Source organism: Alteromonas sp. KS69 (genome assembly GCF_003989595.1).
Taxonomy (GTDB): domain Bacteria; phylum Pseudomonadota; class Gammaproteobacteria; order Enterobacterales; family Alteromonadaceae; genus Alteromonas; species Alteromonas naphthalenivorans.
The window spans coordinates 1-57,671 of sequence record NZ_PYHU01000035.1; the positions used below are offsets into that span (position 1 = coordinate 1).

Annotated in this window: 46 protein-coding genes (1 of these 46 running past the window's edge); 20 read left to right on the top strand and 26 right to left on the bottom strand. The window is 43.4% G+C overall.

Annotation, left to right across the window (positions count from 1 at the left end):
- Positions 1 to 355 precede the first annotated feature (355 nt).
- Positions 356 to 619 carry a Rho termination factor N-terminal domain-containing protein gene (locus C7Y69_RS16215; RefSeq protein ID WP_126873385.1) on the top strand — a complete coding sequence of 88 codons (264 nt, stop codon included), beginning with the start codon at positions 356 to 358 and terminating at the stop codon, positions 617 to 619.
- Positions 620 to 775: 156 nt separating this feature from the next.
- On the opposite strand, the gene C7Y69_RS16220 is transcribed toward C7Y69_RS16215, so the two are convergent.
- Complete coding sequence (locus C7Y69_RS16220; RefSeq protein WP_126873386.1) at positions 776 to 1,960, bottom strand: pyridoxal phosphate-dependent aminotransferase; 1,185 nt, start codon at positions 1,958 to 1,960, stop codon at positions 776 to 778.
- A 610-nt stretch (positions 1,961 to 2,570) separates the two neighbouring features.
- On the bottom strand, positions 2,571 to 6,989 hold the full coding sequence (locus C7Y69_RS16225) for a hypothetical protein (RefSeq protein ID WP_126873387.1): 4,419 nt from the start codon (positions 6,987 to 6,989) through the stop codon (positions 2,571 to 2,573).
- Positions 6,990 to 7,169: 180 nt separating this feature from the next.
- On the opposite strand from C7Y69_RS16225, the gene C7Y69_RS16230 reads away from it, so the two are divergent.
- Positions 7,170 to 7,595, top strand: coding sequence for a hypothetical protein (locus C7Y69_RS16230; RefSeq protein WP_232363195.1), 426 nt, complete (start codon positions 7,170 to 7,172; stop codon positions 7,593 to 7,595).
- A gap of 148 nt (positions 7,596 to 7,743) precedes the next feature.
- Here C7Y69_RS16230 and recD read toward each other — a convergent pair whose 3' ends face one another.
- From recD to recC, 3 genes are read right to left on the bottom strand one after another with little or no spacing between them, the layout of a single operon-like run.
- On the bottom strand, positions 7,744 to 9,915 hold the full coding sequence (gene recD / locus C7Y69_RS16235; RefSeq protein ID WP_126873388.1) for an exodeoxyribonuclease V subunit alpha: 2,172 nt from the start codon (positions 9,913 to 9,915) through the stop codon (positions 7,744 to 7,746).
- On the bottom strand, positions 9,912 to 13,994 hold the full coding sequence (recB, locus tag C7Y69_RS16240) for an exodeoxyribonuclease V subunit beta (RefSeq protein WP_126873389.1): 4,083 nt from the start codon (positions 13,992 to 13,994) through the stop codon (positions 9,912 to 9,914). The genes recD and recB overlap by 4 nt, the downstream gene beginning before the upstream one ends.
- The gene (recC, locus tag C7Y69_RS16245; protein ID WP_126873390.1) at positions 13,991 to 17,596 is read right to left on the bottom strand and encodes an exodeoxyribonuclease V subunit gamma; all 3,606 of its coding nucleotides are present in this window, start codon (positions 17,594 to 17,596) and stop codon (positions 13,991 to 13,993) included. The genes recB and recC overlap by 4 nt, the downstream gene beginning before the upstream one ends.
- 593 nt (positions 17,597 to 18,189) lie before the next feature.
- Here recC and C7Y69_RS16250 point away from each other — a divergent pair.
- Positions 18,190 to 18,843, top strand: coding sequence for a dUTP diphosphatase (locus tag C7Y69_RS16250; RefSeq protein ID WP_126873391.1), 654 nt, complete (start codon positions 18,190 to 18,192; stop codon positions 18,841 to 18,843).
- 107 nt (positions 18,844 to 18,950) lie between these two features.
- Here C7Y69_RS16250 and C7Y69_RS16255 read toward each other — a convergent pair whose 3' ends face one another.
- The 3 genes from C7Y69_RS16255 to C7Y69_RS16265 all read right to left on the bottom strand — a co-directional run bounded on the left by C7Y69_RS16255 (position 18,951) and on the right by C7Y69_RS16265 (position 26,498).
- On the bottom strand, positions 18,951 to 20,630 hold the full coding sequence (locus C7Y69_RS16255) for an AMP-binding protein (RefSeq protein ID WP_126873392.1): 1,680 nt from the start codon (positions 20,628 to 20,630) through the stop codon (positions 18,951 to 18,953).
- Positions 20,631 to 20,896: 266 nt separating this feature from the next.
- A complete protein-coding gene (locus tag C7Y69_RS16260) occupies positions 20,897 to 25,078 on the bottom strand; it encodes an EAL domain-containing protein (RefSeq protein WP_126873393.1) in 4,182 nt (1,393 codons plus the stop codon).
- Positions 25,079 to 25,190: 112 nt separating this feature from the next.
- On the bottom strand, positions 25,191 to 26,498 hold the full coding sequence (locus tag C7Y69_RS16265; RefSeq protein WP_409513436.1) for a ribonuclease J: 1,308 nt from the start codon (positions 26,496 to 26,498) through the stop codon (positions 25,191 to 25,193).
- 166 nt (positions 26,499 to 26,664) lie between these two features.
- Between C7Y69_RS16265 and C7Y69_RS16270 the strand changes: the two genes are divergently transcribed.
- Positions 26,665 to 27,312 carry a YceH family protein gene (locus tag C7Y69_RS16270; RefSeq protein WP_126873395.1) on the top strand — a complete coding sequence of 216 codons (648 nt, stop codon included), beginning with the start codon at positions 26,665 to 26,667 and terminating at the stop codon, positions 27,310 to 27,312.
- Here C7Y69_RS16270 and C7Y69_RS16275 read toward each other — a convergent pair.
- From C7Y69_RS16275 to C7Y69_RS21620, 4 genes are all read right to left on the bottom strand, one after another.
- Positions 27,309 to 27,539, bottom strand: a complete 231-nt coding sequence (locus tag C7Y69_RS16275; RefSeq protein ID WP_013783682.1) for a DUF2789 domain-containing protein — start codon at positions 27,537 to 27,539, stop codon at positions 27,309 to 27,311. The genes C7Y69_RS16270 and C7Y69_RS16275 overlap by 4 nt on opposite strands.
- Positions 27,540 to 27,604: 65 nt before the next feature.
- On the bottom strand, positions 27,605 to 27,955 hold the full coding sequence (locus C7Y69_RS16280) for a DUF2750 domain-containing protein (protein WP_013783681.1): 351 nt from the start codon (positions 27,953 to 27,955) through the stop codon (positions 27,605 to 27,607).
- Between the two features lie 13 nt (positions 27,956 to 27,968).
- Entirely contained in the window at positions 27,969 to 28,808 is an 840-nt protein-coding gene (locus tag C7Y69_RS16285) for a LysR family transcriptional regulator (RefSeq protein WP_126873396.1), read from the bottom strand.
- A gap of 128 nt (positions 28,809 to 28,936) precedes the next feature.
- A complete protein-coding gene (locus C7Y69_RS21620; protein WP_172602882.1) occupies positions 28,937 to 29,104 on the bottom strand; it encodes a hypothetical protein in 168 nt (55 codons plus the stop codon).
- A 387-nt stretch (positions 29,105 to 29,491) separates the two neighbouring features.
- Between C7Y69_RS21620 and maoP the strand changes: the two genes are divergently transcribed.
- Complete coding sequence (gene maoP, locus C7Y69_RS16290) at positions 29,492 to 29,851, top strand: DUF413 domain-containing protein (protein ID WP_126873397.1); 360 nt, start codon at positions 29,492 to 29,494, stop codon at positions 29,849 to 29,851.
- 269 nt (positions 29,852 to 30,120) lie between these two features.
- Positions 30,121 to 30,864 (top strand): PRC-barrel domain-containing protein, encoded by a 744-nt coding sequence (locus tag C7Y69_RS16295; protein ID WP_126873398.1) that lies wholly within the window; start codon positions 30,121 to 30,123, stop codon positions 30,862 to 30,864.
- 70 nt (positions 30,865 to 30,934) lie between these two features.
- On the opposite strand, the gene C7Y69_RS16300 is transcribed toward C7Y69_RS16295, so the two are convergent.
- Positions 30,935 to 31,270, bottom strand: a complete 336-nt coding sequence (locus C7Y69_RS16300) for an ArsR/SmtB family transcription factor (protein WP_013783676.1) — start codon at positions 31,268 to 31,270, stop codon at positions 30,935 to 30,937.
- Between the two features lie 186 nt (positions 31,271 to 31,456).
- Here C7Y69_RS16300 and C7Y69_RS16305 point away from each other — a divergent pair, with 186 nt between their 5' ends.
- Positions 31,457 to 31,807 carry a rhodanese-like domain-containing protein gene (locus C7Y69_RS16305; protein WP_041452502.1) on the top strand — a complete coding sequence of 117 codons (351 nt, stop codon included), beginning with the start codon at positions 31,457 to 31,459 and terminating at the stop codon, positions 31,805 to 31,807.
- A 73-nt stretch (positions 31,808 to 31,880) separates the two neighbouring features.
- Positions 31,881 to 32,816 (top strand): LysR family transcriptional regulator, encoded by a 936-nt coding sequence (locus C7Y69_RS16310; RefSeq protein ID WP_126873399.1) that lies wholly within the window; start codon positions 31,881 to 31,883, stop codon positions 32,814 to 32,816.
- 73 nt (positions 32,817 to 32,889) lie between these two features.
- Here the strand turns inward: C7Y69_RS16310 and C7Y69_RS16315 are convergent, their stop codons facing one another.
- Entirely contained in the window at positions 32,890 to 33,495 is a 606-nt protein-coding gene (locus C7Y69_RS16315; RefSeq protein ID WP_126873400.1) for an exopolysaccharide biosynthesis protein, read from the bottom strand.
- Between the two features lie 576 nt (positions 33,496 to 34,071).
- Between C7Y69_RS16315 and C7Y69_RS16320 the strand changes: the two genes are divergently transcribed.
- The 9 genes from C7Y69_RS16320 (at position 34,072) to C7Y69_RS16360 (ending at position 41,732) form a co-directional block, all read left to right on the top strand.
- Positions 34,072 to 35,403 carry a sigma-54-dependent transcriptional regulator gene (locus C7Y69_RS16320; RefSeq protein WP_126873401.1) on the top strand — a complete coding sequence of 444 codons (1,332 nt, stop codon included), beginning with the start codon at positions 34,072 to 34,074 and terminating at the stop codon, positions 35,401 to 35,403.
- Positions 35,404 to 35,421: 18 nt separating this feature from the next.
- Positions 35,422 to 35,646 carry a hypothetical protein gene (locus tag C7Y69_RS16325; RefSeq protein ID WP_126873402.1) on the top strand — a complete coding sequence of 75 codons (225 nt, stop codon included), beginning with the start codon at positions 35,422 to 35,424 and terminating at the stop codon, positions 35,644 to 35,646.
- A 4-nt stretch (positions 35,647 to 35,650) separates the two neighbouring features.
- The gene (locus C7Y69_RS16330; protein ID WP_126873403.1) at positions 35,651 to 37,165 is read left to right on the top strand and encodes a sensor histidine kinase; all 1,515 of its coding nucleotides are present in this window, start codon (positions 35,651 to 35,653) and stop codon (positions 37,163 to 37,165) included.
- Positions 37,155 to 37,607, top strand: coding sequence for a response regulator (locus C7Y69_RS16335; protein ID WP_013783668.1), 453 nt, complete (start codon positions 37,155 to 37,157; stop codon positions 37,605 to 37,607). The genes C7Y69_RS16330 and C7Y69_RS16335 overlap by 11 nt, the downstream gene beginning before the upstream one ends.
- A gap of 157 nt (positions 37,608 to 37,764) precedes the next feature.
- A complete protein-coding gene (locus C7Y69_RS16340) occupies positions 37,765 to 39,750 on the top strand; it encodes a response regulator (RefSeq protein WP_126873404.1) in 1,986 nt (661 codons plus the stop codon).
- Between the two features lie 252 nt (positions 39,751 to 40,002).
- Positions 40,003 to 40,320 carry a hypothetical protein gene (locus C7Y69_RS16345; RefSeq protein ID WP_013783666.1) on the top strand — a complete coding sequence of 106 codons (318 nt, stop codon included), beginning with the start codon at positions 40,003 to 40,005 and terminating at the stop codon, positions 40,318 to 40,320.
- 3 nt (positions 40,321 to 40,323) lie between these two features.
- Complete coding sequence (locus tag C7Y69_RS16350) at positions 40,324 to 40,836, top strand: hypothetical protein (protein WP_126873405.1); 513 nt, start codon at positions 40,324 to 40,326, stop codon at positions 40,834 to 40,836.
- A gap of 56 nt (positions 40,837 to 40,892) precedes the next feature.
- Positions 40,893 to 41,150 (top strand): hypothetical protein, encoded by a 258-nt coding sequence (locus C7Y69_RS16355; RefSeq protein ID WP_013783664.1) that lies wholly within the window; start codon positions 40,893 to 40,895, stop codon positions 41,148 to 41,150.
- Between the two features lie 30 nt (positions 41,151 to 41,180).
- Entirely contained in the window at positions 41,181 to 41,732 is a 552-nt protein-coding gene (locus C7Y69_RS16360; RefSeq protein WP_013783663.1) for a CC0125/CC1285 family lipoprotein, read from the top strand.
- A 77-nt stretch (positions 41,733 to 41,809) separates the two neighbouring features.
- Here C7Y69_RS16360 and yfbR read toward each other — a convergent pair whose 3' ends face one another.
- Positions 41,810 to 42,463, bottom strand: coding sequence for a 5'-deoxynucleotidase (yfbR, locus tag C7Y69_RS16365; RefSeq protein ID WP_041452797.1), 654 nt, complete (start codon positions 42,461 to 42,463; stop codon positions 41,810 to 41,812).
- 255 nt (positions 42,464 to 42,718) lie between these two features.
- Between yfbR and C7Y69_RS16370 the strand changes: the two genes are divergently transcribed.
- Both C7Y69_RS16370 and C7Y69_RS16375 read left to right on the top strand, forming a co-directional pair.
- Positions 42,719 to 42,895 (top strand): DUF1328 domain-containing protein, encoded by a 177-nt coding sequence (locus C7Y69_RS16370; protein ID WP_041452796.1) that lies wholly within the window; start codon positions 42,719 to 42,721, stop codon positions 42,893 to 42,895.
- Positions 42,896 to 42,949: 54 nt separating this feature from the next.
- Positions 42,950 to 43,144 (top strand): hypothetical protein, encoded by a 195-nt coding sequence (locus C7Y69_RS16375; RefSeq protein WP_083820183.1) that lies wholly within the window; start codon positions 42,950 to 42,952, stop codon positions 43,142 to 43,144.
- Positions 43,145 to 43,207: 63 nt separating this feature from the next.
- On the opposite strand, the gene C7Y69_RS16380 is transcribed toward C7Y69_RS16375, so the two are convergent.
- From C7Y69_RS16380 to C7Y69_RS16410, 7 genes are all read right to left on the bottom strand, one after another.
- Positions 43,208 to 43,423 (bottom strand): hypothetical protein, encoded by a 216-nt coding sequence (locus C7Y69_RS16380; RefSeq protein WP_013783659.1) that lies wholly within the window; start codon positions 43,421 to 43,423, stop codon positions 43,208 to 43,210.
- A gap of 1 nt (position 43,424) precedes the next feature.
- On the bottom strand, positions 43,425 to 46,409 hold the full coding sequence (locus tag C7Y69_RS16385) for a DUF349 domain-containing protein (RefSeq protein ID WP_126873406.1): 2,985 nt from the start codon (positions 46,407 to 46,409) through the stop codon (positions 43,425 to 43,427).
- A complete protein-coding gene (locus tag C7Y69_RS16390) occupies positions 46,399 to 46,692 on the bottom strand; it encodes a YeaC family protein (RefSeq protein WP_013783657.1) in 294 nt (97 codons plus the stop codon). The genes C7Y69_RS16385 and C7Y69_RS16390 overlap by 11 nt, the downstream gene beginning before the upstream one ends.
- Positions 46,689 to 47,018 (bottom strand): zinc ribbon domain-containing protein, encoded by a 330-nt coding sequence (locus tag C7Y69_RS16395; RefSeq protein ID WP_013783656.1) that lies wholly within the window; start codon positions 47,016 to 47,018, stop codon positions 46,689 to 46,691. The genes C7Y69_RS16390 and C7Y69_RS16395 overlap by 4 nt, the downstream gene beginning before the upstream one ends.
- A gap of 198 nt (positions 47,019 to 47,216) precedes the next feature.
- A complete protein-coding gene (locus C7Y69_RS16400; RefSeq protein ID WP_013783655.1) occupies positions 47,217 to 48,875 on the bottom strand; it encodes an alanine/glycine:cation symporter family protein in 1,659 nt (552 codons plus the stop codon).
- Positions 48,876 to 48,976: 101 nt separating this feature from the next.
- Positions 48,977 to 50,107, bottom strand: coding sequence for a M14-type cytosolic carboxypeptidase (locus tag C7Y69_RS16405; RefSeq protein WP_126873407.1), 1,131 nt, complete (start codon positions 50,105 to 50,107; stop codon positions 48,977 to 48,979).
- 158 nt (positions 50,108 to 50,265) lie between these two features.
- A complete protein-coding gene (locus C7Y69_RS16410) occupies positions 50,266 to 51,711 on the bottom strand; it encodes a glyceraldehyde-3-phosphate dehydrogenase (protein WP_013783653.1) in 1,446 nt (481 codons plus the stop codon).
- A gap of 147 nt (positions 51,712 to 51,858) precedes the next feature.
- Between C7Y69_RS16410 and C7Y69_RS16415 the strand changes: the two genes are divergently transcribed.
- Positions 51,859 to 52,728, top strand: coding sequence for a DUF2989 domain-containing protein (locus tag C7Y69_RS16415; protein ID WP_126873408.1), 870 nt, complete (start codon positions 51,859 to 51,861; stop codon positions 52,726 to 52,728).
- A 180-nt stretch (positions 52,729 to 52,908) separates the two neighbouring features.
- Here C7Y69_RS16415 and msrB read toward each other — a convergent pair whose 3' ends face one another.
- From msrB to glgB, 4 genes are all read right to left on the bottom strand, one after another.
- On the bottom strand, positions 52,909 to 53,307 hold the full coding sequence (gene msrB / locus C7Y69_RS16420) for a peptide-methionine (R)-S-oxide reductase MsrB (protein ID WP_013783651.1): 399 nt from the start codon (positions 53,305 to 53,307) through the stop codon (positions 52,909 to 52,911).
- Positions 53,308 to 53,393: 86 nt separating this feature from the next.
- Entirely contained in the window at positions 53,394 to 54,947 is a 1,554-nt protein-coding gene (gene gndA / locus C7Y69_RS16425) for an NADP-dependent phosphogluconate dehydrogenase (RefSeq protein WP_013783650.1), read from the bottom strand.
- Between the two features lie 112 nt (positions 54,948 to 55,059).
- Entirely contained in the window at positions 55,060 to 57,147 is a 2,088-nt protein-coding gene (gene glgX, locus C7Y69_RS16430; RefSeq protein ID WP_013783649.1) for a glycogen debranching protein GlgX, read from the bottom strand.
- A gap of 8 nt (positions 57,148 to 57,155) precedes the next feature.
- Positions 57,156 to 57,671, bottom strand: partial view of a 1,4-alpha-glucan branching protein GlgB gene (gene glgB, locus C7Y69_RS16435; protein ID WP_013783648.1) — the end only. The gene runs 1,686 nt beyond the window's last position; the window shows 516 of its 2,202 coding nt (coding positions 1,687–2,202); its start codon lies beyond the right edge, outside the window; its stop codon occupies positions 57,156 to 57,158.

Consider the following 57,671-nt stretch of genomic DNA (forward strand, 5'->3'; position numbering starts at 1 on the left):
GTGGAATTATCGGACGCTTACTTTTTAGCCGTTACGTTAAGCAGCTTATATGGCTGCGGTTCAGACAACAACGACGATGAGCAAACCACTAATGCCACATTAACATCCCCTGATGTTGATACCATTTCTGATGCAAATAATGATGGAAACAGCGATGGATAAGTAGGGTCTATTCCGCTTATTTGCTTATGTATTAGCTTCTGTATTAGCTTCTGTATTAGCTTCTGTATTAGCTCATTACCTTTTATCTATCAGTGCACCAAAATTGCCGAGTTGAAGTATACAAAGTAAGACTTAATTAACCTTATCGGCTTTTCTGCTACCTACCGATGAGAAAAAAGTAAAGGAGAATACTATGGCTAAGCAACACGCAGCCCAGATTAAGAACGACGACACGTATGAAGCGCTTCGGAATAAAGGCTACAGCAAAGAAAAATCGGCCAGAATTGCCAACGCGCAAGCCAACGATGAGCAATCGCCCTCGAAAAAAGGTGGTGAAAGTAAAAAATATGAAGAACGTACCAAGAAAGAGCTTTACGACAAAGCTAAAGAAGTAGGTATTTCAGGTCGCTCAACCATGAGTAAAAGTGAGCTTATTGATGCGCTACGACATCATTGATACTGCATTGAGGGTGCTTTACTAGAGAAAGCGTATTTTGAATGCTAATGCGTATTAGTAAAGGTAAGGTAAAAAGCCGATGGTTTTGCTGTTGTCGTACCCCATAGAGGTATCAACAAAACCACCAGCATTTAGTCTTTATATTGCGTTACAAACTTATGCTAAAACCGTTTTTAATGCTTTTACGCACGCATCCGTTTCTTCAGGAATACCTACACTGATTCGTGACCATGTGTCGTAGCCAGGCCATGTACGGCCAACTACTTTAATTCCTTGCGCTTTCATTAACTTTGCAAACTCGTCGTGCGGCATACCGGTATCCATATAGATGAAATTGCCTTGCGGGTTTTTCGCATAAGCCTGGCCTAGCGATTCAGCAGCGGCCGTTAGCTTCTCACGTTCTACTTTTACCCTTGTACGCATGGTATTTAGGTTTGCATGATCTTCCATGCTAGCCATACCCGCAACTAATGCTAAGTAGTTCACACCACCCATACGCAACATGCCACCTAATTGTTTTGCTTGTTCAGCGGGTAGAATGGCATAACCTAAGCGTTGGCCTGCCATGGCATGAATTTTAGAGAAAGTGCGGCAAATAACCACATCATGCCCTTCGGCCACTAACTTTGATTGTACATTAGCTGGATAAGCGTCTGACATTTCGATATACGCTTCATCGATAAATACCTGCGCCTTTTTAGATACCCGTTTTGCAAACGCGGTAAGCTTAGCCGCATCTACCACTGTACCCGTCGGGTTATTAGGGTTACAAATATATACGGCAGTGGTGTCTTCAGTAACCGCAGCTTCAATCGCGTCTAAATCGGAATTCATATCAGCATCTAGCGGAACGTAAGTTACGTCAGCGCCCATGAATTCTGCGCCACGAGGTACACCCTCGTAAGTAGCCATAGACGTTACCAGTTTATTACCATTTTTTGTAATCCAATCGGCGTAGCCAAATAAAATGGGAGAAGAGCCATTGGTAACAATAATTTGATCTTCAGATACCCCTTCTTGTGCAGCAATTTTGCTTTTAAGCACATCCACCGTTGCATCTGAATAGCGTGCTAAGTTGAATAATTCACCTTGCATGGCATCTACCGCTTTAGCTGAAGGGCCAAAGGCGTTTTCATTAGACGATAAACGAACAAGGCCGTCGCTTACATTAGGGGTAGCAGTAGGAAAGTGATCCGTTTTCATACCTGCTGCGCTAAGTTCTTTAATGCTAGAGTCTACGCATGCTGTTAGTGCAACTGCACCTGCACCTATACCTACTGACTTTAACCAATTACGACGTGATGAGTTAACTGATGGATTATTTTTTAATTCTTGTTTCATTTGCCACTATGCCTAATAAGTACACCGAACTTTAGATTAATGGGTAACAAGCGGGCATGCAAGAGAGAATTTTTAGTAACCCACTGAATTCATTGCACTTATTTAGTGCGCGCAATGCTCAAAAATGTACATCACTTTCTAACTGCTACATTAATATTTTAATTATTCTTTAAATCAGATGTCGGACAATCCGCATACAATGCGGTGAAAACCTGATATTTTGCTATAGCGGAGCATAAGGTTTTGTTACGCTAGAATTTCGTCCGTTTTTTACCAAGAAAGGGGATTAGTGACGCATTTTCATCATTCACGTTTGACACTATTATCATAGAAATCAAAAGAAAATAGCCTATTTTAGCAGCAATGTTTTTATCGTCCTGACTACAAGCCTCCCTCTATTTTTTAAAATCTTTCGGCTTAAAAGACGCGCCTAAACATGAGTTACAGTTCACTTTTTTGTATACTTTCCACTATTAATCTGCTTGATCCCCAAGCTCATTTAAGCGCACCGAATACGATGAACATCTTGCTACGTGTTGGTGCATTGTGGTGCATATGAAGATTTAGAAAAAAACGGCTTTTTCTGATCATCCTTCAGCATTTTTATTGGTCAGTCTTTAGGTAATATCTCTAATGTTCTAAGGCTAGACAAATTCGTAATTAACATGGGTAATACTCCTAGCACTGCCGCTAATGTAGTAATAATAGAATCGAAGGCAATGTTGGCACTGAAAATCACTAACAGAAATAATAGCCCCACCAGCATAAATAATGGCGGTCGCAAATTATGCCAAATACTCGACCGCGTTTCTTTAAGCCATACCTCAATGTGCTTCGCAGGCTCTGCGCTCATGACAAATTGCCTGAAGCTCTCATTCACCAAGTGCCATCCGCAATCTCGATAAATTAGTCCCCTTCGTTGTAAATGACCAATAATTTCAGCACTGGCTGGGTTTAACTTGGCACCTTGGGCAAGCTGTAACAAAATGAGCCGTTCATTCGTGGTGCATTGCTCCCACCGCATGCGATAAGCAGGCCGGGCGTGGTGAACAAAAAACTCAACGATTTGCTGAGGAGACCAGTAATTGTCCAGTTTCAATGCGTGTTGCACCTCTTTTAGGTGAGCCACATTAACGCCATTCAGCGCAGACAATACTGCATCAATATTTTCTGCTGAGCGCTTTAGCTTTATTTCTAGATGGTAAATGAGAAACGCCCGTTGCACATCGAGTAAATCGGGCCAGTACGTAGATTCATGCGCCAGTACCGAAAAGGCGGTAGGCGATGTGGTGAGGGTATTTTTCTTACTGGCTACCCAATAATAATGTATATAAAAACTGCGAAGTAATTTGCTCCACTGCCATAACTCGTTTTTACTCGGTAAATGTTGAGTTTCAAACGCAGGGAAGCTCTCGGCGTGGCTAAGTAACTGCATCGGTGACATTTCAGATACTAATATCAAGTGACACTTGTGTTTTTGAAGGGTTTGAATAAGCTCAAATGCGGCATCCCGTTCGGCGTGATCAAGCAGTGCTTTGTTTAGCCCTTTTAAAATAATGGTTGGCGTATTTTCAAGTTCATCTATTTTTAATATTTTATCAAAATCGGGTTCTTTCACCCGAGTGAGCCAATCTTGAATGTCACCCACTTTATTCTCGAAAATGGTATATTCGTGGGCTAAAAATGCGTTTTCTAAGTCAGATTGGCTAAGTTGGCTAATAAACTGAACCTGCATACGTTCAGAGTGTTGTGGTGTAAGTTGTTTCCAAATGTACTCACTGTCTTCTGCTTCAGATGGAGGGCGCAAGCGATAGCTGTCAAAAATATGCTCACCTAACAGCTTGCGACTAATAAGCAATAGGGCTGCACAAAACACACTGAATACGAAAACAGCAGTAATCATTAGCACAGGTAAAATATAGAAGGCACTGGATGATCGCATGAAGCGTTGTGATGAGTAATGGAGTATATGGTTACTGGTTGTTTTTATGTCAGTCCCCGCTTTGAATCGATACTCGGCTGCAGAATCCGTTTGCAACGCTAAACTACTGACAATAGCGTTAATAAAAGTATCAGTGTTGTTGTTCAATACCGATGAATAGTCTTTAGCTTTATCTAATGTTACCCAATTCTCTCGTTCTAATGCCGGGAATATGGTCTTGAAGGGGATCTCGGGGTTAGCAGCTGGTAGCCCGTCTCTTGCGCTCAATGGCTCTTGATACATTAATGCTCGATACTGCTGGCTTTCCAATGAGACATGTTGCTGCATCTCTAATAGATGTTGGTTCTGGAAGGTTGCCTGCCCTTCTAGCATGTAGCTATTTACGCTATTCACTAATAGAACCGTAGGTACAACCGTAACAAGATAAATGCATCCCGCTAAATACCAAATGTAACTGTTCGGCACGCGACTACTCAACTCAGACAAACTACTGGGTTTTTTATCTGATTGAACAGCAATTCCCTCGCGGACTGATTTTATCCACATTAAGCAGGTAGAGAACAAAAATAATCCGATCCCTAATAGCGGAAAAAACAGCGAATCGTAGCTTGAGTGAGATACATGGCTGTTTTCAGTATTAGTGAAAACTCCCGATAAAAGCAGTAATGACAGCGAGGCGAAGCAAACCAACGGAATAAAGAACGGCATTCGAACTAATAAACCAGGCGTGCTTACGTATCGCCATGCTAAAGCCTTTAATGATAATTTCTTACCCTCTATTTCAACGGGCACAAAGATAAATTGCAAAATGATGAGCATGAACGTTAACGTAAAAGACAAAAAGGCCAACCGTGGAATAACGGTATCGATAATGCCAATGGTGAAAATTTGCATAGCGCAAGCAGACCAAATCCATAAGGCCAACCAGCGATAAGTTTTACGCTCTCCCCCTATGACATTTGCGTTAGGTGTAGTGCTATTTGGGTTAGGTATAGCGGTATTTTCATCATCGTACTGATAATGAAACAAACGCGCCCACACACCTTGTGAGCTAATGTATCGGCTAATTAGTACTAAGGGAATTAACAGGGTTAAGTAAAGGATAACTGCTAGAAACACCAGAAGCATATTAACCTGCGACGCTTCTTCTTGGTTGTAGAACACCACAAGCGCCCATTCAGGTATGGTAGAGTGCAATGGCCCAATAACCATGCTGTGTTCTTCTCCGCCATAATCTAACTGGAGCTGCGCGGGCTGGTCAATGTCTATATTCTGTAAGTTGGATAGCGTCGTTAAAAGCTGTAAATCGTGTCCGTTTTCAGCCACGAAATTCTCCACTAAGCTTCGCTCTTCGTTACTGTGGTAGAGCACTTTCCCCACTTGGTCGATAACGGCATACCCTATATTTTTCGGCATTACGCGCTGATTTAAGCTGGTCAGTAGCGTACCTATAGAGCTTACACGCTTGGTTATTTCGCCGGTGCCATTTTCCCCATCTTTATCGATATGTTCGAAAACCAATTGGCTATTAAACCTTGCATCATCGATATTGCGTATTCGTTCAATGAAAAATTGCTGGGGTATAGCGTTAGTTGATTCAAGCAATTTTTCACAGCAAACTTTTCGCCTTGTAGTGTTATAGTGAAATTTACCAACAAGCTGTATGTCTAGGCGCCACAGACCTCCATTCCACGCTCGTTTATAGTACTCACGTTCATTTAGAGGTGTTTTTTTAAAGTTATGAAGGTTTTTATGCGGGCGAAAAATCATGTCAGGCCTGTTCTCTTTATAGCGACTCACCACACCGCTTTTGCCAAGCAAGAACCAGTTTTCAATAAAATAAGCGCTGGTATCAGCTACTGATTGCTCATTAATAAGCGAGCAATTCAATAAATCAGTCACGTTGACACTATTCTCGCTACCGCCTGAATCTACACAGCCTGAAATGACATCACTTTGGCTTCTCTTAAAATAACGAGAATCTAATAACAACAGTTCCGATAACTCTTTATCGAAATCTGAACTTATCATTTTGTGTATATGTGTGGAATCTAGGGTCTTTTGTTGAAGCCAATATCTAAAAAAAAGCTGATCGCTTATCGCAATCGTGGCAACTCCAACTAAAATAAATAACCCTAAAATACATTGGGTAACATCAGAACGCGTATAGCTATAGGTGGGAGCACAGTACTGAATTTTAAGAATAGGAAGTGTAGCAACGAGCAGTGTTAAAAAGAGTACTATCCATAACGCTGTATTGTTACCAATTTTAAGGTTATTGAGGACCACTTCTTTTTTTTCTACGAAAGCTAGCAGGTAGAGCGTCGTTGCGTCGTCTTCACCTCCAGTGTTTAAGCCAGTTATTGTAATGGGTTGCCGATAAACCCGAAGGTATAGCCCAGCAATTTGCCTATCTACAGAATCACTCGCCTTTAGATTACCTTTACTACCCGTTTCATTATTTTCTTGTTTGCCCAGTAATTCTTCTACGTTTGAAAAGCGAAGATCAGACAGCGCTTTTGCGAAATTACTATGTCTTTTTTCCGCAATGACCTCTCCATTCTCATCACTGATCACCAGTAATGGAAACGGGCTTAAATGATTCGAGATAAGGTCAGCGATGGGCACTGTTACCGTGTTATGCGCTACATGAACTTTAAAAATACGAGATTTTGCGTCAAATTCGCTGTTAACTTTATTTGCTTCGACCCTAGTGGGTTCTTCGGTACTAACATCATTTTCTACTTCATTTTTAGTGGTACTATTCACTATCACAAGGTGTTTAAAGTTTTCATTCGAACTAATACGCTTTTTAAACTCACTGACTTTTTCATTGCTATTGTGGCTCTCATTTCCACTTTCGTTTTTAGTTTCTTGAGGCTTAAACTCCTCTTTCACGCTTGTTAAAAGCATATCAATAGACTGCTGTAGGCTCTTGCCCGCCTCATTTAATTGCCGCAGGTAACCATGGTTTTGCTGAATTTCATTCTGTTGAATTCGAAGAAAGTAGTATGCAGAGCCCACCAAAATAGCAATGAGCAAAAGTAGGCTGTAACGTTTGAGGGCTTCATGTCTGCCTGTGTGCATAATCCATACATCCATGTCGAATTAAGATAAATAAGTATGGCTCACACAACCAAATTTGTACATTTTTTAAACAGTTTATTTATGACGACTTAAGCGATAAACAGAGATTTAACCCGTTTTGATCCATATCAACGCTATTTTGCCTGACATAAACCACACTACAGCTATCCCGAAACCAACATGACTACGTGTATGCTCTCGCTAGTAAATAACAGCAATACAAACCACGACATTCATCCTGAACATCATGGCTTGTATAAACTTAGCTTAAGCCCTAATGCGGATATTGCGGTGGCGAGCAAGCCAGTCTTTGGTGCGAGTATTACTTTTCACGCAGACCTACTCACTCACAACAGCTTCATTGTTAAACCTGACAATTTATTAGGATGGGTAGATATGGGGGGACTAGCTTATTTTACGATTTGTTCAGGCCAGCTTCCCCTAGGCGTCAATAACGTGAATGGCAATGCAACCACGCTACCTTCACAATTTATAAGCGCGGAAAATGGCATGCTGCGCTTCACGTCAGCACTTCGCATATACCTACTGGCAAAAAAGCCCAGAGACATTCAGGAACACGGGTTATGTTACTTCACCCCAGTATAATTAAAGACATAAAGCGACGCGCAGACAGATCAGCAAAAATGGTATTTCTTACTAAGGCTGCGCTATTAGCTACTGGCGCTACTTTTTTCGAGTTGTCAGCAGCTTATTCTCGGTTTCTTTAGGAACGCTAACGGTAGACGGCAACACGTTATTCACCTTCTAAAACGCACATCTTAATCGCTTCTGATAAACCTGAAAAACGCTTATCTCGCCGTTCTACCATAGCGCTAAATGTGGTGGTGTTCGCGATAATCAAACATCCTTCTTTCGCCCGCGTTAGGCCGGTGTACACTAGGCCCCGATGAAACAACCCTGCGGCTTTTTCACTTTCCGGTTTAGGCAGTAATAACACCACGTATTTAAATTCTGAGCCTTGCGATTTATGTATTGTCATTGCAAATACCGTTTCAAACGCAGGAACCCGAGATAACGAAATTGAACGTAGGTTGCCGTCTTGAGTTTCAAACCAAGCCAATAGCTTTCCATTAAAATCAGGCCAGATAATACCCACCTCACCATTTGATAAGCGCTGTGGATGATTGTTTTTCACAATCATAATGGGCTGGCCTTGGTAGAAAAAACCTTCGCGGCGTTTGATATTGTGTTTAATCGCATCGAACACCAATGCATTTAATCCTTCTACACCCATGTCGCCTTTTCGTATCGGGGTCAACCATCGCACGCGATTGAGCAAACTAAGGGCTTCTTTCGCGCTTTGCGCTTGAAACACAGGTTCGTAACTTTCTTGTGCTAACTTTTTTAACGCGCTGATTGTGAACTTACTTTCAGGTTGTATAAATACACCATCTTGTAGCCAGCGATTTTTGTCGCTTAGGTTTTTAGGCTTTTGGCTGGAAGCGTTTTCTGTGAGTAGCTTTTCTGTGGCAGCATCTGAATGCATAGCATCAAGCGCCTGCTTGCTTTTTCCTGCCTGAATAGCGGTGGCAACTTCAGCTACCTGCCCTTTAAATCGCTGAGGGGCTTGAAGGGTATGTACCCAGGTTTTGGCATTTTCGTTGAGCGGAAGTAAAGGCAGATGTGGACAGAGGGTAGCGATGTGCTGACGTAGTTCGCTAGTCACTGCGCCTAGGTTATTTTCAGATATACCCATTTCGGCAAACTCTGCTTCGTCGCTATCGTGCACAAGTTGCTCAAGTACATTCCCCAACTCTACAGCAGGCAGTTGATCGGCATCACCAATAAAATACAAACGCGCACGAGGCGGTAGAGCGCGAATAATTCTAGCCATGAGTGCCAAATCTACCATGGACGCTTCATCCACTATAAGCACATCAAGCATAAGCGGGTTGTGCTGATTATAGCGTGTGGCGATGGTGTGTTCACGTAGACCTAACAACCTATGTAATGTGACAGCATCAGTAGGTACACTATTTAATAATTTGTCATCCACCTTACCCCGTAAGGTTTCCAAATTACTCACAATAGACTCGGTCATGCGCTGCTGCGCTTTACCTGTTGGGGCGGCTAGTACTATGCGTTCATTCTGGTTACACGCTTGAAGCGCTAATAACAGCCTGAGTACGGTGTAGGTTTTCCCTGTGCCAGGGCCACCGTTAATAACACTAAATTGTTGCACTAAACTTTTGGCCACCGCAACTTGTTGCCAATCTTGCTCATCAATGGTGTTGGTTGGAAACATTGCTGGCCACAAGGCTTTAACCCGTGATAGCCCGTCTTCACTTAGCGCTGTGATATGAGTTCGATTAGCGATACTGGCGGCTATCTCTTGTTCAAAGTTATAGTAGCGCCGGCTATACAATTTGCCTGATTGATACACAAATAGCGGGGATATCTTGTTATTCTTGTCATCCTTTTCACTGCCCAGTGCCTTTTTAATTACACTGATCATTTCGGTAAGGCCTGGAAATTTGTAGCCTAACTTACGAGATGACGTAACTGAATTTGATGTTGTAGGTACAGCTTGTAAATGTGATATCTGAGCAGAATGGGGCTCAGATTCGATCCAAGGTCGTGAATCAGGGTCGATTTCTAATTCACGTTCTTGTTCCTGTTCGGAATCAGTTTCTAATTTGGCTTCTAATTCGGCTTCTGATTCGGCTTCTAATTCGGCTTCTGATTCGAGAAGGGGCTCAACAAACAACCGAGCTCCCGCGACTTCAGTGAGTAACAAGCAACTATGACCGCTGCGCTGCATAAATGACAACGTTACCAACAGGTGTAACCAAATAACCTGTTCAGCGTCGGTTAGGCTTTCGCAATGCGCAAACTCCAGTGCCACAAAACGATCGATAGCTTCAATGCCGAAAAGTTGTTCTAAGTACTCGTGACTATTTATCATAAGTCCAACTCCCCTTGCACTGCATCGGCTGACGGGTCATTTAAGCCTTGCTTGTTTGAAAGCGCTTCGCTAGAAACCGTTTTTCCTGAAGGTTCTTTTTCTTCTTCTTTGTCGTCGATGACGTCTATGCCTTCGTCTGCAATCTCTGGTGCAATCTCTGAGCCTGAAAATAAGCGATCCAATGCCTGTAGCGTTGCGCTATCTATGGGCGTGAAAAAGACGCCCTCCCCGTTCGTATTGCTTGGGTGCATGCCTCGCAAATACAAATAATACACGCCTCCAAAATGCGCTTCGGGCGTATAGTCAACAATGGCATTCTTTAAGTATCTATGTAGTGCTAAGCAATAGATTAAATACTGCAAGTCATATAGATGGTGCTGATTATTAGCGTTTAATGCTTGAGGCATATAGTGAGACACACTGTCGCCTAGCCACGTAGATTTATAATCGGCAACATAGTACTTACCTTCATAGGTAAATATTAAGTCGATAAAACCGTGCATCATGCCTTCAAGGGCCGACATCATTAAAGACGGAACAGGCTCTGCTGTAATAGGTTCTGATATAGATAAAATTGTGGCAGATTCGCCACTGTTATCTAGTGCAAGCTGCTTTGCCACAGACTTTCTATGTTCGAATAATATGTGCTTTAGTTCGCTCCATTTACTTTCGTTCATGGGAAAATAAAACTCCGCTTCCCGAAGGGTTTGCGGTAGTGAAAGGTCTGATAAGGTTAAATGACTCGGCGCCTGCTTTGTACCCAATGGCGTAGCTAGCACTTCGTCTAACCAGTTATACAAATCGTCTGTACGCGATGCTTCTAAACCAAATCGAACGGCAAGTTCAGCGCCGTTTTCATTCCAATCAGGCGCAGAAAAGTCGTTTAGCTCGAGTAAGTCATGCAATAAATTACCGGCGCTCGCCCCTTTTTGTAAGGTAAAGCGTATTTGGTTCTGAGAAACAACCTCAGCAGAGTTAACCTCAAAACCATCATCTGATGTTATCTCTTCGTCTCGCACGGTTTGCATAACGGGTATGCTGGGTACTGTTTGGCTAACATCTTTTACTGCTTGGCTTGCTGACATCACCGTCATGCGGCTAATGGCCGAGAAAGAATATAACCGCCAATCTTCGCTGCTTGTACCAGCAAACGTTAGCGTATTTAAGGGGACAACCGTTTCTGTACTGTCAAAGCTTGAGTACTCATGCGCCATCGAATCAGCACTAATGTGAGTAGCGTGAGCATCGGGTTCACGAGCAATCGCGTCTAGCATGGTGCCCCAATCACGACCTTCATCGTCATTAATGTTAAGAGCTTGGGCCAAGGCGGTTTTTTCATGTCCGTCTAGTGGTAATACGCCCATATAACAGCGATGAGCTGCACGGGTAACGGCTACATAGGCTAATCGCATTTCTTCAGCGTCGCCCTCTTTGCGTACCCGTTCAATTGCCGTATTAGTGCGTCCTAATTGCAGCTGCAATTCTTGGCTCTGTTCATCGTAATAGGTGAATATTTGCGAGTACGACTTTCCACTTTTCGCTGGGTCTCGGTAACCCGTAGCAAAGGGAACAAACACAATGGGGTACTCTAAGCCCTTAGACCCGTGCTGGGTAACCAAGCGTATTAACTGGCTGTCACTTTCAAGTCTTAGCGTCATTTCTTCATCACTTTCAGGCTGATGAATTTGCTTGTGTAACCAATCAAGTAATTGCTCGGGGCGCTGATGGGTTGCCCCCGCTTTTTCTAAGGTTTCCGCTAAATGTTGGTAATTAGTAAGCGCGCGCTCTACTTCTGAACCATATGGTGTGTAATTCTCTTGCATTAAGTGCAGCAGTACGCTCATGCAGCCTTTTTGAAGCCACATATCACGTAGTGAGGTAACCTTGTCATAGGCTTCATCCCATAGCGCATCGTCTTCGTGATACAACAAATTGACTAGGGTTTGCGGTGTGTACCCCCATAAAGGTGAAGCTAAACTTGAGGCCACCTTGCTGGTATCTGTGTTGTGCCACACACCATTAAGTAAGCGCAGCACATCTTTAGCCTCGGGGGTGGCAAATAAATTACTTCTATCGCTTAAATAAACGCAGGCTAAACCCTGTTGCTGTAATACATATTTAATGACGGAAGCTTCATTACGGTTTTTTACCAGTATGGCAATATCGGCAGGTTTAACCGGTCTAGCGGGTTTAGTGGGATCCTTTTCATCTACAAAAGTCACCTCGTTAAACAAACGGTAAATCTCTTGCGCTATCCATTGCGCTAAACCACGGCGTAGCGTATTCGCATCACTTTTTTCATCTAAGCTGAAGCTCACGTAATTCATTGCATCACGTTCGTCATTAGGATCGTTAAGTGGATGCGTTGCTGCCGCGGCTTTGGGTGTAAATTCGACCGGATTGTATTGAATATTAAAGCCGAACACATCTCTAGGGCTAGGCGCTTGTGTGCCTAGCTTTTGTAGATCAGACCCTTGTAGATCAGGCTCTTGTAGAACGGGGGCTTGCGGAACCGGCGCGCCATAAAAAAGACGGTTATAGGCCTTCACCATACCGGCGACCGAACGCCAGTTGATGTTCATTACCCAGCGATAATCGGCCTGCTGCCCTGCTTTTAAATAAGTAAATATGTCGCCGCCCCTGAAGCGGTAAATCGCTTGTTTGGGATCGCCAATCATCAGAAGCGCGTTTTCGCTTTTCGAATTGCCAGCGCCTGTTTCGAAACCCGTATCTTCTTTAGCGCTAACATCACTACCGTGAATAGATGCTTTGGGATAGACCGCATCTAAAATAGCGTATTGCTTGGCATCGGTATCTTGAAATTCATCAATTAACGCAACGGGGAATTTCTTTCTAAGCTCAGGTACTAAGCTATTATCAGGCTTAACCACTTCATCGGCGAGCATACGAATAAGGTCGTCAAAGTCGATAACCCCAAGTTGCTGCTTTTGCGCCGCTACGTTGCTTTTAATAAAGCTAATGGCATCGTTGATTAGGGTAAAAACGGGAATTTTATCGAGATTATCTTGCTTGTCTTTGCATGCTGCTAATATCGCATCGGCAAAGCCTTTAATGGGTGCAAGAATTTCTTTTACCCCAGACTTATTTCTACCAAACCGACGACCATCAAGAAACGCGGCTCCTTCTGCCGGTAGCGGCTCATATTCACCGCTTTCAAGCCAAGATTTGAGCGCAGCAAGTTCAGGTGTACGCACCGCTTTATGATCAGGTTTTTTAAGTAGTTGAGCGTGAATAAGCGCTTCGTTATCCACAATATTATTATAATGAAAGGTAAACTGTGCAGGCGCAGTACTCTCGTTTTCGTGCAGGCCAGCGATAAACGCTTTTTCTATGGTTTCTTCATCTAGCAAAACCGGCGTAAGCGCACTTCTTACGCTTGATGAGAATTCTTTTAATAGGTTGTCTGGCACATGCCAGCCTTGTTCCGCCAACAACATGAAGTCGTCTTCATTTTGGGAGACTTTTCTTATCCAATCCTGTGTTGCTTGCAAATAGAGATCGTTAGTGTCTTTACTTAAGTTCAGCGCCATTGCAAAACCACTATTAAACGCTAATTGCCCAATCACATGCTGGCAAAAGCCATGAATAGTGAAGACTGACGCATCATCAAGTTCTAATTGCGCAGCTTTTAGCAGGGCCAAACTGTCTTTCGGTGAACAGGCCCTATAGAGGTGGGCATAGACAGGATCGGCACTGTTTAATAGCGCAGCTAGGTCAGCGCTTTCCTTTACATCGTCATTGTCGATACTAGCGCTATCATTACCAGCACTGGCACTAGCTGTATTAATGTCATTAACGTCTAAACAGGCTTCCCAAAACGCGGAGGCTTCTCGCAGCGTTTTGGCTACACGGCCTTTAATTTCTTCGGTGGCCGCTTTGGTGAAGGTCATCACCAAAATCTCTTTTACGTTAAGTTTTTTCTCTAACAATAAGCGTAAGTACAAGCGGGTGATGTTGTAGGTTTTACCCGTGCCCGCACTGGCTTCAATTAAATGCCTGCCGTTTAGGGGCATGGCTGGCACGTTTAGCAATTGCGAAGCACTTTTAGACAAGCTCATAACTGCTCCTGTGATGAAATGTTAGCCACCAATGCAAACAACAAAAATGCGTGTGTGGCTGGCACATCATGCCAACTCACGCCATCAGGAAATAACCATTTAACATAAGGGTTGCTCGCGATATCAGCAGTAAATTGCCCTGATGACTGAAGCCAATTTTTGAGTATGCGCTGGGCATCATCACTGGCAAAAAATGCACGTATATCCGGTATTAGCGACTTGCAAGATTCATCTGTGTCTTCAGTATCAACGCCGCCTTGTATATCTACACTTTCTCTATCTTCTATATCGTGGCCGCCAAGGCTAGCCAGAAATGTGGGTAAGGAGATTTTGTTTGCCAGAAGAGTTCCGGGGGATTTTTTTGTGCCACTGACTACTGCACTCATTAATGAGCTATATACGGGTGTTGGGGCGCTCAATATCTCAACAAACAATGATTCAATACTTAGCAAAATTTGGTAGGCTGTGGTTTTATCTACTGACGGAAAGCTACGCTTCATTAGCTTGGTTTCACCTTTTACCCAATCGCAGTAAAAGATATCTAGCGGGTATTGTGTATAGGGTGTTACTTCATCGCTTGCGCTAAACACAAGCTGTGTCATAAAGTAACCTAACGCTCTAATGTCATTCACCTTGCCTGCGCACGGCTGCATCAAGCTGTTTCCACCTTCAAGCGCACTCGCGGTAAACGTAAAGTGTTTGCCTGCAAATTGCGCCCGTTTGGGTTCGGCATCATGAGGTCCCATCGCTTGGGTAAGAGCTACCGCGCTTTCCTTCCACAGCTCAAGCTCCTCTTGCGCCACCGGGTTATTGGGAATGTCACCACGAAGCGTGGCGAATTGCACTACCCTATCGCTGTGCTGAAGGGTTGCTGCATTGGCATCATCAAATGAAGCACTGGAAGAAAACATAGCATCGAGTACTTGGTACCGCACTAGTGCGTTGGTTTCAAAAGGTTCGCTATTGTCTAGCAAAGTCACCGATTGGGATAAATTTACCCCCAATCGCTGCTGAGAAAAGAACGCTAGTGGGTCGCTAAACGCTCGAGCCACCTGCATACACTGAAAGCTGGTATTTTCAGGCGAGCTGTCTACCGCCAAAGGCGCGAGTGAATGTGCTTGTTCCCCAGCTTCTTTGCTGCTTTCTTCGCTGCTTTCTTCGCTGGTGTCAATGTTGCGGCCACCCGTAGCGGCGTCTCGTAGTGATTGGGCTAGACGCAACCAGCCCGTTTCATAGCTTGGAAGTGTGCCGGTAAAAGCACTTTCACTAAACGGGTGCAATGGGGCATGTTTTAAATAATGACCAATGTTTACCTGATAGCCCGTGTCTAACATATCAAGAAATTCGCCTAACACTAGGCTGGGCTGCCGCTCACTGTTATTTTTTACATCGTTACCTTGGTAGCTTAAATATAGGCTTTCTCTGGCCGAAATAATCGCTTCTAAAAAAAGATACCTGTCTTCTAAACGACGAGAACGATCGCCCACTCTTCTATCAGGCCCCGCCATTAAATCGAGCCCTAACGGTGTAGACTTACGCGGAAACTCGCTGTCGTTAAGCCCTAATATGCACACTTTTTTAAACGGGATACTACGCATAGGTAGCATGGAGCATACCGTGACTTGCCCCGTCATAAAGTGATTACCCGCATCGGGAGAGGAAAATCGGCTTAACAGTAATTCCCGCACCTGACGTAAACTTAAATCGTAGGTATAATCGGCTTCTTCACATCGAGCAGACAAATCAGCGGCAACTTTAGCAATAAGATCCCAGCTGTGTTCTTGTTCTTTGGTTGGCGTAAAGCAGGTATCACGCAGGGCCAATAAATCGGCACCCCATGCATTCGGGCTTCGCGGGGTATTAAGCTCAGTGGCAAATCTGCCTAGTAACTCAATAACATGGATAAGCTTACCAAGCGTTACCGTCGACTGACCTTCCACATCAGGAATAGTCAGCATGTCGTCAATAACACCTTCACTATCTGGCGCTAACATACCTAACAATAAACGCCTAATTCCCCACCACCAGCTGTAAGTGTTTTCATGGGTGGCCCCTGACGATACATTGGCTTTGTGGCTACCATTTAATCCCCAGTGAATATGGGCTTGCTTAAGCCATACCGTCATTTGATCAATATCGTCTTGTGCAATACTAAAGCGCTTTTGTACCGCATCTAGTTGTAAGTAATCCACGATATCTGATACGCCAAAACGGCTATCTGGCAAATGAAGTAGCGTCATGTAGGCGGCAATAAGAGGTTCTGCATCCATGGGGCTTCTATCTGCGATAGAACATGGTAAGCGTACAGGCCCATTGCCCCCTAGCGGTTTGGTACCCACTCTATGAAATACGGTATCAACAAATGGGGCATAGTTTTCTATCGCGGGGCACATCACCAGCACGTCGGATGGCGTTCGCGATGAGTCTTGCGATAACCAGTGCAGTAAATGATCGTGCAACACCTGTACTTCCCGCAGCGCTGAATGCGTACACATAATGGTAACACTGTCATCAGCGTTATCGGTGTTGTCTGCTTCTGTGCTCTGTATGCTTGCGAAAGGCATAGCGGGTAACGCTTCTAATATGTCGTTGTGAATTTGGTTTAATAGTAACGTTTCACCCGTTTCGCTATCTGCAGGAATAGGTGCGTCGAAGGCACTGACTTCAAAGGTCTCTAAATCGGTGAGCAAATTAAAAAGCTCTCTGCCCTGCTGGCCCAAATTGCCTAACAGCGGGTTACTTTGGTCTTGCTGCATCCATTTCTCTAGGCCATCTATGCGCAGTTGCCTTGCAAGTTCACTATCGCTTTTCGCATCGCCCCAATAATTCACACTTGGGTTCAGATGAAAAATATGAATATCAATGTGCGCCGCTAGCGCATCGAAAAAGGCAATCAACTGCGGCGCCATAGTGTTTATAGCAAACACCACAATACGATTAGGTAATTCGCTATCACCACTTTTTAGATGATCGCCGTTATTTAACGCAGTCAGGGTAAGTTGGTGCAGTCGTGCAGGATGTAAAGGTTCTTGCTTGACTAGATGGCGCCATATTTCACTTTGCCAAATTTCAGATTCATCATTGCTTTTACGCTGGCTTTCTTCCCATGCAAACAGCCAATCTGGACGATATAACAAATATTGCTCGTACACATCGGCAAGCGCCGTTGCCAATTGCAACCGTTGTACGCCCTGCTCTTGCTCACTTCCCGCTTGTAACCAGTATTTATTAACTTGCTCGAACGCTGCCGAAGATTGTAGAGATGCCTCTTGTCCTGATACCTCTAGTCCCGATGCCTCTAGTAAAAGGGCATCAATGCGCCATACGAGGACTTCACGTCGATAAGGTGATTGCTTAGGTACTTTATCTTTACCCAACACCAGCCTTGCCGTGTTCCACATAAATCTAACCGGCAAAGGAAAATCAAGATTCATCGCCACGCCCTGCTCTTTAGCAAGTTGCATACTTACCCAATGCTGCATACCTGGGCTTTCTACCAGTATGGTTTCAGGCGTAAAAACACCATTGGGTTGATGCTTAATTAGCGTGGTAAGGAGGAAGCTGAGGTGTTCAAGTTTGTTCGATGGATAAAGCGCGAGCAATCGGAAAATCCTTTGTCGTATTCAGCGGGCGTTATGATAATGAGTGTATCGTAATTCGTTGGATAGGTAAGCTGAAATTAGACAGATTTAAGCGATATTATTAAGGGGTGGTATTTAGTAGATAACTAATAGGGACAGACAATAAAAAGAAAAAAACCCATACAGGCCTCAGGACACGAAAAACCTGTATGGGTAAGGTTTACGGGTTACCCAGTAGCAACGTGAATAAACGTTGCCTGGCGCTCATTCACGTTAGCGCTACTGCATAACACAGTTAACAAAATTGATTTTGCAGGTTAAGTGCCAACTTTTATTTTCAATTAAAACAACGAGTTAATTAAAACTCTAATTTATATAAGTCTTTCCTTAGGTTACTAATGGTGCAGATGCACCATTTATGCACCATGAATAAAGCTTCTATCAAGCACTAAACGAGGGACTGACACCCTGAACCTGCAACGGAATTTAAGCTAAATAAGTCATCAATAAACATTCACTGACTCTTCGCATTGCAGTACAATTTCCTCAATTAGAAATTAAGCATACCGCAACCTAGTGCTTAATTTGATAAAGACTTAGTTTTAGGAAAAATAATGCTTACACAACAACAACTTGCCACCATGCTTGCGCTACAAGACAAAATGAACACAAAAGTTAATCCCGATTGGATTAACGCAGGCTACGGTTACTTGCGAGCAGCCATGGTGGAATCCGTTGAAGCTATTGAGCACCACGGCTGGAAATGGTGGAAAGCACAGCAAAAAGACTTGCCACAACTGCAAATGGAATTGGTTGATATTTGGCACTTCGCTCTATCTGCATGCATCATTGATTCTGAAGGTGAAGTCAGTACTGCTGCTGAAAGCATTGCCGCGCAATTGGCGTTAGGTGATGTTACCGTTACTTTCGACGGCAAAGACTACCACCCCAAACAACAGTCGCTGCTAGACAATTTAGAGTTGATGACGGGGCTTTGTGCCGCTAAACGTTTTAGTGTGCCGCTTTTCATGGAAATTGTTGAGCAGTGCGATATGCATGCCGATGAACTTTATCGCCAGTACGTGGGCAAAAACGTTTTAAACTTTTTCCGTCAAGATAACGGTTATAAAGAAGGCACATACAAAAAAGAGTGGCAAGGCCGCGAAGATAACGAACATTTGGTGGAAGTCATGAATGACTTGAACCTGTCTGACGCCAGTTTCAGTGACAACGTGTATAAAGGGCTTCAAGCAAGATACACTGCGTAACCTAAATGACTTAGTGCTAGTTGCGCTTTACCTAACAGCACCTACAAAAAAGCCGAGCATAGTCATGTGCTCGGCTTTGTTATTTTTGATGCTGCTAAACTGATAAGTTAAGCATCTACCCACACTAATTTTTCTTTGTATTCACCTTGAATAACAATATCAAAGCGCTCTTCAAGCACATGACGTTTTACCTTGAGTGTAGGGGTAAGTAAGTCGTTCTCAATGCTCCACTCATTTTTCATGATAACTACACGATCCATGACCTGATGGCTCTCTAGTTTCGCATTGATGTGTTCGAAGGTCTTTTTAAGACTAGCTTCAACACTGGATTTATCATGCTTTTGTGCATCTTCACTTAGTACTAATAAGGCGACAGGCTGAGGAAGGTTATTCCCCGTTACACAAACTTGTTCTACGATAGGGTTTTCCATGAATTTGGCTTCAATAGGCGCTGGCGCTACATATTTACCCTTGGCTGTTTTGAAAATATCTTTCAATCGGCCAGTAATCTTAACGTAACCGTCTGCATCAATAACACCTTTATCGCCCGTACGAAGGTACTTATCTTCAGTAAAAACTTCTGCCGTTTTATCGGGTTCTAAGTAGTATTCCAGCATATTACAAGGCGCTTTAACCTGAATCTCACCTTCTTCTGAAATGCGAACATCAACGCCATCATAAGCTTTACCGATACAACCAATCTTGTCGTGGCGGAAAGGTACGCTGCTAGTACCGTAGGCACTGTTTTCCGTCATACCCCAACCTTCTGAGATATACACACCAATTTTAGCGAACCATTCAATAACGGCAGGCGCTAATGGTGCTGAACCACTGGCCCATAATCGCGCGCTGTCGATACCAATTCCTTTACGTACTTTCTTCGCTACCAGCTTATTGATAATTGGAATTTTCAGTAAGGTATCGAGCTTTTTCTGTGGCATTTTAGCCAACACGCCCATCTGAAACTTAGTCCAAAGGCGAGGTACAGAAATAAACAAGGTAGGTTCGCAGTGAAGTACATCACGTTGGAACGACGATAACGTTTCAACAAAGTGAATTTTGCCACCACTGTAATAACTTGCCAATTCAACCAGTACACGTTCGGTGATGTGAGCAAGAGGAAGATAGCTTAGAAGCCTATCGTCACGGTTGACGTTAAGTTGCTCTAACGATTGCTGTGCAGCCCAACAAATAGTGTAATAACTATGTACTACCCCTTTCGGCTGACCTGTACTGCCTGACGTATAAATAATGGTCATGATGCTGTTCATATCTTGAACAGGCGAGTCATCTATTGGCGAACAATCGATAAACTCTTTCCATTGCTGCTTAGTAGCGATATTCGGATAAGGAAAGGCAACAGTATTATATTCAGCTGGAATAGAGGCTACTTGCTCTGCAGTATTATCTAATTTGCCTACGAATAATAATTGAACGTCGGCGTGCTTTAGAACGTATTGTACGGTATCAGGGCCAGCAGTAGAGAAAATTGGCACGGAGACGTGCCCTGCCATCATAATACCTAAATCGGTAATGAACCATTCGGCACAATTTTTTGAGAAAATACCAATACGGCTACCCGCAGGCAATGCCATTTCTTCAAGGCGTTTTGCCACGCAGCGAGCTAGGTTACCCACCTGCTTCCACGTATAATTTTGATATTCACCATTAACAGGCTGAGTAAGGAAAACGTCGTCCCCACTGGTTTGTTCCCAGTGGTACAACATACTTAATGGCGATTTAATCACTTCAGTGCTGTTTGCATTTGCTGTCATGTCTAGCGGCATAGGTCACTCATATGTTGTTATAATGTAGCTTATTTTTACAATCATTTCACAGATCTCTAATAAGCCTTATTTTCAGATGAATAACAAGCTTTTTAAACGGACGTTTACATTTCATGCGATGAATGACGTGGCATAGCGCCTGAAATTTAGATTTCTTATAGTTTAGACTTAACTTCTATGATGATCTAATACGCGTTAATTTTAAGCAAACACGCATCTCCTCATCACTTTAAAAGTTAACAATGCACTTAATTAGCAAAATGCACTCACCATTTTTTGTTCAGGTAGGGGAATAGTTCGCTGCTAGGCATAGGTTTAGCGTAAAAGTAGCCTTGGTGTAAAACACATCCCTTCTCAGACAAACTTAACGCCTGCTCTTGAGTTTCTACGCCCTCAGCAACACTCAGCATATTTAAGCTACTAGCAAGGGTTATAGTGGTGGTTACCAAAGCATCATTCGCATTGCCTGGCGCCATATCGTCAACGAAGCTTTTATCAATTTTAAGTACCGATAGTGGGTAACGTTTAAGATAACTTAGCGACGAGTAGCCAGTGCCAAAATCATCTAACGCTAGAATAAAACCTGCATCAACAAAGCGCTCAATTTGACGCAGCGCATTGTCACTATCATCCATCAACACACCTTCTGTAATTTCAAAACGAAACGCTTCTTTTGGCAGATTGAATTCTTTTAGTAACGAAAAAACACCTTCTAAATCAAATTCGGTTTTAAAATGAAGGGCAGATAAATTGATTGATACGAACCCTGTGAAGCCGTCTTCATACCATGTAGCAAGGTCTTCGGCAGCCCTGCGCATCGCCGCTCGAGTGACTTCAATAATATACCTTAGCTCTTCTAGTACAGGAATAAAGACGTCAGGATAAATGGGGTTACCATCAAGCTCGCCACGAAGTAACAGTTCAACCCCTACCGTGTTTTTTTCGTGGGTATTAATGATTGGCTGGTAATAATTGAAAAAACTGTCTTCAGAGTAAGCCCGTTTTATTAAGTTCTCTGTGATGAGCCTTTGTTTAGCCCTGTCGTTCATGTCTTTTGTGAAATACGTGAAGCCACTTAGCGTGTCTTTCTTTGCTGAATACATGGCCACATCGGCTTGTTTAATAAGCTCGGCGGGCTCTGTGGCATCGTCGGGGTAAAAGGCAATCCCCACACTGCATGACACCCGAAGCACTTCGTTAGCCAGCGAGATAGGTGTTTCAACCGACTCGATTAATTGTGCCACAAAGGAGGTTAGCCCATCCGTGGTTTTCATGTCTTCAATGACGATTACAAACTCGTCGCCGCCCAACCGCGCTACAGTACCTGCATCAGATGCTAGGTTACGCATTCTATTCGCCACGACTTTAAGTAGCTTATCGCCATAATCGTGACCAAGTGAGTCGTTAATACCTTTAAAGCGGTCTAGATCGACAAATAACACTGCCACATGGGCACTTTGTTGACGCGCTCCAGCAATAGCATGTTCTAGTCTGTCCAACAGTAAGCTGCGGTTAACTAAGCCGGTTAGGCTATCGTAATTAGCTAACTTTAATAGTTTACGTTCTGCATTTTTCTGTTCAGTAATATCAGACACCACAAGTAGATAATGATCAGCTTGCTCGTCTTTTTCGTTCCCTTTAACCGCGCTGATGTCTATAAGAACGTCGTACTGTTTTGTATCAGCACCTTCAATAACCGCCTCGTCTTTCCAGAACTCTCCCCCTTTAAGCTCAGAGAGCTTGCCAGATAGCTGCCATTCTAATGTAGGATAACGGGTAAAAAGCCTATCTATTTGCTTGTCTAGCGACTCTTTGGTGTTGAAATTAAATACGTTTTCAAATGCGGGGTTTGCAGCTACAGGCACCTTATTTTTATCAAAAATAAGTACCCAGTCGCGGGTTTGTCGAAACGCATCGCTAAAAAGCAACGCTTGCTGCTGCGCTTTTTGAAGTCGAAATAAATGACGCTGGCGTGAAACCACGTACGCAATAATCATCAGCAGTATTAAGGTGAAATACGCTGCATAAGCAAAGGGCGACCGCCACGGGACATAGGGCATCTCAAACGTTATAGTGGCGGGTAAAACGTTATATTCCACACTGCTGGCCAATGGCCCCACTGTGAACCGATAACGACCTGGCTCTAAGTTAGTTAAGGTAATTTTATCGTCTTCTGACACACCATCACTAACCACTTGGTTGTTGCGCAATAAGGTGTAGTGATACTTTGCTTTACCCACTCCATTCATCGACAAGGATGAAAAGTGAATGGTCATTCCGTAATCTTGATAATCCAAAGTGATACTCTGTCCGTTTAGATTACCCAGTGGAAGCCGTAATTCCCGGGAATCTACGCTAACGTCTGTAATTGCGGTCTGCCTGGAAATGAGATTGGAGTTGTTGCCTATCTGTTTCAGCAAAGCGGGTGAAAACACCACAACGCCGGAAGTAGAGCCGTAGGCGAGTCGCCCATCTATGAGCTCAAGTGATGCCCCTTGATTAAATTCTGACACCGATAATTCGCGGCCATAAATAAAGTTTTGCACTTGGGCTGAGGCTGGTGAATATCTGTGCAACCCAGAATGCGAACTAAACCAAATGTCCCCATTACTGTCTTTTTGTAGACCGTAAACGATATTAGAGAGCAACAAATTACTTTCGTTTAAATTGTAAAGCGGCTCAAAGGTATCAGCATCTACTCCGAATAACCCATACCCGCTAAAGGCTAGCCACAGCACACCTGTGTTATCGATAACCCACGACGTTATCGACCGTTCATTCGCTCGTTGTTTTTCTGAAAAACGATATACCAACTCGTGCTCTAGGGTAACTGGGTCGACCAACCATAAACCGCCAACCATGGCGAGAAACAGACGATTATTGTGATAAGGAGAGGCACCTAAGAAGCCAATGGAAAAATTGATATCGAAGATATCCTCGTCCAAATCGATAATATCTAACCTTTGCACGTCTAAGTTATAGCGGTAGTAATGATTACCAACAAAATATAAGTCGCCGTCAGCACCGATGGTAATACTCGAGTTCCATGCATTGAACACATCGCTATCAAAAGATGATTGCAATGGTGGTATGGTCAATTTCCCTGTGCTGGGGTCGAACAACCGAATACCCATGTATGTTTGCACAAACAACCTGCCATCGCCTGCGGGAACTAACTTTTCGATTAGCCACTCTCTCTCGGCGACGAATTCACTATCAGAGGTAATGAACTGTTCTGATGTGCGCGTAGTTAGGTTAAATCGATTCAGCCCATTCTCGGTACCAATCCACAAGACGTCCTTATCGGTTTGCGCTAAAGACCAAACCACACTGTCGCTTAGCGCGGTACTCTTGTCATTTCGATTGTTTTGAATCGCATAAATTTCGGCGCTTTTCACACCAAAATACAGTGCCCCCGCATAGACCGAACTTAACCATAAGTTCCCCGAATAATCGGTTTCAATATCAAGAATGCGTTTATTAGAGAGTTCTGTTCTGCCGTTATGTGGCTCAAGGATGTGTTCACTCACCCACTTGTTTTGGCTAAGTTGTAATTCAAAAAGACCTTCGTTGGTGCCAAACCAAAATGCATTATCGTCACGTTGTTCCATCGTCCAAATGTTACGGCTTCTCACTACTCGCTGAAATCCCGAGGGCTTACCACTAACAACATGCGACAACAACTCACCTTTCGTGGTCTGAAATAACCCATTAACCGTACCGAGCCAAATTCTACCTTGTGCGTCGTGCATCAGAAATTTGGTGTTTAGGTTATCCACGTCAGGCTCAATCCCGTTTAAGTAACTAACGGAGATAGCTGTTGCATCGGCATTGGATAAATCGAAGGCATCTAATCCATCACTAGTAGCCAGTAACAGCCAGTTGTCTACAACGATAATATCTCGAATAAAATGCCGCTGAGCAATCAGTTCGTCACTAAGTGTGAAGATTGTCTCGTAAGACATGGTGTTAGTGTCAAAACGAACGACCTGCTCAGGCATACCAATGAATAAGGTGGTTTCATTTTGCCAAAAAAACTGACTCACATCCTGAAACCAATCTTCTTGAGTTGAAAAAGGCAACGCCACTTGTTTGGTGATGGCTTGGGTGTCGAAATCAAGACGGAAAACACCCGACGCGTACGTGCTTATCCATAATGCTTTGTCAGTTTCTAAACTAATTTTGTTTATAGATGCATTAACGAAAAGATCGTTCGGGCCTTTTATGATTTTTGTTCTAACGCCATCCCAACGTGCTACGCCGCCATCAGTGGCTATCCATACAAAGCCATCTGCATCTATCGCGATATCGTTGACAACGTCTTGTGGAAGCCCATTTTTAGTGGACAGCGATTGAAATACGGGATTTGAAAGACGGGGAGACTCAGCGTAGCTAACAGTGCTAACGAAACAAACAGCAAATAAAACTGAGATTAGGTACCAGCGCATGACAACTCGTTTGAATGAATCGTTATTATTATTTGTTATAGTGTATCAGAATGTTTGAGTAAATTGCAGCCAGTACCATTAAGTTACTGAGACTCGCTTCCGTTTAACTTCATTAGTCTTGTTGGACAGGAACTCGCCCAGTATTAATAACTTGCCGCCGAATACTTGGTTGAGGTGCTAGGCGATACAAATCACCGTTTTGCCCCACGTAGTGTTTTTTCACCCCACATTCTTTAGCTATCATCGCGTGGGCTTTTAAGTGAACCTCTTCACCGTGTACAGGAATAGCAATTTGAGGTTTTACCCAATGATACATGAGTTTAAGCTCTTCGGCGCACGGGTGACCGCTTGCATGAATGGGCAGTTGGCTGTCTTCGCTCATTATTACTTTAACACCTCTAGCACTAAGCACACTGTTTACTCGCTTAATACTGTCTTCGTTACCTGGTATAGCAATAGCAGAATAAATGACGGTATCGCCTTTATCTAACTGTAAATGGGGGTGGCTGTCGTTAGCCATTCGAGAAAGTGCTGTATTTTTCTCGCCCTGACTACCCGTTGCCACGGCAAGCACTTCATTTGGTGGTAAGTACCCTAAGTGAAACGCATCTGCTACTGGCAAATCTACTGGCCAAATGCCCTTTTGGCGGGCAATGCTGTACATATTGATGAGTGAGCGACCGTACAGTGCGATGTAACGCCCGGTTTTTTGGGCAACCCTAGCAAGGGTAATTAGCCGCGCGATATTACTCCCAAAACACGTCACTACTACTCTGCCCTGCAGTGGTTTAATTGTGCTTAACAAACCGTCGTAGCAATTGCGTTCAGAGATGGAGAAACCCGGTTTCGTTGCATTGGTAGAATCTCCCACCATGGCAAGAATATTCTCCTTCCCTAGGGCGCGATAGGTATTACTATCAAAAGGCTTACCGGTAATTGGCTGGGCGTCAATTTTCCAGTCGGCAGTATGTAAAACCGTGCCCGCCGATGTGGCTATTTTTAACGCATATGGTTCGGGCAACGAATGGGTTACCGATAACCAACTAACATCAAAGGGCCCTAGTGTCAGCGTTTGCTCAGAAGCTATCTCTACTATAGGTACTTTATTGATCAATTTTGTTTGTGCAAGTTTGCGGCGCAACACTTCGGCAGTAAAAGAGGTGGTATAAATGGGGCACTGAAAACGCGCCCACAGATAGGGCAATGCGCCCACGTGATCTTCATGCGCATGAGTGATAACAATACCGGCAATATTTTCTTTTTGTGCTGCAATGAAGGTGGGATCTGGTGCAACTACCCTATGATGGGTTTGCTTGTTTGTGCCAGAATAGCGATAAGGCGGAATAAGCGGTTCGTCGAATGATACCCCGCAATCTACCATTAACCACTTGCCGTCATGCCCATACAGGTTCAGGTTCATGCCTATTTCCCCAGTTCCCCCTAAGGGTAAAAACCAAAGTTCCTCTTTTTTCGGCGTTATCAAACCTTAACCACTCCTTTAACTGCTTTCAGGTTAGAATATAAAACTTCCATGAGAGTTGTTACTATACTTTCATACGTAAATACTTAAAGACCGAATATTTATCATGACCACGACGTTATCTGAAATGGAAGCACGTGTTATTGGTGTATTACTTGAAAAGTCAGTGACTACGCCTGAACAATACCCTTTGTCCCTTAATGCACTCACCAATGGATGTAACCAAAAAAGTAACCGATTGCCCGTCACCCAGTTAACTGAAGACGAAGTTATTAAAATACTTGATGGATTGAAAGGTAAACGAATTGTTCAAGCTTCATCTGGCTATGGTAGCCGAGTAGACAAATATTCCCACCGTTTTTGTAATACTGAATTCGGTGACATAAAACTTAGCGACCATCAGCAAGCCATTATCACCGAACTTTTACTTCGAGGGCCGCAAACCCCTGGCGAATTGCGAGGGCGGTGCCAGCGAATAGCGCAATTTGCTGACATCAGTGACGTAGAGGCAACCATCAGCAGCTTACTTGCTTACCAGCCGGATGCGCTTATTTACTCATTACCAAGAGAGTCTGGTAAAAGAGAGATACGCTATAACCACACATTTTGTCAGCTAGGTGAGAACAACAGTGCCAGTGAAAGCACAGACGACAATACCGATACCGTTGAAACACTGAAGGCGGCTCTACTTCAAGTAAAAGCCACCCTTGCCGACCTAGAATCGAGAATTAATGATTTAGCATCAGGCGACTAGTGCAAACGTACGTTGAGTTGGTCAATAATTTCAGCCCAATCAGCGTCGTCTTCGATAGCCGTTTTCAAGAAATCCGCTTGGCTTTCAGACCAAAACGGCGCTTCGAAAATATGTTGGCTCTTATTTAAGCCTTTGTGCGTTTCAATAAAACTTTCTATCGCTTCATCGCTACTAGCTAGCCCTAACTGTTCAAACAAACTGCTCATAGTCGGTTGTTCAGTAAACATGGTAGCTCCTCTTCAATCATGATAATCCGTTAATATTGAAACGCTAGAAGCAAATGATGGGATCATTAAATTTGCTGTGCAAATTCCTCTGGTTCCATCACTTCGCCTTCTTCTCCTGGTACCGGACAAATCATAACCGTAAGATTGTCTTGTGTCATGCCGCCCACCCATTTGGTAAGAAAGTCTTTAGTTGAGATTTCCATCGCTTCACAGTCTGACCAATCTTCAGTTGCCCACAGCAAAGCAAGAGATGATTCTGGCCATACAGGAATGCCATCTTCATCGTCTGTCGTTAACATCACGCAACCATGTTCATCTTTAAGAATGAAAAGTTTGCCCGAAGTTTTAATTAGTTCAACGCTGGCTTCTAAGCGTTCGAACGCGTTCATTTGTAATAATGGGTGTTGAGTCGTCATAATTTTCTCTTTGCTATTTGGCTGGGTGTATGGCCGATACACTTGTAATTAAGGCTTCAAGCCCTACACGCCTAACTTGTTTCATGGTGTGAAGGTAAACTTTCATGGTGATACCTTCTAAAGGCTGTATTAGTGAAATTGCGATAGTTGGATCAAGTTGATTTACCGCTCCTTCAGGGAGTACAGCAACACCACCTTCATGTTGTAGGTTATTAAGGGCTAAATTGAGTGAGTTCGTACGCAGTTTAGCATCACGAAGCTGAGGGTATAACGTCAGTAACAAATCTCTGGCTTTGCTACCCCAATCAATAGCGACAAACTCTGCCGCGTCTACCACATTACTACCTTCACCAATTCGGTATAACCCTAATTGGTTTTCTAGTAACACTTCACTTTTAACTTCTTCTGACTTGAGCGGCTCGGTTGAAAACGCCAAATCGGTTACCCGTTCGTGTAATTGACGAGACAGCCCATCAAGTGAGAGTACTTCTGCTTTAACAGACCAGTCGGGAAAGGTATTGTGAAGGTGACTTAAGGTGGTTGGCAGCATTAATTCACTGGCCAATTGCGTTGCCCCGCACACCACGTATTCAGAAGATTGAATTTGCAGTTCTTGCTTGGCTTCATTTAACGTGCTGCATAGCTGACGTGCATACGGCAACAGCTTTTCACCGGATTGGGTTAGCTGAATACTGTTGCGCTGGCGTATGAAAAGCGTGGTATGAAAGTATTCTTCTAGCAACTTGATCCGCGCACTTACCGCAGATTGCGTTAAATAGAGATTTTCAGCTGCTTTGCCAAAATGTCGGGTTTTTGCAACTTCAATAAATGTGGTGAGAAAGCGTATATCCATGCTTCTTACAAAACCGATAAATAAGTGATTGTAAACTGTCACAGATGATACGGCATGTAAACACAAAAGCACAGCAACGCACTGCTATAAAAGCAGTGCGTTGTATTTATTTTCAACTAAGAAGCGTATTAACTACCTTCGTGCATTAAACGGCGCTGTTTCTCTCGACGTTGTAAGTCACGATTTTGTTTGTTTTTTACGCTTTGGTGGCGCTTTGTGCCCACCTTCTTGGTGTGAAAGTCTTCCTCTTCTACCGAGTCCAATTCTTCACTTTGGTAACGATAGTCTTTACTCATGTCTATCTCTAGGTTATTGCCACGTCGTCATTATTGTCTTGGTACCAAAAATAGAAAACGAATTTTTATCATCGTTGCGACAATAATTTTTTATAGTGGGTTTCATTCACGTATTTCGCTTCATCCCTTCAATTCACCCACGTCCAGCCACCTTTTCACTGCCGAATCCAAAAAATAAAAAATTACATCTTATTCATGGCCTTAGATGAAAATAGAAGAAAATATCTTTGGAAAAATACACTTTTTACACCCAATAAATTCGTACATATTTACACTTTGCATTTTCCAACAAAATTTTTTATTGATAAGGAAAAAATGTTTTGTTTTATGTTCTGATTCTTTTGTCTTAAAAGTTCGCTTGAAGACAACTCAAGGCTGGGTACAACCATGAAAAATTTATCAATTCGCGTTTCTCAAAAACCTTTTATAGATAGACAAAAATTTCCTTATGGCTTTCGAAAATCTGGCGATTTCAGTATTGGTGAGGCAGATATACTAACCGGTTATGGAAAAACCCTACTGGCACTGGAATGCGGAGAGTTAACACCAGAGACGGATGATGAGCGTCATTTTGTAGATTTTGTTAGTGGTAAAGTGGATGCTGATAATACTATTGAGCGCACCTGGGCCAAGTATGTACGCTTATCTCGAGGCAAGAAGCACTTCTACACGTTGCATAGCACCGCTGCGAGTAATCAGTCAGACTACGATGAAGATTACAGTGACGAAGCATTTGACGTAGCGTAATTTTGCGTTCGATTTATGTATAACCAGCTCGGTGGAAATCGTGCTGGTTGCTTTTACTTGTGATATTTCCCTCGCTTTTCACCGCTTTGTTGATCCATATCTAGATTGCGCGCGAACAAATCTTTGCATATTTGTAATGTTCTAACAGATGGTTCTATATTAATAACTTAGCTTTGTGAAATTGCTATTTTACGCAAACCACGCTGTTGAGAAATAGTAGAACAATATCTAATGAATTACCCAAGCCTGAAGGCAAAGGAGGCGCAGCGATGATGGTGTCATATAAACAAATTAAACATTTTTCAATTCATGCTACCGATAAGGACATAGGCGGCGTACGAGATATACTTTTTGACGATAAAGATTTTGTCATTAGATATGTAGTTGCCGATACGAATACATGGCTTCCACTTAGCAGGAAAGTGGTGATATCACCTATTTCAATCACCCGATTGGATCAGGAAGAAGAAACCGTTGATGTTTCCATGACCTCAGACACGCTTAAAAATAGCCCATCTATTGACGAACACAAACCGGTTTCAAGAGAATTCGAAGAAACACTATTTCGTTACTTTGGCTATGGCTATTACTGGATTGGTCCTGGTGCGTGGGGCGATTTCGCTCACCCTAATCAGCTAGCGGATCCTGAGTTAGCCGCTATGGGTAAAGAAGAGTTAGACAATAAACCTGAAAATCACTTAAGAGCTTGCGGCGAGGTCAGTGGCTACGAAGTGGCAACCCAAGAAGATAACGTTGGGCACATTAGCGATTTTGTGTTTGATATTGAAAGCTGGCAAATTCAAATGCTAGTGGTAGATACAAACAACTGGCTACCTGGTGGTAAAAAGCTTGCAGTACTGCCCTCTGACATCAAGAATATTGATTGGTCTTCTCACAATGTCTCTGTCGACCTAACACATGAGGGTTTGATGGCTAGACCGGAAGTTGATCTTGATAAATTGGATGACGCTGCATATGTAGAGGCATTGGTGGCAAACGCTAAACTTGTCTAGTTAGGTCGAAAATCTATTTAAGCTTTGGTGATTTACCGTTTGTTACTGAGCTAGATTCTAGCAAACTTAATTAATCGTTCTGAGCGCAAAAGAACTTGTGGAGCAAGCCAATAGTTTGCTTCACTCTTTCATCGGCTAATCGATAATAAATGGTTTGTCCAGCTCGGCGTGTGGCTACCATTTTAGATTCTCTCAATAGCGCTAAATGCTGTGAAATTACTGGCTGAGAAACATCTACATGGTCCAACATTTGAGTAACAGATAACTCTTTGTCCATTAAAGAACACAACACCATTAAACGGGTCTTATTTGCCAACTGCTTAAGATAGAGCTCAGCTTCCATTGTATATTGAGCCATTTCGCTCATGTTCACAGATAAATCATCAACGGCTAAATTATCAGTCATAACAACTCACTTATAAAGTTACGTAAATAGGCCACCACTCGCCACCTTATACTAAAGTATACTACTATGGCGGCGAACGCCAAAACTCAATGTCATTTTTTTATAAAAATATAATGAAAGTAGGTGGTAGAAAATATAGCGCTTTCCTTATATAGTAAACTCATCATTAATTTTCAAGGTGCTTTAATGTTAATCGATATCACTACGAGACTTGCCAATATCCCCTTTCCCCTTCGTTGTATAACAGCTAAAGAAGCGATGCAGGAAATATCTTCTAATCATGGTTTATTACTTGATGTTCGTGAACCCGCAGAGGCAGCATCTAGCCCTGTAGAAGCAGCATTAAATATTCCTCGTGGCGTACTTGAGATGAAAGTTATCGAAAAATGTAAAGATGCCAAATTTCCAATCTATATTCATTGCGCTTCAGGCATTCGCGCCAAATTGGCTGCCGAACAGCTAATGAACATGGGGTATGAGAATGTGAGCGTGGTAACCTGTTCAATAGGCGATATTAAGCAAGCTACCGACGCATAAGCGCTGACAGCCTCTGGGAGCTTGTGGTATAACCCCTCTATACCGTGACAGAATAATCGATTAGAGCTAGCGGATGTTAAAATCTACATTAGAACAATGGCGCATGTTTAAGGCAGTGGTAGATGCTGGAGGCTTCAATCAAGCAGCCGCATTAGTGCACAAGAGCCAATCTAGTGTGCATCACGCGGTTCAAAAGTTAGAAAACGCCATTGGCGTTGTGTTGTTTGAAAACAGTGGGCGTAAAGTAAAGTTATCTCCTCAAGGGGAGTTAATGTATCGGCGAGCGGCGTTTGTATTAAATGAAGCGCAGAAATTAGAAGCGGTAGCGGCTAGTTTACAAGCAGGAACCGAAACCCTTCTTCGTATCGCCGTTGATATCATTTTCCCTTCCGATTTACTTTATAATGTATTAAGTAAAGTGTCTGAAGAATTTCCTCTGCTACGTATCGAGATTGAAGAAACTGTGTTGAGCGGCGCTAACTCCTTGCTTGATAGTGGCAATGTAGATATCGCGATATCTCCCTTCCCCTACCCCGGCGGATTCAGTGAAGATTTATGTGAAATAGACTTTGCTGCTGTAGCGCATGTTGATCATCCTCTGCACGCACTCGACCGTGCTTTAACACTAGAAGATTTAAAGTCACATCGTCAAATAGTGGTAAGAGATTCATCAGCTGAGCGTAAAGTTGATGCTGGTTGGCTTGGCGCCGAGCAACGCTGGACGGTTAGCCATATTAGAACGTCCGTAGATATGATTTCTCAAGGACTTGGATTTGCTTGGCTACCTATCGCTATTATTAAAAAAGAATTAGAAGAAGGGCTATTGCTGCCACTACCTCTTGATAGCAATGGCGGTTTACGCCGCGCAATGCTTTACCTCACATTTGAGGATGGCGACGGCCTGGGACCAGCAGCAAGAAGCTTTATCGGTGAACTTAGATATCAATCGATGCAGCTTCCTTCTGCTGATGGCATGCTTGAACAATGCGTAGAGTCTATACAAAGGTAACGTGAGCAGTAGTCATTTACTTATCGCTAAGCTCTACGTAGCACATTGATATAAAAATAAAAACTCAGCAGTCTTAGCCAATACCTAGCGCTATCTGTTGACCACCATATAAAAATCCAAATAAGGCGATAGATAGCCCAAATAGTGCTACAGCGCCGTCATCCGTTGCCATGCCAATAGCCATAATCAACACAGCAAACGCCGGTATTAATCCCATAAAGGGTACTAACTCTAGTGGCACCATCAACAAACCACACGCCGCACAACTTAGCGCTATAAGTGAACGGAACACAGGTTGGCGCATAAAAAACCAGCGCGGCATTAAGAAACGGTCAAATCGCACCGCCACTGGTTTCATTTTATTTACCAAAAATTCTATTCGCTCTGCGTCCATTTCAATTTTCATAATGGTAGCGGGAAGCCACGGATGACGTCGACCGAGTAAAATTTGCATTGCTATCAGTAAAATTGTCACACCGGTGATGGTGGGTACCCCAGGAATAGCCCCTATGGGCGTTGCCGCAATAAACGCTGGCAACGCTAACATGGGTCCAAATCCCCTTTTTTCCATTGCATTCCAGAATTCGGAAAACGCCATGACGTCGCCGGTGTCTTTAGGCTGCATTTTTCCCAACAACTCATAAAGTGTCATTGACCTTGCGCCAGTTTCCTTAAACATTTTCATTCCCTATTTATGGCTAAGACTAATGCCTTATTTCCATCGAAACCTATGCGTCTTGGGTGATAGCGAAGCGCAATACACTTTGGGTATTCCATCAAAAATTTCATTAACTCAGCAATATCACCGTGTACAACGCTTCTATTTTCCGCTTGTCCAACAGTGTAAATCTGAAATAAATTTTCAGAAGCATTCTCGTAAGCGGTGAATTTTCGCGTTCGGTTACAAAGCGACTATGCGGTAAATAATGCGATAACTGTGCCACTGAAGTTATTCATCGTTCAAATTTATGCTTTTGGGTAGCTATCGGCACAATATGTGCTTTATTAGCTAAAGATATGTCATTGTGCGGATTGTGTTTAGCTAGTCCTCTTTTACGAGATGCGAGGATCGCATTATGAGGTCAGCCCAGAGATATTGCTGCGCTTTTCAACCAAAGTTGAGTCTGAATGCGACAATGCCTACGTTTGAATGTAATAATGCACAAATAATTATAAAATCAGATCAATTTACCCACCCAGTGCGCTGAGATAAGCAATCAGGGAGTGATTGATAACTTAAAAAAGGGATATTCAAGTGTTAACTGTTTTGCTTGTAGATGATGATGCCGAGTTTACCGAGGTGGCCTGCACTATAATTGAGTTTCTTGGTCACGAAGTGCTAACTGCTGCCACATTAGGTGAAGCGCGTGACTGGTTAAAGAAAGAAACCTTCGATCACATATTACTTGATTTCATGTTGCCAGATGGCAGCGGTGCACACTTGTTCGATGAACTTAACGCGCTTCCTAAACGCCCACGTATTACCCTTATTACCGGACACCCATCGGTAAAAGGCGTCATTAAAGGTCTGTGCGGCCCCAATATTGATTACCTTGTTAAACCTATTCAACGTGAAGACATTGAAGCAGTATTAACAGGGAAACCTAAAGTCGCTGAAGATACCAGCGAAAAAATTGAAAAGCATTTCGATTTGCTTATTGGCGAATCTGCGCCAATGAGAGAACTCTATAAATTAATTGAAAGAGTGAGCAGAACAAGTGCCAACGTTATGCTACTGGGCGAAAGTGGTGTAGGTAAAGAGGTTGTTGCAGCCGCTATTCACCGCGCGTCACAAAGTGAAGGCCCTTACGTAGTGACTAACTGTGGTGCCTTTTCAAAAGAATTAATTGGTAGTGAACTATTTGGCCACGAAAAAGGTGCCTTTACTGGTGCAGTTGGCCGAAAAGAAGGTGTTTTCGAACAAGCTGAAGGCGGATGTTTATTCTTAGATGAAATCACCGAAATGCCTATCGATATGCAGCCAAACCTACTACGCGTATTGGAAAACAAAGTGGTTATCCGTGTTGGCGGTACTAAAACTATTCCGGTTAATTGCCGCGTAGTGTCAGCCACCAACCGAACCATGGAAGAGATAGCACAAAGCAAAGTGTTGCGTGAAGATATCTACTTCAGACTTGCTGTATTTCCAATCACCATACCTACGTTGCGCGAGCGCAAAGAAGATATTCCTTTATTAGCGAAAACCTTTATTGAAGAATTTAATAAAGACAACGGCTCTAAATTTAGCTGGCAAGAAAGTCAGCTGAATACATTACAAGCTTACGACTGGCCAGGTAACGTTCGTGAATTGCGCCACTTTGTCCATCGTGCAGCCATTATGAGCGACCCGACAAAACAAGTAATAGAGCTTCCTAAAACGATTGAGTCGCCTTTTGCTAAAAAACAAAGTACAGCGCCAGCACTTCAAGCGGGACGTACTATTGAAGATGTCGAGAAAGAACTTATTTACGCCACGCTTGAGAAGGTAAATGGGAATAAAACCATGGCCGCTGACATGCTCGGCATAAGCACCAAAACTTTATACAACCGACTTCACGCGTATGGCGATTTGGTCAAAGAAGACTAGTAAGGCAGGACAAAAGTTATGACTGAAGATGAGTTTGCCCGATTAAGCACTTATGTACACGATGCACGCAAACCACTAAATCGCATTTCTATGCAAGCTGAATTGGTAAAAATGGCGCTTAATGGCGAAGTTCCCGCCCAAAAAGCGATGGCAGCATTGGATAAGATAATAACCAGTGCTAAAGATTGCAGTGACTCCCTTTCTGAAATGACTTCAGATTTTGGCGACACATTATTGGATTGATGTAATGCTAAACAAAGTTTTTTCTTCGCTATACAGCTGGGTAATCATGGTGGTATTCGTGATTGCTATTATCACTGCGAATTCATTTTATGTGGTGCAAACCCTTGATGACTTATCAGCCTTAGAAGCGCGTCTATTTACCACTAGCCGCGTGATAAGCGCGGTGAACAAGTTGCACGTGGCCGTATTGCGCGCCGAATCAGGTCAACGTGGTTTCCTTCTTACTGAAGATGAAGCTTATCTGGAGGAGTACACACAGACACTGAATAACTTCACTGCCCTTGCCGATGAAGTTGAAGTGAGCGCGCTTGCGTCTGATTTGCCGGAACAATCAGAACGGATTGATAAGCTACTCGCCCTAACCCGCGTTAAAATTAACGGTATGGTACGTATTGTAGAGCTAGTTAGAGTGGGTGATTTAGATCAAGCCTTCACGTTGCTTGAAAGTGATAAAGGTCTTGATTTATACAACGACTTTGAAAACATGTTCGAACGCATTGATTCCTCAGAAAGAGATATTCAAGGTACGCATTTAGCCAGTTTGATGAAGCTAAGGCGTGACTCAGTGAATACGCTACTAATTTCATCAGGTACCACCCTGTTTCTTATTATCTCAATCTTCTTGTTGTTAAAAGCCAACATTCGAGAAAATGAGAAGCATAAAGATACCCTTGTAGACGTTAATGAAGACCTAGAACATAAAATATCTGAACGAACCCAAGAACTACGAATTTATGCCGATGAGTTAGCTCGCAGCAACCGTGAACTTGAAGACTTCGCGTTTGTGGCCTCTCACGATCTCCAAGAGCCGCTTAGAAAAATTCGCGCCTTCGGTAACCGATTAGACTCTGGCTACAAAGATGTGATGGATGAACGTGGACAAGACTTTCTTGCCCGTATGCTTAACGCAGCCGAGCGTATGTCCATGTTGATTTCTGACCTTCTGTCTTTTTCTCGGGTTTCTACACGGGGCAAAGACTTCGAACAAGTAAATGTCGGCGACGTTATCGATGGTGTACTAGGTGATTTAGAAATAGCTATCGAAGAAAAAGGTGCCAATGTTGTTGTGCAGGATATTCCGACTATTCGCGCAGACAAATCACAAATTGATCAGCTGTTTCTAAACTTATTGTCCAACGCGCTAAAATTTCAAACCGCTGATAAAGCACCTCTTATTGAAATTACAGCAACACCACCAAGTGAAGCTGATATGAAAGACATATTGTTAGCTGACGAGTATGACTGGATCAAAATTCAAATCTCAGACAACGGCATTGGCTTTGAACAAAGTTTTGCAGAAAAGATTTTTGCCCCGTTTCAACGCTTGCACGGAAGAAGCGAATACAAAGGAACAGGGATTGGCCTAGCGGTATGCCGGCGTATTGTTGAACGACACAATGGTCAAATTTCGGCAAAAAGCTCGCCAGGAGAAGGCGCAACCTTTACTATCCTTCTGCCAACAAACAGCGAGCCTTTTGGCTCTCTAAATAATCATGGAGATATCGCACATGACGCGTAAACAAACCCAACCAATTAATATCCTTATGGCAGATGACGATGAGGACGATCGTCTATTAACTGTAGACGCACTAAAAGAAAGCCGTGTGTTAAACAACTTATTTTGTGTTGAAGATGGCGTGGAGTTGCTTGAATTTTTACGCCATGAAGGTAAATACACAGATGCTAGCAAAGCCCCCCGCCCTAGCCTAATTCTGTTAGACCTTAACATGCCGCGAAAAGATGGCCGAGAAGCGTTACAGGAATTAAAAACCGATCCTAAATTACGTGGGATCCCAGTGGTCATCTTAACGACATCCAAAGAAGAAGAGGACATGCTTCGCGGATACGACTTAGGCTGTGCTTCATATATCACTAAACCTGTGAATTTCGAGGGACTTGTCGAGCTTATGCGCGCGCTAGGTCGCTACTGGATTGAGTTTGTAGAATTGCCACACGATTAGTCGAATCTTATTAATTCAATTTACGTAGAGATGAGTCCATATGTAGGACTCAGTAAGTTATTACTCATGCTGCACGGCGCTAACCATTAGTGCCGCTATGTGTTAAAGCGCTTGTTATTTAGCGCTACGTTACGACTAATGTTTTATGGAGCGCACAGTGACCGAAGTTATCCGGGTTTTACTGATTGAAGATGACGAAGATGATTATTTTTTAACATCGGATTATTTACTTCAATGTGAAGAACCCCGTTTCCAGCTTACCTGGGTAACCAACAGTGCTGACGCCATAGATGCGTTACAGCGTCGAAATTTCGACTTGTGTTTGCTCGACTATCTACTTGGCGCAGAAAACGCAGTAGACGTATTAGAAGTGCTTAAATCAAACCAATTCAATCTTCCTGTTGTTATTTTAACCGGTCAATCAGACTCACAGGTTGACGAATTGGTGATGCGAGCGGGTGCAGCCGATTACCTGCAAAAAACAGAAATCGAGTCACCCCGTTTTATGCGCACCATTCGCTACGCCATGGTTCGACGAGAGATAGAAAACGAGCGATTAGAAAGACACAAAGTTGAACAACAGAACAAAGCGAAAGATAAATTTCTAGCTCATTTAGGCCACGAACTTCGCACCCCGCTTACGTCTATTTTAGGTTACACAGAGCTGCTATTAGACGACAAAGGTAATGACCCATTAGCCCAAGAGCTGTCTATTATTTATTCCAATGGAAAGCACCTACTTAGCCTGTTAAATGACCTTCTTGATATGTCTCGCATTATGGCGGATAAACTTGAGCTTAATATCAAAGAAGTGCATCTAAGCCCTTTCCTTACTGATATTCATTCATTAATGCGATTAGCAGCGAAAGATAAAGATCTTGTTTTCGATGTGATTGCAGAAACTAAGATACCGGAAGTGATTGAAACCGACCCTACCCGTTTGCGTCAGGTGTTAATCAACTTAGTCAGTAACGCTGTGAAATTTACCGATACTGGCGCCATAACCGTTACCGTAGAAGTTCGCCCTCCAGCACCTGGAAAAGCCAATGAAAGGTTACATTTTATTGTTGAAGACACCGGCATCGGCATGCCACCACATAAGCTAGATAAAATCTTTCAGCCTTTCGAGCAAATCGAAGATATCATGCGTGCAAATCATGGCGGTGCTGGATTAGGTTTGGCAATAAGCCGAGAACTTGTGGCCAAGTTAGGCGGAAGCATTAGTGTAGATTCAGTTTTTGGCAAAGGCAGCCGCTTTTCGTTTTCTATCGATCCCGGTGACATTAGCGAACAGAGCCGTGTTCAACTTGCGCTTAAGCCACCTAGCAAAGCTGAAGCTAATAATTTAGATTTACAGGTTACCGGCAAGGTATTGATTGTTGATGATATTCGTGAGATTCGTCGCTTAACGGGGCATTTAGTCAGCCAATGTCACGCTACTGTCGCTTATGCAGAAAACGGCGTTAAAGCGTTAGAGGCTGTTTTACAAGCCGAAGAAGATAACGAGCCCTTTCATTTAGTGTTAATGGATATTCATATGCCGGTTATGAATGGTATTGAAGCCCTTCATGCAATAAGACGGCATAAGAGCAACGTACCTGTTGTGGCCGTTACCGCCGCGAGTCGCAAAGGGTTAAAACAATCTTTAATGAATGACGGGTTTAATAATGTTATTGGTAAACCTATTGAACGAGCTGCCCTTACTGAGGTGCTAGACCAGTACTTGGTGCGCTCTCAAGGACCAGCCGTGTCGAAAATAGAAACCGTTAAAACGGTAACTCAATGTACTCAACCTCAACCGACGGCTAAAAAAGTATTAGTGATAGAAGACGACGAGGACGCAGCTGAGTTATTACAATTATTTTTGGTACATCAAGGCCACGATGTTATTACGGCGAATACGGGCGCAGATGCTATCGAGTGTATGAACGAAGTGGTATTTGATCATGTATTAATGGATTTGACCCTTCCCGACTACCATGGATATGACTTAGCTGCCGAGTTAAATCAAATTCAACCCAAGGCCAAGCTGGTTATTGTCAGTGGCAACGAGCCAGATAAAGATACCATGAAGCATTTAGGTGTTAGCCAGTCGCTATTAAAGCCAGTGAGTAAAGAAGATTTAATCAGTGTGGTGTCCTAAAAAATACGAAAAGAAATTGTTAGCTGCCATTCGTAGCTAACTTTCCCTCCACAGGAACTGTTGAATTCTTATCGATTACGAAATTATTACACGGCCTACCTTGCAACTCTTACGTTTAATTAAAACTTAGCTTCCTCACCAAAATACGAAACGAAATAAAATCAAACAAAATCAATAATTTATATATCCGGCCATGTTGGTATAAGCGTTGCAACTCTCTATGTGCAATCTAGCAAATTTAAGGAGAGTACTATGGCAACACAAACTACTACGCCAAAAACAGCGAAAGTGAATAGCGTAACCGAGCCTAGTCACCCAGTCACGGATCAGTTAAAAGAAACACTTCATTCGTCAGTAGATAAGCTGGCTGATAGTGCGGCCGTAGCTGAGGACAATATTCGTAACACGGCAAGTCGCTCTGCGGACAATATGTCTGAAAGAAAACGTTTAGCTGAGCAAAAATGGCAGTCGTCTGGTGTACGAAAGTATGCTATCGAGAACCCATTAGCCACTGCTGGTATGGCATTCGCAGCAGGTATGTTAGTGACTTCATTATTTCGCAAGAAATAAAGCATGAAACCTTTACCAGATTTTCGTAGTGCCACATACACGCTGAGCAGCGAAAATCCGTTTCGCCTGACTTCTCCAAGAAGTCAGGCGACATTTCGCATTCCTCAGCAAAGTACAACCGGCGAGACATCCGAGTCGTCGAATAACATTCCCCCAGACATTACTTTTGAAGAGGCGCTGGCTTCTTTTAAAACGCTTTACGCACAGAAAAAATATCAGGGCTTTGCATTAATCGACCTGATTAACGCTGAACTTCAACTCATTACCAAGTCGATTTTTGTCAGCATTTTTGGCGCACTTACCGCATTTGCATTAGGTGGTTTTTGCTGGATTTTGCTCAATTCATGCATCGGGTTAGCAATGCACCATGCTGGCATGCCTGCACTACTTATTATGGTTATATTGTTACTGGTTAATAGCATATTAAGTGTCGTTGCATTTATGCATGCACAGAGTGCATTTCGTTTTATTAATCTAAAGCGGCTTACCACATTAATGCAGTCTTTAACCAAGTAGCAGCAAACTCATTACGGGATTGCCGTCAATCAGCGTAAAACTAAGGAGCACTTATCATGAATATTTTTCTGAAAAAGAACTTAGAGGATATCAGGCAGTGCCAGCATAATTATTTAGCCCAAAAACATCATGCTGAAGAATCATTTGAAGAGGCTAAGCGAGATTGTCGTCTGCTTATGGGCAAACCTGAAGTATTATTGGGTATTGTTGCTGCTGGGGCTTACAAAGGTATAAATACTGACGCTCCAAAGAGCAAAAGAAATCAAGCTATTATGACTTTTGTGCGCACCACCGCACTTTCGTTCCTAAAATAATAGTCACTACAATTAATACTAGGAATTACCATGCGCTTACCAATAAAAATGAAAATAGCGGCTTTAGCATGCAGTTTATTTGTTACCGCTTGTACTACTACACCTGTCGCCTCGCCCACACCCTACAAATCTGCGGTCACTAAGGAGGGCTATGGGTATTCTAGCGTTCAACTAACCGACAATGAATACCGAGTATTATTTAAAGCTACAGATCGCACTCCAGCAGATATTATTCAGCAATTCGCATTACGCCGAGCCGCTGAACTCGCTAACAAACATAACTATGAATGGTTGGCTGTTATCAAAACCGACGTGGATAAAAAACCCGTTATGGCCAGAGCAGTCACCCACAATACAGATAAGCCCCAACCATTTGCAACTAATCAGCAATGTACCATGTCAGGATGTACCGAGGTGGCAGAACCTGCACCGGGTCAAGGGCAAAACACGGTGACGCAGACACAGATTAACGACATTTATTTCTCTGTTCTGGTAAGAATGAGCAATACCCAAAGTAGTTTGGGAAAGAACGCTATATCTGTTACAGAAATTCTCGCTGACCAAGTAGATAAGGTTAAGTAGGCGCTTCAAAAAATTAATTTTTGATGAAATGACCGCCAAATGGCGGTCATTTTTGTTTACAACGCACATTGCTTTATTTAACTTTGCTCAGAATCTAAATGCAATGTGTTGGCTCGCTCTACCCAATCAAGATCTTTGGTTTGTTCATCCAAGGTCCCCTTGGCATCTTCTAAGAAGACTTTACAAAAGTACTCTACTGACTGAAACCTCTCTCGGTATTGTTTCAATTGCACTTCCATTTCATACATAGCGTTTGAAAACTCTGAATTGGATTTTGACAACTCATAATCACATTTTAGATACGCACATAACACGTCAGCGGCTTTAGCAAGCCGTACATGAATATCATCTTTATCTTGTTCTATTAATGGCTGGTAGCGCTTCTGTAGGGGCTCAGGCAAGGTTTGTATCAGCATTGCCTCAAACCTACGCTCGAGTTTTTTTATGGCTGCAGTGGTTTCAGGGTCGTGGTACTTTACAGGACTTGGAATATCACTCATACCAGCAATCTCGCTACCTTCATGGAAAATAGCCATGGCAGCGACTCGATCGGGATCAACCGCTTCGTTGAACACATCCGCCGCTATTGCACCTAACATGTGAGCGACCATAGAGGCTTCGTAGATGTGTGTAGACAACATCTCCTCTTGAAACTGTGCCATTAAAGGCCATCGTTTCACGTTTCTTGCCCGTTGCATCAAACCTATAAATGCGGAGTGAGTTTTCGCCATTTTGCGCCCTTTAAAATTACGATTGTTAGAAATTGATAGTAGCATTTGCAAATCGGGAATGCTGCCTTGCTTACTATGCCTCCCGCCATGTAAAAAGTGCAAATGCTCTGTAAACCTTGTTTAGCCAACGAATACATTATCGGTCAAAAGCAGTGGAATTTAATATAAAATAAATATAAATCATAGACTTAACATTAAGGCACGGAGTTCGCATTAATACCTATGTCAGTAACGGAGCAAAAAGAGGATTTAGCTATGTTAGGTTGGGCAATTACTTTTTTCATTATCGCCATTATTGCAGCAGTTTTTGGTTTTGGCGGCATCGCAGGTGCAGCAACAGGTATCGCACAATTTTTATTCTTTGTGTTTATCGCTTTACTAGTCATTTCACTAGTCGCGAATGCCTTACGCGGTCGGTCACCACGAGCATAGATTTACCACACATTTAGATATTTTTAGATACTTTTAGGAAACAGGAGAATGGACATGATCTCACAGAAATCATTATTGAAACTTTTAGCAGCTGGTACATTTGCACTTACACTTGCCGCATGCGGTGATAACAACGCAGAAGATGCAGGCGAAGAGCTAGACGAAATTGTAACAGATGCAGGCAACGCAGTAGAAGATGCTTGTGAAGATGTTAAAGAAGGCGCAGACGCCGAAGATAAAGACTGTTAATACACGCTTTATCACGAAAAAAGCTGATGGACATTGTCCATCAGCTTTTTTTTATACTTCTTTTTATACTTCTTCGCCGCCAAGCTCTCGCGCTAAATCGTCTAATTCTGATAGCGTTCTATCAAATTCATCTACCGCATACCGGTAAGATACCAACACGTGACGATCACTTCGTCCAAACTTCACGACAAGTGAATCAACATCCATGTGTTTAACCGTGTTGATAAAACGATATGCCGTCATCTCACTGGCAAAACCAAATTCAACTTGGCTTTTCATCTTAAGCAACCACCTCTGGATTGTTATCCAATACATTGACTATTCGTTCAAGTAAATGCGTTTCTTGGTCATCAACTTTCCCATGCGCAATCCAATCTTCTAACAACTGCGCTGGAGACAGGCTCTCACCCTTCTCTAGTTTCGCTGTCATCATGGCTAGCTGCACATTGGTTCGCATGCTGCTATCGCTCTCAGGGCTAGGTAAATCAGTAGCAGCTTCTAACGCCACCGTTAACCAATGACGACTTTGTTGAACAGGTGTAGGCTTAGACAGTGCGGACTTCCATCGCTTTTTAAGCATGTCAGCGTCATCATCACTGATGTTAGTAAAGTCTCCTGCTCGCAGGCTCTCACTTAACACTGAAATAGCCGATTGAGCACGCTGCTGTACTTTGCGAACCTGGCGCTGCTGAGCGCGTGTTTGCTGCTGCTTTTGAATACCGGTTATTTTCTTATCGAGTTTAGCACGCATTGCACCAGGCAACGCTTTCGCACGTGCTTCAATATCCTGTATTGAAGTAGCAATCGTCGATTCATCAGACTCCGAGTCAATGCCATTTAATAGAGTAAAAAGGGTATTAAAGGTTTCATCAAATGCTGATGACTGCGCCTTACGTTGTTCTTTTAAGCGTCCGAATAATGCATCGTTTGCTAAGCGAAACTCACGCCACAATCGGCTTTCATCACGCTTACCGGCATGGCCTATGGCTTTCCAACTGTGTTGAAGCTGCTGCGCTGTTTCAGTGGCGCTAGCAATATCTTCCTCTGCTAACAGCGCTGATGCTTGCGCAACGAGTTGCTGCTTCGCTTTTTTATTCATCGCATGCCACTGGTTCACTTTGGTTTGCAGCGGGCTGATGGTTTTGTTCCACCGTTGCTTTAACGACTCGTATTCACGCTTTTCAACCTGACCACACTCATGCCACTGCTTAACGGTTCTATCGTACAGTTTAGCCAGCACCGCTTCGTCCTGTGACAAATCGATGGCAGCAACTTGTTCAATTAATGACTGACGAGCTTTAAGCGCTTTCTCTCGTTCAGCATCCAATGCAGCGTAATGCTCGCGACAAGGCTGAAACGCAAGTTCTAAAGCGGCGTCGAAAGCATTCTGAAGCGCGTCATCGTCGCTGCCAGCGCCTAACGAAAGCCACTGCTGACGAAGATAACGAATGGCTTCACCACGCTGTTTTATATCTTCGACGGGAGTTGAAGCTAATGTCTGCGCTTCCTCTACCAGTGCAGGTTTTCTAGGGGCCGCGATATAATCTTGCCAGCCTTCAAGGTGAGCAATATCTTCGGCAGTTTTCTCAAAACGCTTAGCCAATTGTTTCTTAACACTCTCAGGCATAGATTCAAAGCTTGCAGATAACTTTTCAAACTTAGTAATAGCCCCGCGGTACTTACCTTGGGCGATTAAGTTATCTATCACACTGATTTGCTTTCTGCACTGACGAAGCGCCTGGTCTACTTCTGCTTTTTTAGCTTGTTTTTTCTGACTGAAAACACGGGAAGCTGCATGCCAGCGCTTATTAAGGGCGCTTGGTACTGAAATAAGTTCATTGCGTAAGTCGTGATACTTTTCACTTAACGCTTTAAATTCGGCTTCGATTGATTCTGGGGCTTTATGGCTAACGTCATCATTTTGATCGGTGCCATTTTGAACAGCGTCTCCTTCAACAGATACACTTTCAGTTGCATCAGTGTTTACAGCTTTGGCCGCTTCAGCAGTTTGTTCTGTTAGCCCGTTCTCTTTATCCTCTTGTCCATTTGTTGCTGGTTCAGAAGGCGTACTTGTCGCCTGTTGTTGCTTAGCTTCTTCTGCAAGGGACTCTTCCGCAAGAGATTCTACTTGAGACAAACAAATCAGAAGCTTTTGACCGTACTGCTGTTGCATGGAAAAGGCTTCTAAACTATTGTTTAATGAAGCGATTCCAGTACGAACTTCGTCAAGCAATTTAGTGCTTCCACCTAATGAAGCCATGTGATCTGCGCTTACTTCTAACGCGCGTACCGACTCATTCACTACCGCTACATCAGCAAGGGTCGCCTCACACAAGCGCTCACCATACAGCCAATTAACTTGTGTAGTGGCATGCGATAAATGCTGCTTACAAAGGGCTTCAATCTCGGCTTTTTCTTCTGCCGCTTTTTGCGATTCCCACTCAGGGCGAATACGCGATAAGTGACGTGATACCTTTTCGCTAATGCGTGCGAATTTAGCGTCTACCGCCGTCTTATCGTCTGAACTCAATATCGATGAATCTGTCATTAAGTCATTATATTCACTTAACAATTCGGCTTGTCGCTTGTCAATATCTTCAACATCTGATTTATCAACCAGCGCTTGATATTTAGACAAACACAGAGTAACGCGTCGCATTAATTCAATAGGCTTTTCGGCTTGCGCTTTCAATACTTGAAGCTTTGTAGCTATAGCCGCGTGAATAGCATTATCTCTGCATTTCTTCTCCAGTTTTTGCAGTACACTACTATCTTCAATAGTGGCCAAAATAGCCTGTTGCAGTGCGTTATCTGCATGATGAAGAAAAATGGTTTGGGTAAAAGCTGGCTTATCGACTTTGTGAAGCAACGTCATCACAAGATTATTATCTGCCAATAAACTTGGGTCGTTAACCAATACAGTCTGAATTAATTCACCATTGGCACTTTCACGCAAAAATGACGCTTTTTCATTCGCGTTTATGGTTACATCACCCTGTCCCATCAAGGCTGCTTCTACGGTGCGTTCAGCAACTTTTTTCACCTTCGCATGGTGGGCGCTTTGTGACATTTTAAGCCACAATACAAACGTATTTAGTTTGTTAAGGGCTGCAAGGCTGACATCAGCATTGGCATCGTTAAATGCTAATTCATGTAAAATCGTTTTGTCTGTGGGCTTTTCCGGCGACAGGTTTTGAATGGCTTCCAGTCTTTTTTCGGGATTCTGACTGGTGTGAGAAGGAGCAAAGAACCGACTAAATATCATCCTGTTTAAACCGCGCTATAGTGTTGTTATCATCTTCTTGCTTGGAAAGTGCACGTTTAAAATCTGATTTACTTTTATGCACTATTTCGCCGCTTTCATTTACCGTCATATGTTCCGACGATTTCTCAATTTTTGCTTGATACAGCATAACTGCTTGCATACAGCTGGCTTTCTGATCTTCACTTAATGGCGTACCATCAAGCCATTTACCGGTTTCCACCGATTGACGCAGGCGTTCGTACACCTCTGGCGTCATACTATTTAGTAATACTTCTATATTCATGAACGGAATCGTTTAATAAGTACAATTCTTACGCGGTTGACAAGATACCACACGAAGCCTGCAATACTGGCTACAATAGCGAGATTATGTTGCAAGTCGCCAGGTCTTGTTCCGCCCCAATACATAAAACCGAATCCCGCCACAAATATGATCATGGCAATAAGCGATTGATTTTGAATGCTCTGTAACTTTTTGAATTTTTGTAGATTTTTCTTACGTTCAATATCTTCTGAGGAAGCATCGCCTATTTTGAAATCACAATGCGGACATATTTTTGCTTTGTCAGACGTTTTTTTATTGCACGATGGGCAGTCAACGAGTGCCATAATTTGCTCCTGTAGGAATGATGCGGAAATAACCAGGTAGCATTGGTTTTAGAGGTGAGTATTTTACGTATTGAAATGCGTATTGCAAAGCCTATTCAAAGGCAGATGAGCATTAATACAATTTAATTGTAATTGTGGTGTGAAAGCCAAACTTAAAAGGCTACCACGTTGACCTGCACACCACGTTCACACTAACAATTATTTTTTATGTCTAGACCAATAATCGTCAACGGTTTCTTTCATTTCTTTACAGAGCAGCACAATACCAAATAGGTTAGGTAAAGTCATTACTACAATGGCCACTGCCGACAACGCCCATACCAAAGTGGTATCAGAAAACGCAGCCCATACAAAGCCAGCTACGTAAATAACACGATATGGCATTACCGAACGGGGGCCGAGCAAGTAAGTCATCGCCCTGTCACCGTAATACGACCACGCAATAGCGGTTGAGAACGCAAACAGCATAAGCCCGATAGACACTATGTATTGGCCGAAGTTACCGAAATATCCGCGTGTAAAGGCGATGGTCGTTAGTGCCGCTGAGTGCACCAAGGATTTACCGCTCACTTCTAGGTTATCTCGTACGGGTTTACCCTCTTCTATTTTAAGCGTACCGGTAAATAAATCTTCGCTACCAATGTTGTATTTAACATCTTCAGCAACTGAGCGTGAATTTAACAAGGTAAAGCCATCGCTAACCGCAGTGCCATTTACTACTGTGATGCTACCTGTGTACGCTGTTATCTCATTACCTTCTACGTCGTTTAGGTAACCGTAAAGCTTATCGACATCGGCTTGATCGCTGTCATCATATTGGCCTTGAACAAAGAGCATGTCAGAACGATCGAATACGTTTTCATGCTTTTCTTTCCATACACCAGAAGACAAGATAACCAAACCAGTCACCGTACAGATAATGATGGTATCGATGAAAGGTTCAAGTAGTGACACCATACCTTCAGACGCAGGCTCTTTTGTTTTAGCCGCAGCATGCGCAATTGGCGCAGAACCCTGCCCCGCTTCGTTTGAGAACAAACCACGGTTTACACCACGGTTAAACGCATACGCAAGTGATGCGCCTAGGAAGCCACCTGCAGCCGCAGACCCTGTAAATGCATCTTTAACTACCGCGGTGAAAGAAGGAATAATATTTTCAACGTTTGCGAAAATAACCGCTAACGCACCAATAAGGTAAATAACCGCCATTACCGGCACGACTCGCGCAGTAAAAGCAGCAATGCGTTGAATACCACCAAGGATAACAAGCGCAAGTAAAATACCCAGCACGCTACCTACTGCCCAAGGCTCGAAACCAAACGTGGCTTCAATACTTTGCGCAATACCATTACTTTGCGGCAAGTTACCGGTACCGAATGAACTCACTACCGTGGCAATGGCAAAAGCCACCGCTAGCCATTTCATGTTTAAGCGTCTGTCCATGTAATACATGGGACCACCCGCCATGGTGCCATCTTCGGTTTTCACACGGTATTTGTGAGAAAGGGTAACTTCAACGAATTTCGTAGTCATACCTAAAAAGGCCGTTACCCACATCCAAAATAAAGCTGCTGGACCACCTAAGAATATGGCGAACGCCACACCACTGATATTACCGGTACCCACCGTACCTGATAGCGCGGTAGTAAGTGCGCGAAAATGAGTGGTATCACCTGGGTCGCTCTCTTTGTCGAACTTACCGGTTACCACTTGCCAAGCGTGTTTGAAAAAACGAATTTGAGGAAATTTAAGGTAGATAGTGAAGAAAAGACCTACACCTAGCAATACGTAAGGAAACCACCCTGCGCCGCCTAAAAAACCATCCAGTATGACGAGAAAACTATATAACCCTTCCAAGGTATCACCCCTTTATTATCTTGTTGTTATGATTTCTATTATTGTATTTATTAATAAAGCCCCGATGAAAAGGGGCTTTTTTGTGATGCTAATTTAACGTATTAACCATTTAACTTCTTTACTACGGCATTTACGGCAATAAGTAAATCCTCACCTAGCTGTCTGCTGCGCTGAACAGACCAGCCATAAATTTCATCAGGCACATCGACATTGTCTTTGAATGGCATTTCAACGGTGTAAGACATGCAGTTAAACTTCTCACCTACTGCATTTGCTGCCACGGTTAAGTTCCCCTCACCTGGCGCGTCTTTATCGTATCCAAACTCATCTTGAAATTCTGGCGTTGCATTTAGTAGCGCATCTTTAAACGTATTTTCTAGCGCTTTAATTTCATTAGAATAACTTGGATTACCTTCACAGCCTGCCACAAAATTGTACGGCAGTGCTTCATCACCGTGCAAATCGACAAACATATCTACGCCTATGTTTTCCATTGCGTTCATGACATAAAGTACTTCTGGGCTTTTATCAGCGCTAGGCGTAGCCCACTCGCGGTTTAAATTGGTGCCTACCGCGTTGGTGCGCAAGTGACCGCGTGCGCTGCCATCAGGATTCATGTTAGGTACTACATAAAACACAGCGTTATCCAGCAATTGTCGCGCCAGTCCGTCTTGCTCATCTAGCAAACGGTAAATTAAGCCTTCCGCACACCACTCCGCCATGGTCTCACCTGGGTGCTGTCTGGCAGTTACCCATACTTTTTTCTTGTTCGGGGTTTCTTCTCCAATCACTAGCATGGACATATCGCGGCCATCTAGTGTTAAGCCTAGAAACCGATGTTCACATAGCAGTGACATTTGCGCATCGTGCACTAAATCTAAGTGCCTCTCATAGCTGTAAGGAATGAAGTAAGCGAAATAAACACTAGGTTGTTCGAGTGTTAGAGAGAATGTGAGGTTATCGCCATCAAACTCGCTGGGGATACGAAACCAGGTTTGGCGATCGTATGATGCAAGCACATTGTAGCCTTTCCAGCCATCTGGATACGCCGACTTTGCTAAATCAGTTAAGGTCATTGTGTGGGTAACAAACGTCTCGCCAACTAAGCGAAAATGAAACCACTGGGCAAACTCAGATTGATTATCTTTTGGAATGGCAAGACGGATGTCTTCAACCGATTCAGCGCTTAACACGTCAATGTTGCCGCTATCGAATTGACTAGAAATATGCATAAACTGTCGTTTCTCTTCTTAATTTTAGCGGTAATTTAGCATAGTCGGTAACACAAATACCATGTGCCAATGCGCTATTTATGCCTCTTGGCGGCACGGTTTTGTTTACACAAATAAAAAACCGACCCTAAGCGGTCGGTTTTTATTCAAATTGAATATTAAAGCGGCAGTGTGGGGAAACTAAGCCCTGCCATATCCCGAATAACACGCATTACCTGACAGCTATAACCAAACTCGTTATCGTACCAAACATAAAGGGTAAGACGCTTATCAGCCACTATTGTAGCCTGCGAGTCGACCACTGACGCTGCGCGAGAGCCCACTAAGTCGGTAGAGACAATCTCTTTACTTGCGGTGTAATCGATTTGGTGTTGTAAGGTAGAAAAGAGTGCAGCATCCCGTAAGAATTCATTCACTGCTACTCTATCTGTGCCTTTCGCTAAGTTAAGGTTCAAAATAGCCAGTGATACATTCGGCGTAGGCACGCGAATAGCGTTACCAGTTAGCTTGCCAGCAAGCTTAGGGTAAGCTTTCGATACCGCTTTTGCTGCGCCTGTTTCGGTAATAACCATATTAAGTGGCGCACTACGACCGCGTCTGTCACCCTTGTGATAGTTATCAATTAGGTTTTGATCATTGGTGTATGAATGCACCGTTTCAACATGACCGTCTTCAATGCCATATTCTTCATCCAACGCTTTAAGCACTGGCGTAATCGCATTGGTAGTACAACTTGCTGCTGAAAGAATGGTGTCGTCTGGCGTAATCTCGTCATGATTTACCCCATGTACGATGTTTTTAATATCGCCTTTACCTGGTGCCGTCAGTACCGCTTTAGACGCACCTTTCGCTTTAAGGTGTAAACCTAAACCATCGCGGTCACGCCATATACCCGTGTTATCAACAATAATAGCGTTGTCGATACCGTATTGGGTGTAATCAACCTCGTCTGGGCTGTTCGCGTAAATCACTTGTATAAATGAACCGTTTGCTTTTAATGCATTACGCTCATGATCGATAGAGATACTGCCGTTAAATGGCCCATGCACTGAATCACGGCGAAGTAAGCTAGCACGTTTTTCCAAATCACCATCGCGTCCGCCACGTACCACAATGGCGCGTAAACGTAGCTTATTGTTTTTACCTTGGCGTTCTATCAACAAACGCGCTAACAAACGACCTATACGACCAAATCCATAAAGTACAACGTCTTGAGGCTTCTGATCGTCCTCTTTATCAATAACGTCGCCTAACTTCTCACTTAAAAATGCATTTAAGTCGTCGTTGTCTACCGCCGAACCGTAATTAAAGTCGAAGGCCAATTTACCAATATCAATTTGAGCAGGGGCAATCTGCATTTCGCTCAGCGCAAGTAAAATTGGGAAACTCTCCCGAAGTCGCAATTTTACTCCCTCGTGCAAGCGTACTTTGCGATGCGCTTTGATCACATCAGTTGCACTGGCATTTAATAAAGAGCGGCCATAAACTGAAATTTCTACTGCGCTATTTCGGTATAGCTTACCGATAAGGGGCAACATCATTTCCGCGTATTCCTGACGCTCTTGCCAGCTGCTTTGTAATTCCTGCTCAAACTGTTGGTTCATGTTTTTGCCTTTATCGACGTAAATTAACGGTATGTGACACGTCAGTTTTTTAATATTTTAGGGTACACTAGGTGAAGATTTCGTCTGACGGTGACGAGCAGTATCTTAAAGAAACAAACAAGGATGACCAAATTGTTGATAAATTTCATGAAATCAAAAAATTTGCCTGTTCTAGGCACTTTATTTAGTAATTTTCCAACAGGTTATAAAAATGTTATCACCACGCTATCGATGACCGTCATGCTGTCTGGATGTAGCGATTGGTTCGAACCCACTATTAGTGAAATTTGCGAAACCAACAGTGAAATGTGTTTAGATTTAAGCCTAGATGCACGTTGTCGTCACGAGCGGGCCGACATCATAAGATTAAGATACAACCACCAAACAGATACCTCAGACGCGTTCAAATACCCATTATTATTAGCGTTTGAAGATTACTTGGTCTGCGTGGAAGAAGCACAGCATATTGAGCACATAAAACGTAAAGGCAAAGAAGCCACCCGCCTTAAGGGGGTCATTACTGCTCAACGCGAACTTACCCGATTAGCCCGCGAGACTAAACGTTCCCTTGACCCTTACCTTTCTTATTACCACTGGTCTCGTCACAATGACAACGAGGCGTTTCACCGGTTTGAGCGCTACGCCGCGAGCAACAAAGTTAACGATCCTGAGTTACTTATTTCTTTGGCCTCGGCGCAAATTAAAACGGATCCTGAGCGCACAATTAATACCTTGTATAAAGCACTAAGCCTATACAAAGATGCAGATGACATAGACAGTGCGGTGTACTTATCATTGGTGTCGTTAGGTACGGATAAAGAAAACTATAGAATGGCTTATGTATGGCTAGGCGTAAGCGAATACTTTGACGAAAACATACCCTCAGCTAGAAGGGAATCACTTGGCAAAAAATTTAATCTTCCGGTTGATATTTTAGACAGCGTGGTTAGTGATATTGTCTCTGCCCTTGATAACAGTCAATTCGATGCGAGCGCACTTAAGCTACATAGACTGTAATAATGAAAATGAATTACATTTTTTTCGTCAGAAATAAGTGCTAAAAAAAGAAAAAATCCGCCAAACATGAGCGGATTTTTTTATTTTTTAGGTTAAGGAAGCTAAAGCTGTATATTTTTTGTTCGACTGTTTACCTTGTGAAAGACTACCTACTCAATGTAATCGCTACAGAGTTCGAGCCTAGCCTTTTACCACAACGTCACCATTACCTTTAAATGTCAGTGAAATTGAATTCACGCAATAGCGCTGACCGCTTGGCTCTGGGCCATCTGGAAACACGTGCCCCAAATGAGAATCACATTGTTTACAGAAAATCTCTACACGATGCATGCCGTGCGTATTGTCATCTCGGTAGCCAACATTGTCGTTTTCAAGTTGCTGAAAAAAAGAGGGCCAACCACAACCAGCATCAAACTTAGTTTGTGATGAAAACAAATCCGCTCCACAGCACTTACAAACATAAGTTCCCTCTCGGGCTTCATCTAACAACGCCCCGGTAAAAGGTCGCTCTGTCCCGGCATTGCGGCACACTCGGTATTCTTCTTCAGACAGCGTTTCTTGCCATTTTTGCTCAGACATCGTTTCTCCTAAAATTCATCCCTTAAAAAGAAAAAAGGTGCGCCTAAAGAACCTGGCACACCTTTCAATTTAGTACAGGAACCGTATTAGCGTTTTATAGAAGTTTGCGGGCGTTGGGGATCACTCCATTCTAAGTGATACTTTTTACCCGCAGGCTTATCTACACGTTGATACGTGTGGGCACCGAAAAAGTCCCGTTGACCTTGTAGCAAGTTAGCCGGCAGCACCGCCGTTCTATAGGAATCATAGTAACTTAGTGATGACATCATAGCCGGGCATGGAACGCCTGCAATAGTGGCTTGCGCAATTGACTGACGCCAATCAGATTGAAATTCTGAAATCTGTTCTGCAAAGAACGGATCCATCAGCAGGTTCGACAACTCTTCGTTGTTTTCATAAGCCTTAGAAATAGACTGTAGGAAAACGGCACGAATGATACAGCCCGCGCGCCAAATTTTTGCTATTTCACCAAACTCTAATTGCCAACCATGCTCTTTGGCAGCGATAGCCATTAGTTGGAAGCCTTGCGCATAAGCACAAATTTTAGAGCAGTATAACGCTTGTTCTAATTTATTGATGATGTCTTCTTTCTGCTCATCCGAATGAACCACAGGTTCAGGGCCAGAAAGCACCTTACTTGCTGCCACACGCTCATCTTTTAAGCTAGAAATACTGCGCGCAAATACAGCCGACGTAATGGTTTGCGCAGGGCTACCTACTTGCAATGCACTAACCGCAGTCCAAAGACCAGTGCCTTTTTGCCCTGCTCTATCTAGAATAACGTCAACAAGGGGCTGCTTGGTATCTGGGTCGAGTTGGTCGAGCACTTCAGCGCTAATTTCCATTAGGTAACTATTTAGCTTACCTTCATTCCAACGTCTAAATACAGCAGCAATGTCAGAAGGCGACATTTGCAATGCTTCGCGCATCACGTGATAGGTTTCACAAATAAGCTGCATATCAGCGTATTCAATACCGTTGTGTACCATTTTCACATAATGGCCTGCGCCAACTGGGCCAATATAAGTGGCACACGGCTCACCTTCTAATATGGGTTTACCTGGCACGAAACTCTCAAGAGGTTTACCGGTTTCAGGATCGACCTTAGCGGCAATCGCTTTAAGTACAGGCTCAATTCGGGTCCACGCATAAGGGTTGCCCGATGGCATTAATGATGGCCCAAAGCGTGCCCCTACTTCCCCACCAGAAACCGCAGTAGAAAAGAAGATAAACTTGCCTTTATATTGCTCTTCCCGTGCAACTGAGTCTGTCCACAAGCTATTACCAGTATCAACCACGATATCGTCGGCATGAATACCCGCATCAATAAGATGATTACATACATGGTCGACAGGGTCGCCGGCAGGAACAGAAAGAATAATAAGATGAGGGGCTTTTAGTTTGCTGAGTAATTCGGTGTAAGAGCTGCAACCTTCAACGCGAGGTTCAGCGTTGGCATCTCGCTCACTGGCGTCTTTTACGAGAATAGCATCGACCTTATGCTGGTCTAAATCGAAACACGCTACTCGATAACCGTGATCTACCAAGTTCATTGTAAGGTTACTACCCATTACACCTAAACCGATAAAACCAATATCACACGCTGTTGTGGCGTGCTTATTTCCACCTTCATTTTGCATAGAAAAACCCTCACATTCAGATGGGAGAGCATAATACCACCTGTACCAATAAAGAACAGCATACCGGGCCGATATCCGTTCGGTATGCTATTTTTTTCGTCAGAGGTAAAGCTTACGAGGTAAATTCGTTAAAACTAAACAGAGTAAGAGACTTACCCGCTTGTAAAAATACTTTTTGAATACAGATTTTGGGTTGCTCGCTGAGTGAAGCGTAGCGAGTATCTAAATGCAAAGTCCAGCCGCCTTTCGGTGACAAACTAGGTAGATTAAACCTCACGTCGTTGTCGCTGGCGTTTACACACATAAACCAATGCTCTGGGGTTTGTTCACCTACCGCGCACCCTCTAATTTCAACACCAAAAGCTTTATTGTGTGCCGCGTTCCAATCTTCAGAGGCTTTATCGGTGCCATCAGGTTTGAACCAGTTAATTTGGCTGACATTTTTCGATAACGAGTAATGGTCGTCTTCTAGCTTTATCTCGCTTAACAAGGTAGAACCTTGTTTTAGGCGAATAACATACTGGCAAAAGCTAAGGAAATCTTGCTGACGCTTGTTCATTTCCCACTGCGTCCAACTAATTGGATTATCTTGACAATAGGCGTTGTTGTTACCGTTTTGCGTGCGACTTAGTTCGTCGCCCCCTAAAATATGTGGCGTGCCTTGTGAGAAAATAAGCGTGGCAAATAAATTACGCTTCTGGCGTTCACGTAGTGCCAATATATTTTTATCTTGGGTTTCACCTTCAACGCCATAGTTAGCTGATAAGTTATGCCCGTGACCATCACGATTTTCTTCTAGGTTAGCTAGGTTATGGCGATCGGCATAACTCACTAAATCATGTAGGGTAAAACCATCGTGGTAGGTGATGTTATTCACCGATGTGGAAATATGCCGGTAGCCTTTATGAAATAGGTCGCGAGAACCCATAAAGCGAGTAGCAAAATCGGCTGCTAAGCCTTCATCACCGCGCCAAAACGCACGTGCCGTGTCTCGGTACTTATCGTTCACTTCTAGCCATGGCGTGGGGAAGTTACCCACCTGATAGCCACCAAGCCCAATGTCCCAGGGCTCGGCTAGTAAAACGGTTTGCTTTAATACGGGGTCTTGCCCGATGGCGCGAATTAGCCCAGCATATTTATTATAAGCTTGTGGCTCTCGTCCAAGGGTTACCGCTAAGTCGAAACGAAAACCATCTACACCAATAGTGGTTGCCCAAAAACGCATGGCGTCTAAAATGAGGGTCATCATGTAAGGATGAGACGTATGCACAGTGTTACCGCATCCAGAGTGATTAGAATAAACCAACTCTCCCCGCTTAGTTTGCTCTAACAGATACGCTTGATATGGGCAGAAACCTTTGTATGACAAAATAGGGCCGCCTTTACCGCCCTCTGCCGTGTGGTTGTAAACCACATCTACAATCACCTCAAGCCCCGCTTTATGGTATTCATCAACCATATGCTTAATTTCGGCCAAAGCATCTTTGCTGGCATAACGAGGTTCCGGCGCGAAAAAGTTAACTGGGTTATAGCCCCAGTAATTCGTTAACCCTTTTTCCGTAATGTAAGGCTCTGGCATAAAGGAGCACATTGGCATGAACTGAACCGTGGTAATACCTAGCGCTTTTAGGTGGGCAATAACCGCGGGGTGGCTTGCCCCAAGGTACTTACCTCTGTGTTCTTTTGGCACATCGGGGTGTAACTTTGTTAACCCTTTCACATGCGCTTCATAAACAATACGTTTGTGTTTTGGGATCTCGACCTTGCGAATAACACTTTCAGGGTAATCGGCGTCTGCCACCACCACACACTTAGGCACCATAAATTGCGAGTCGAATTTATACTGCCTAGCATCCCAATGAATGGGTCTGCTTAGTTTTTTTGCATAAGGGTCGATAAGCAATTTATCGGTGGGCACACCGTGCAGTTGCCCTTCGCCGCGCTCCACTCGATAGCCATATAAATGACCTGCTTTTACATTGGGAAAGAAACCATGCCAAATATCGCCGCTTTTTTCAGGCAGCAATATTTCTTCTATAGGTTCTTCGGTATCGTTGTGAAAGAGACATAACGCCACCGCTTTCGCATCTGGCGCATAAACAGCGAAGTTGCACCCATCATCATAAGGCGTAGCACCTAATGGAAACGCTTCACCTAATAAAACATGGTTTACCTTTGTGACGTTCTGTTTCGCGTCCAACGTAATTCCTATTTCGTAATGTAAAATACGGTAGATAAAGGGGGCAAATTAATACTGATCGAGTGGTCTCGGTTATTCCATGCTACCGGCGTAGGCGTGACATGGCTGTCCACAGGATAATCGCTCCCCCAAAATACCTGACTATCAGTATTTAGTGCAAGTGCCAACTCGCCGGCCCCATCTACCCCTACGCGGTAATGTTCTCTTGGTATAGGCGTAAAGTTACAAATAACATAGACTTTTTGCTTACCATCTAGCGACGTGCGAACAAAAGACACCACACTTTGGTCGGCATTTTCATGGTCAACCCAGGCAAAACCATGATGACTGTGATCTTGTTCGTACATAGCAGGAGTGCTGGTATAAAACTGATTCAATGCTTTGTATAAGCTTTGAATACCTTTGTGTTTTTTATGTTCCAGAAGGTGCCAATCTAAGCTGGTGTCATGGTTCCATTCTTTGCTTTGTGCAAATTCATTGCCCATGAAATTTAACTTCTTGCCAGGGTGCCCATACATAAAGCC

Coding starts and splice junctions, on each gene's coding strand:
- C7Y69_RS16215 (WP_126873385.1), top strand. CDS start 356: ATGGCTAAGCAACACGCAGCCCAGATTAAGAACGACGACACGTATGAA.
- C7Y69_RS16220 (WP_126873386.1), bottom strand. CDS start 1,960: ATGAAACAAGAATTAAAAAATAATCCATCAGTTAACTCATCACGTCGT.
- C7Y69_RS16225 (WP_126873387.1), bottom strand. CDS start 6,989: ATGCACACAGGCAGACATGAAGCCCTCAAACGTTACAGCCTACTTTTG.
- C7Y69_RS16230 (WP_232363195.1), top strand. CDS start 7,170: ATGACTACGTGTATGCTCTCGCTAGTAAATAACAGCAATACAAACCAC.
- recD (WP_126873388.1), bottom strand. CDS start 9,915: ATGATAAATAGTCACGAGTACTTAGAACAACTTTTCGGCATTGAAGCT.
- recB (WP_126873389.1), bottom strand. CDS start 13,994: ATGAGCTTGTCTAAAAGTGCTTCGCAATTGCTAAACGTGCCAGCCATG.
- C7Y69_RS16250 (WP_126873391.1), top strand. CDS start 18,190: ATGCTTACACAACAACAACTTGCCACCATGCTTGCGCTACAAGACAAA.
- C7Y69_RS16255 (WP_126873392.1), bottom strand. CDS start 20,630: ATGCCGCTAGACATGACAGCAAATGCAAACAGCACTGAAGTGATTAAA.
- C7Y69_RS16260 (WP_126873393.1), bottom strand. CDS start 25,078: ATGCGCTGGTACCTAATCTCAGTTTTATTTGCTGTTTGTTTCGTTAGC.
- C7Y69_RS16265 (WP_409513436.1), bottom strand. CDS start 26,498: ATGAACCTGAACCTGTATGGGCATGACGGCAAGTGGTTAATGGTAGAT.
- C7Y69_RS16270 (WP_126873395.1), top strand. CDS start 26,665: ATGACCACGACGTTATCTGAAATGGAAGCACGTGTTATTGGTGTATTA.
- C7Y69_RS16275 (WP_013783682.1), bottom strand. CDS start 27,539: ATGTTTACTGAACAACCGACTATGAGCAGTTTGTTTGAACAGTTAGGG.
- C7Y69_RS16280 (WP_013783681.1), bottom strand. CDS start 27,955: ATGACGACTCAACACCCATTATTACAAATGAACGCGTTCGAACGCTTA.
- C7Y69_RS16285 (WP_126873396.1), bottom strand. CDS start 28,808: ATGGATATACGCTTTCTCACCACATTTATTGAAGTTGCAAAAACCCGA.
- C7Y69_RS21620 (WP_172602882.1), bottom strand. CDS start 29,104: ATGAGTAAAGACTATCGTTACCAAAGTGAAGAATTGGACTCGGTAGAA.
- maoP (WP_126873397.1), top strand. CDS start 29,492: ATGAAAAATTTATCAATTCGCGTTTCTCAAAAACCTTTTATAGATAGA.
- C7Y69_RS16295 (WP_126873398.1), top strand. CDS start 30,121: ATGATGGTGTCATATAAACAAATTAAACATTTTTCAATTCATGCTACC.
- C7Y69_RS16300 (WP_013783676.1), bottom strand. CDS start 31,270: ATGACTGATAATTTAGCCGTTGATGATTTATCTGTGAACATGAGCGAA.
- C7Y69_RS16305 (WP_041452502.1), top strand. CDS start 31,457: ATGTTAATCGATATCACTACGAGACTTGCCAATATCCCCTTTCCCCTT.
- C7Y69_RS16310 (WP_126873399.1), top strand. CDS start 31,881: ATGTTAAAATCTACATTAGAACAATGGCGCATGTTTAAGGCAGTGGTA.
- C7Y69_RS16315 (WP_126873400.1), bottom strand. CDS start 33,495: ATGTTTAAGGAAACTGGCGCAAGGTCAATGACACTTTATGAGTTGTTG.
- C7Y69_RS16325 (WP_126873402.1), top strand. CDS start 35,422: ATGACTGAAGATGAGTTTGCCCGATTAAGCACTTATGTACACGATGCA.
- C7Y69_RS16330 (WP_126873403.1), top strand. CDS start 35,651: ATGCTAAACAAAGTTTTTTCTTCGCTATACAGCTGGGTAATCATGGTG.
- C7Y69_RS16335 (WP_013783668.1), top strand. CDS start 37,155: ATGACGCGTAAACAAACCCAACCAATTAATATCCTTATGGCAGATGAC.
- C7Y69_RS16345 (WP_013783666.1), top strand. CDS start 40,003: ATGGCAACACAAACTACTACGCCAAAAACAGCGAAAGTGAATAGCGTA.
- C7Y69_RS16350 (WP_126873405.1), top strand. CDS start 40,324: ATGAAACCTTTACCAGATTTTCGTAGTGCCACATACACGCTGAGCAGC.
- C7Y69_RS16355 (WP_013783664.1), top strand. CDS start 40,893: ATGAATATTTTTCTGAAAAAGAACTTAGAGGATATCAGGCAGTGCCAG.
- C7Y69_RS16360 (WP_013783663.1), top strand. CDS start 41,181: ATGCGCTTACCAATAAAAATGAAAATAGCGGCTTTAGCATGCAGTTTA.
- yfbR (WP_041452797.1), bottom strand. CDS start 42,463: ATGGCGAAAACTCACTCCGCATTTATAGGTTTGATGCAACGGGCAAGA.
- C7Y69_RS16370 (WP_041452796.1), top strand. CDS start 42,719: ATGTTAGGTTGGGCAATTACTTTTTTCATTATCGCCATTATTGCAGCA.
- C7Y69_RS16375 (WP_083820183.1), top strand. CDS start 42,950: ATGATCTCACAGAAATCATTATTGAAACTTTTAGCAGCTGGTACATTT.
- C7Y69_RS16380 (WP_013783659.1), bottom strand. CDS start 43,423: ATGAAAAGCCAAGTTGAATTTGGTTTTGCCAGTGAGATGACGGCATAT.
- C7Y69_RS16385 (WP_126873406.1), bottom strand. CDS start 46,409: ATGATATTTAGTCGGTTCTTTGCTCCTTCTCACACCAGTCAGAATCCC.
- C7Y69_RS16390 (WP_013783657.1), bottom strand. CDS start 46,692: ATGAATATAGAAGTATTACTAAATAGTATGACGCCAGAGGTGTACGAA.
- C7Y69_RS16395 (WP_013783656.1), bottom strand. CDS start 47,018: ATGGCACTCGTTGACTGCCCATCGTGCAATAAAAAAACGTCTGACAAA.
- C7Y69_RS16405 (WP_126873407.1), bottom strand. CDS start 50,107: ATGCATATTTCTAGTCAATTCGATAGCGGCAACATTGACGTGTTAAGC.
- C7Y69_RS16410 (WP_013783653.1), bottom strand. CDS start 51,711: ATGAACCAACAGTTTGAGCAGGAATTACAAAGCAGCTGGCAAGAGCGT.
- C7Y69_RS16415 (WP_126873408.1), top strand. CDS start 51,859: ATGAAATCAAAAAATTTGCCTGTTCTAGGCACTTTATTTAGTAATTTT.
- msrB (WP_013783651.1), bottom strand. CDS start 53,307: ATGTCTGAGCAAAAATGGCAAGAAACGCTGTCTGAAGAAGAATACCGA.
- gndA (WP_013783650.1), bottom strand. CDS start 54,947: ATGCAAAATGAAGGTGGAAATAAGCACGCCACAACAGCGTGTGATATT.